This window comes from Actinopolymorpha pittospori, assembly GCF_014873875.1.
Classification (GTDB): domain Bacteria; phylum Actinomycetota; class Actinomycetes; order Propionibacteriales; family Actinopolymorphaceae; genus Actinopolymorpha; species Actinopolymorpha pittospori.
In genome coordinates, this window is the sequence record NZ_JADBEM010000001.1 from 6,454,956 (window position 1) to 6,512,626 (window position 57,671).

47 protein-coding genes and 1 pseudogene (2 of these 48 cut by a window edge) are annotated in these 57,671 nt (G+C 69.5%); 22 read left to right on the plus strand and 26 right to left on the minus strand.

Annotated elements, in window-relative coordinates:
- A protein-coding gene (locus tag HEB94_RS30155) for an ATP-dependent DNA ligase (RefSeq protein ID WP_192753008.1) crosses the window boundary here: on the minus strand, window positions 1–608 show its 5' end (the start). The gene continues 952 nt to the left of window position 1, outside the view; 608 of the gene's 1,560 nt are visible here — the first part of the coding sequence; it begins with the start codon at window positions 606–608; the stop codon falls past the left edge of the window.
- A gap of 32 nt (window positions 609–640) precedes the next feature.
- Here HEB94_RS30155 and HEB94_RS30160 point away from each other — a divergent pair, with 32 nt between their 5' ends.
- Entirely contained in the window at window positions 641–1,843 is a 1,203-nt protein-coding gene (locus HEB94_RS30160; RefSeq protein WP_425550412.1) for a quinone-dependent dihydroorotate dehydrogenase, read from the plus strand.
- A gap of 76 nt (window positions 1,844–1,919) precedes the next feature.
- On the opposite strand, the gene HEB94_RS52805 is transcribed toward HEB94_RS30160, so the two are convergent.
- The 5 genes from HEB94_RS52805 to HEB94_RS30185 all read right to left on the minus strand — a co-directional run bounded on the left by HEB94_RS52805 (window position 1,920) and on the right by HEB94_RS30185 (window position 6,965).
- A complete protein-coding gene (locus HEB94_RS52805; protein WP_192753009.1) occupies window positions 1,920–3,470 on the minus strand; it encodes a S1C family serine protease in 1,551 nt (516 codons plus the stop codon).
- Window positions 3,471–3,633: 163 nt separating this feature from the next.
- Window positions 3,634–5,142 carry a sensor histidine kinase gene (locus HEB94_RS30170; RefSeq protein ID WP_192753010.1) on the minus strand — a complete coding sequence of 503 codons (1,509 nt, stop codon included), beginning with the start codon at window positions 5,140–5,142 and terminating at the stop codon, window positions 3,634–3,636.
- A gap of 14 nt (window positions 5,143–5,156) precedes the next feature.
- Window positions 5,157–5,837: a response regulator gene (locus HEB94_RS30175; RefSeq protein ID WP_192753011.1), complete on the minus strand. Its 681-nt coding sequence runs from the start codon at window positions 5,835–5,837 to the stop codon at window positions 5,157–5,159.
- 133 nt (window positions 5,838–5,970) lie between these two features.
- On the minus strand, window positions 5,971–6,252 hold the full coding sequence (locus tag HEB94_RS30180) for an acylphosphatase (protein WP_192753012.1): 282 nt from the start codon (window positions 6,250–6,252) through the stop codon (window positions 5,971–5,973).
- Between the two features lie 143 nt (window positions 6,253–6,395).
- Window positions 6,396–6,965 (minus strand): hypothetical protein, encoded by a 570-nt coding sequence (locus tag HEB94_RS30185; protein WP_192753013.1) that lies wholly within the window; start codon window positions 6,963–6,965, stop codon window positions 6,396–6,398.
- A 191-nt stretch (window positions 6,966–7,156) separates the two neighbouring features.
- On the opposite strand from HEB94_RS30185, the gene HEB94_RS30190 reads away from it, so the two are divergent.
- The 3 genes from HEB94_RS30190 (at window position 7,157) to HEB94_RS30200 (ending at window position 9,531) form a co-directional block, all read left to right on the plus strand.
- Window positions 7,157–7,804, plus strand: coding sequence for a hypothetical protein (locus HEB94_RS30190; protein ID WP_192753014.1), 648 nt, complete (start codon window positions 7,157–7,159; stop codon window positions 7,802–7,804).
- 255 nt (window positions 7,805–8,059) lie between these two features.
- Window positions 8,060–8,599 (plus strand): hypothetical protein, encoded by a 540-nt coding sequence (locus HEB94_RS30195; RefSeq protein WP_192753015.1) that lies wholly within the window; start codon window positions 8,060–8,062, stop codon window positions 8,597–8,599.
- Window positions 8,569–9,531 (plus strand): hypothetical protein, encoded by a 963-nt coding sequence (locus HEB94_RS30200; RefSeq protein WP_192753016.1) that lies wholly within the window; start codon window positions 8,569–8,571, stop codon window positions 9,529–9,531. The genes HEB94_RS30195 and HEB94_RS30200 overlap by 31 nt, the downstream gene beginning before the upstream one ends.
- A 73-nt stretch (window positions 9,532–9,604) precedes the next feature.
- Here HEB94_RS30200 and HEB94_RS30205 read toward each other — a convergent pair whose 3' ends face one another.
- Window positions 9,605–11,062, minus strand: coding sequence for a DNA polymerase IV (locus HEB94_RS30205; RefSeq protein ID WP_192753017.1), 1,458 nt, complete (start codon window positions 11,060–11,062; stop codon window positions 9,605–9,607).
- A 147-nt stretch (window positions 11,063–11,209) separates the two neighbouring features.
- Here HEB94_RS30205 and HEB94_RS30210 point away from each other — a divergent pair, with 147 nt between their 5' ends.
- The 3 genes from HEB94_RS30210 (at window position 11,210) to HEB94_RS30220 (ending at window position 14,290) form a co-directional block, all read left to right on the plus strand.
- A complete protein-coding gene (locus tag HEB94_RS30210; RefSeq protein WP_192753018.1) occupies window positions 11,210–12,256 on the plus strand; it encodes a DUF4192 domain-containing protein in 1,047 nt (348 codons plus the stop codon).
- A 141-nt stretch (window positions 12,257–12,397) separates the two neighbouring features.
- Window positions 12,398–13,876 carry a glutamate-cysteine ligase family protein gene (locus HEB94_RS30215; protein ID WP_192753019.1) on the plus strand — a complete coding sequence of 493 codons (1,479 nt, stop codon included), beginning with the start codon at window positions 12,398–12,400 and terminating at the stop codon, window positions 13,874–13,876.
- Between the two features lie 102 nt (window positions 13,877–13,978).
- Window positions 13,979–14,290 (plus strand): WhiB family transcriptional regulator, encoded by a 312-nt coding sequence (locus HEB94_RS30220; protein ID WP_192753020.1) that lies wholly within the window; start codon window positions 13,979–13,981, stop codon window positions 14,288–14,290.
- A gap of 169 nt (window positions 14,291–14,459) precedes the next feature.
- Here HEB94_RS30220 and HEB94_RS30225 read toward each other — a convergent pair whose 3' ends face one another.
- Window positions 14,460–14,981: a hypothetical protein gene (locus tag HEB94_RS30225; RefSeq protein WP_192753021.1), complete on the minus strand. Its 522-nt coding sequence runs from the start codon at window positions 14,979–14,981 to the stop codon at window positions 14,460–14,462.
- 265 nt (window positions 14,982–15,246) lie between these two features.
- On the opposite strand from HEB94_RS30225, the gene HEB94_RS30230 reads away from it, so the two are divergent.
- The 4 genes and pseudogenes from HEB94_RS30230 to HEB94_RS30245 form a co-directional block, all read left to right on the plus strand.
- Window positions 15,247–15,642, plus strand: coding sequence for a universal stress protein (locus tag HEB94_RS30230; RefSeq protein WP_192753022.1), 396 nt, complete (start codon window positions 15,247–15,249; stop codon window positions 15,640–15,642).
- A gap of 108 nt (window positions 15,643–15,750) precedes the next feature.
- Window positions 15,751–16,320 (plus strand): HhH-GPD-type base excision DNA repair protein, encoded by a 570-nt coding sequence (locus HEB94_RS30235; RefSeq protein ID WP_192753023.1) that lies wholly within the window; start codon window positions 15,751–15,753, stop codon window positions 16,318–16,320.
- Between the two features lie 214 nt (window positions 16,321–16,534).
- A complete protein-coding gene (locus HEB94_RS30240; protein WP_192753024.1) occupies window positions 16,535–18,109 on the plus strand; it encodes an RNA polymerase sigma factor in 1,575 nt (524 codons plus the stop codon).
- A 290-nt stretch (window positions 18,110–18,399) separates the two neighbouring features.
- Window positions 18,400–19,461 (plus strand): annotated as a pseudogene (locus HEB94_RS30245) (RNA polymerase sigma factor); the annotation flags it as partial.
- Between the two features lie 42 nt (window positions 19,462–19,503).
- Here HEB94_RS30245 and HEB94_RS30250 read toward each other — a convergent pair.
- Both HEB94_RS30250 and HEB94_RS30255 read right to left on the minus strand, forming a co-directional pair.
- Window positions 19,504–21,063, minus strand: coding sequence for a glucoamylase family protein (locus tag HEB94_RS30250; RefSeq protein WP_192753026.1), 1,560 nt, complete (start codon window positions 21,061–21,063; stop codon window positions 19,504–19,506).
- Window positions 21,064–21,285: 222 nt separating this feature from the next.
- The gene (locus tag HEB94_RS30255) at window positions 21,286–21,492 is read right to left on the minus strand and encodes a DUF7455 domain-containing protein (protein WP_192753027.1); all 207 of its coding nucleotides are present in this window, start codon (window positions 21,490–21,492) and stop codon (window positions 21,286–21,288) included.
- A 362-nt stretch (window positions 21,493–21,854) separates the two neighbouring features.
- Between HEB94_RS30255 and HEB94_RS30260 the strand changes: the two genes are divergently transcribed.
- The gene (locus HEB94_RS30260; RefSeq protein ID WP_192753028.1) at window positions 21,855–23,936 is read left to right on the plus strand and encodes a DNA gyrase/topoisomerase IV subunit B; all 2,082 of its coding nucleotides are present in this window, start codon (window positions 21,855–21,857) and stop codon (window positions 23,934–23,936) included.
- Here the strand turns inward: HEB94_RS30260 and HEB94_RS30265 are convergent.
- Complete coding sequence (locus HEB94_RS30265) at window positions 23,903–24,523, minus strand: TetR/AcrR family transcriptional regulator (RefSeq protein WP_192753029.1); 621 nt, start codon at window positions 24,521–24,523, stop codon at window positions 23,903–23,905. The genes HEB94_RS30260 and HEB94_RS30265 overlap by 34 nt on opposite strands.
- Before the next feature lie 172 nt (window positions 24,524–24,695).
- Between HEB94_RS30265 and HEB94_RS30270 the strand changes: the two genes are divergently transcribed.
- Window positions 24,696–26,054: an amino acid permease gene (locus tag HEB94_RS30270; protein WP_192753030.1), complete on the plus strand. Its 1,359-nt coding sequence runs from the start codon at window positions 24,696–24,698 to the stop codon at window positions 26,052–26,054.
- Here the strand turns inward: HEB94_RS30270 and HEB94_RS30275 are convergent.
- The 3 genes from HEB94_RS30275 to HEB94_RS30285 form a co-directional block, all read right to left on the minus strand.
- The gene (locus tag HEB94_RS30275; RefSeq protein WP_192753031.1) at window positions 26,023–27,774 is read right to left on the minus strand and encodes an MFS transporter; all 1,752 of its coding nucleotides are present in this window, start codon (window positions 27,772–27,774) and stop codon (window positions 26,023–26,025) included. The genes HEB94_RS30270 and HEB94_RS30275 overlap by 32 nt on opposite strands.
- The gene (locus tag HEB94_RS30280) at window positions 27,771–28,478 is read right to left on the minus strand and encodes an LppX_LprAFG lipoprotein (protein ID WP_192753032.1); all 708 of its coding nucleotides are present in this window, start codon (window positions 28,476–28,478) and stop codon (window positions 27,771–27,773) included. The genes HEB94_RS30275 and HEB94_RS30280 overlap by 4 nt, the downstream gene beginning before the upstream one ends.
- Window positions 28,479–28,577: 99 nt before the next feature.
- A complete protein-coding gene (locus tag HEB94_RS30285) occupies window positions 28,578–31,022 on the minus strand; it encodes a DNA gyrase/topoisomerase IV subunit A (RefSeq protein ID WP_192753033.1) in 2,445 nt (814 codons plus the stop codon).
- Between the two features lie 170 nt (window positions 31,023–31,192).
- On the opposite strand from HEB94_RS30285, the gene HEB94_RS30290 reads away from it, so the two are divergent.
- Both HEB94_RS30290 and HEB94_RS30295 read left to right on the plus strand, forming a co-directional pair.
- Window positions 31,193–31,906 (plus strand): GNAT family N-acetyltransferase, encoded by a 714-nt coding sequence (locus HEB94_RS30290; protein WP_192753034.1) that lies wholly within the window; start codon window positions 31,193–31,195, stop codon window positions 31,904–31,906.
- A 286-nt stretch (window positions 31,907–32,192) separates the two neighbouring features.
- On the plus strand, window positions 32,193–33,806 hold the full coding sequence (locus HEB94_RS30295; protein WP_192753035.1) for an ABC transporter substrate-binding protein: 1,614 nt from the start codon (window positions 32,193–32,195) through the stop codon (window positions 33,804–33,806).
- Between the two features lie 311 nt (window positions 33,807–34,117).
- Here HEB94_RS30295 and HEB94_RS30300 read toward each other — a convergent pair whose 3' ends face one another.
- Complete coding sequence (locus HEB94_RS30300; RefSeq protein WP_192753036.1) at window positions 34,118–34,348, minus strand: hypothetical protein; 231 nt, start codon at window positions 34,346–34,348, stop codon at window positions 34,118–34,120.
- Window positions 34,349–34,493: 145 nt separating this feature from the next.
- Between HEB94_RS30300 and HEB94_RS30305 the strand changes: the two genes are divergently transcribed.
- On the plus strand, window positions 34,494–37,172 hold the full coding sequence (locus HEB94_RS30305) for a GNAT family N-acetyltransferase (protein ID WP_192753037.1): 2,679 nt from the start codon (window positions 34,494–34,496) through the stop codon (window positions 37,170–37,172).
- An 81-nt stretch (window positions 37,173–37,253) separates the two neighbouring features.
- Here HEB94_RS30305 and HEB94_RS30310 read toward each other — a convergent pair whose 3' ends face one another.
- The 8 genes from HEB94_RS30310 to HEB94_RS30345 all read right to left on the minus strand — a co-directional run bounded on the left by HEB94_RS30310 (window position 37,254) and on the right by HEB94_RS30345 (window position 46,321).
- The gene (locus HEB94_RS30310) at window positions 37,254–38,339 is read right to left on the minus strand and encodes a hypothetical protein (protein WP_192753038.1); all 1,086 of its coding nucleotides are present in this window, start codon (window positions 38,337–38,339) and stop codon (window positions 37,254–37,256) included.
- A gap of 117 nt (window positions 38,340–38,456) precedes the next feature.
- Window positions 38,457–38,936: a YbaB/EbfC family nucleoid-associated protein gene (locus tag HEB94_RS30315; protein WP_192753039.1), complete on the minus strand. Its 480-nt coding sequence runs from the start codon at window positions 38,934–38,936 to the stop codon at window positions 38,457–38,459.
- Between the two features lie 75 nt (window positions 38,937–39,011).
- Window positions 39,012–40,094 (minus strand): hypothetical protein, encoded by a 1,083-nt coding sequence (locus HEB94_RS30320; RefSeq protein WP_192753040.1) that lies wholly within the window; start codon window positions 40,092–40,094, stop codon window positions 39,012–39,014.
- A 182-nt stretch (window positions 40,095–40,276) separates the two neighbouring features.
- On the minus strand, window positions 40,277–41,704 hold the full coding sequence (locus tag HEB94_RS30325; protein ID WP_192753041.1) for an IS1380 family transposase: 1,428 nt from the start codon (window positions 41,702–41,704) through the stop codon (window positions 40,277–40,279).
- Window positions 41,705–42,015: 311 nt separating this feature from the next.
- Window positions 42,016–42,678, minus strand: a complete 663-nt coding sequence (locus HEB94_RS30330) for a hypothetical protein (RefSeq protein ID WP_192753042.1) — start codon at window positions 42,676–42,678, stop codon at window positions 42,016–42,018.
- Between the two features lie 182 nt (window positions 42,679–42,860).
- A complete protein-coding gene (locus HEB94_RS30335) occupies window positions 42,861–43,943 on the minus strand; it encodes a hypothetical protein (RefSeq protein ID WP_192753043.1) in 1,083 nt (360 codons plus the stop codon).
- A 243-nt stretch (window positions 43,944–44,186) separates the two neighbouring features.
- On the minus strand, window positions 44,187–45,182 hold the full coding sequence (locus tag HEB94_RS30340; protein ID WP_192753044.1) for a Gfo/Idh/MocA family protein: 996 nt from the start codon (window positions 45,180–45,182) through the stop codon (window positions 44,187–44,189).
- 137 nt (window positions 45,183–45,319) lie between these two features.
- Window positions 45,320–46,321, minus strand: a complete 1,002-nt coding sequence (locus tag HEB94_RS30345; RefSeq protein ID WP_192753045.1) for a Gfo/Idh/MocA family protein — start codon at window positions 46,319–46,321, stop codon at window positions 45,320–45,322.
- A gap of 352 nt (window positions 46,322–46,673) precedes the next feature.
- Between HEB94_RS30345 and uvrA the strand changes: the two genes are divergently transcribed.
- The 5 genes from uvrA to HEB94_RS30370 all read left to right on the plus strand — a co-directional run bounded on the left by uvrA (window position 46,674) and on the right by HEB94_RS30370 (window position 53,960).
- The gene (uvrA, locus tag HEB94_RS30350) at window positions 46,674–49,766 is read left to right on the plus strand and encodes an excinuclease ABC subunit UvrA (protein WP_192753046.1); all 3,093 of its coding nucleotides are present in this window, start codon (window positions 46,674–46,676) and stop codon (window positions 49,764–49,766) included.
- Window positions 49,767–49,917: 151 nt separating this feature from the next.
- Complete coding sequence (locus HEB94_RS30355) at window positions 49,918–50,562, plus strand: nitroreductase family protein (protein ID WP_192753047.1); 645 nt, start codon at window positions 49,918–49,920, stop codon at window positions 50,560–50,562.
- Between the two features lie 156 nt (window positions 50,563–50,718).
- On the plus strand, window positions 50,719–52,122 hold the full coding sequence (locus tag HEB94_RS30360) for a selenium-binding protein SBP56-related protein (protein WP_192753048.1): 1,404 nt from the start codon (window positions 50,719–50,721) through the stop codon (window positions 52,120–52,122).
- Window positions 52,122–52,775, plus strand: a complete 654-nt coding sequence (locus HEB94_RS30365; RefSeq protein ID WP_192753049.1) for a hypothetical protein — start codon at window positions 52,122–52,124, stop codon at window positions 52,773–52,775. The genes HEB94_RS30360 and HEB94_RS30365 overlap by 1 nt, the downstream gene beginning before the upstream one ends.
- Window positions 52,776–52,988: 213 nt before the next feature.
- Window positions 52,989–53,960: an NAD(P)/FAD-dependent oxidoreductase gene (locus HEB94_RS30370; protein ID WP_192753050.1), complete on the plus strand. Its 972-nt coding sequence runs from the start codon at window positions 52,989–52,991 to the stop codon at window positions 53,958–53,960.
- A 12-nt stretch (window positions 53,961–53,972) separates the two neighbouring features.
- Here the strand turns inward: HEB94_RS30370 and HEB94_RS30375 are convergent, their stop codons facing one another.
- The 3 genes from HEB94_RS30375 to HEB94_RS30385 all read right to left on the minus strand — a co-directional run bounded on the left by HEB94_RS30375 (window position 53,973) and on the right by HEB94_RS30385 (window position 56,887).
- Window positions 53,973–55,025 (minus strand): Gfo/Idh/MocA family oxidoreductase, encoded by a 1,053-nt coding sequence (locus HEB94_RS30375; protein WP_192753051.1) that lies wholly within the window; start codon window positions 55,023–55,025, stop codon window positions 53,973–53,975.
- Between the two features lie 198 nt (window positions 55,026–55,223).
- A complete protein-coding gene (locus tag HEB94_RS30380; protein ID WP_192753052.1) occupies window positions 55,224–56,129 on the minus strand; it encodes a hypothetical protein in 906 nt (301 codons plus the stop codon).
- 47 nt (window positions 56,130–56,176) lie between these two features.
- Window positions 56,177–56,887, minus strand: a complete 711-nt coding sequence (locus tag HEB94_RS30385) for a helix-turn-helix domain-containing protein (protein WP_202896640.1) — start codon at window positions 56,885–56,887, stop codon at window positions 56,177–56,179.
- A 137-nt stretch (window positions 56,888–57,024) separates the two neighbouring features.
- Here HEB94_RS30385 and HEB94_RS30390 point away from each other — a divergent pair, with 137 nt between their 5' ends.
- Window positions 57,025–57,671: the 5' portion of a hypothetical protein gene (locus HEB94_RS30390; RefSeq protein ID WP_192753054.1), read on the plus strand. 733 nt of this gene lie beyond the right edge of the window; only the first 647 of its 1,380 coding nucleotides appear in the window; its start codon is at window positions 57,025–57,027; its stop codon lies beyond the right edge, outside the window.

Here is a 57,671-nt window from a genome sequence, read left to right on the forward strand (position 1 = left end):
TTGCTCAGCGCCTCGGCGATGTCCGGCGCCGGGGAGGCGAGCATGGGACGCAGCGGCCTCGCGACCTCCAGCCGGAACTGGTCGAGGACCGAGGCGTCGCCGTCGACGCCCACCGCGGCACTCGCCACCGGTGCGATCGCCCCGGCCACCATGATCGCCCGCCGAATCTCGGCCGCCGGGAGCCCGCTCGCCTTGATCACCGCGTCGACCATCACGCCGTCGAGGGCGCCCTGGCGGAGTTCACCGGTGATCAGCCCGGCCAGCAGCCGCTGCTCGTCGCCGGTGGCCCTCGCCCACAGCGAGGACAACAACTCCTGCCGGCGCCGTTGCGATCCGGCGCCCGCGACCTGCGCGATCTCCGCGAACGTCGCGTCGACCTCGCTCACCCCGAGGCTCGGCACCTCGGCCGGCGCCGGAAGGTCGCGCAGGGCGGCATAGCCGATGCCGGTGCGGCGTTGGCGGAGCTCACCGGCGAGGTAGGACACCACAAGGGCCACCTCGTCGGTGTCGGCGGCCGCTAGGCAGTCGGCGATCCGGCGTACCTTCTCCAGACGGGAGGACGTGCCGGAGACGGCGGCGGAGGCCTGCGCGAGGACGTCGAGGAGCATGAAAACATTCTGGCGGCGGCCACCGACAGCCCGTGCGTCCTGCCGCGGGCTCCCCGATCGCCGATCGTCTCGAGTGCGGACCTGGGATCTTCATGTACGAACTGCTCTATCGTCTGGTCTTTCGGCGGGTGCCCGCCGAGCCCATCCACCGGCTCGCCTTCGGCGCGATCCGGACGGCCGCCGTGCTTCCGGGCGCCGCCGGCGAACTCCGTCGCCGGCTCGGCCCGACCGATCCCGTGCTGCGGGTCAGTGCGTTCGGCCTGGACCTGCCCGGGCCCCTCGGCCTGGCCGCGGGCTTCGACAAGGACGCCCGGGGGGTGGACGCCCTCGCCGCTTTGGGCTTCGCGTTCGTCGAGGTCGGGACGGTCACCGCGCAGCCGCAGCCGGGCAACCCCCAGCCGCGGATGTTCCGGCTCAGCGCCGACCGGGCGTTGGTCAACCGGATGGGCTTCAACAACCAGGGTGCCGCGGCGGTTGCCGCGCGCCTTGGACGCCGCACCAGCCGCGGAGTCTCGCGCGGTGTGTCGCGGACCGGCGGCGCGACGTACGCCGGTGTCAACATCGGCAAGACGAAGGTCGTGCCCGAGTCCGGAGCGGTGGCCGACTACGTCGCGAGTGCCCACCTGCTCGCCGGCGTCGCCGACTACCTCGTCGTCAACGTGAGCTCACCCAACACGCCCGGCCTGCGTGATCTGCAGGCGATCGAGCATCTGCGCCCGCTGCTCACCGGCGTACGCAAGGCCCTCGACGAGGCCGCCACACCCGACACCCCCCGGGTGCCGCTGCTGGTCAAGATCGCGCCGGACCTCTCCGACGACGACATCGACGCGGTCGCCGACCTGGCGCTCGAACTCCGGCTGGACGGCATCATCGCCACCAACACCACCATCGGCCGCGAAGGCCTGCGCACCGACCCCGCCGAGGTCGCGGCCGTCGGCGCGGGCGGCCTGTCGGGAGCACCGCTGAAGGCGCGCGCCCTGGAGGTGTTGCGCCGCCTGTACGCCCGGGTGGGAGACCAGCTGGTCCTGGTGGGTGTCGGTGGCATCGAGAACGCCGACGACGCGTGGGAACGCATCCGGGCCGGGGCGACGCTCGTCCAGGCGTACACCGGCTTCATCTACGGCGGTCCGTTCTGGGCGCGGCGGCTGCACCGCGGGCTGGCACGCCGGATCCGGGCTGCCGGTTACAGCTCGGTCGCCGAGGCTGTGGGCAGCGCCACCCGATCACGTCGTTGACGGCGAAACGGCGTCCCCTCCGCCAGGTAGGGGACGCCGTTTCGTCGGGGATGGACCAGTGGTCGGAACTGCTTGGTCAGCGCGGCCAGGGGAAGGGCAGCTGGTTCGGGTTCTGCTGCTGGTCGTCCGGCCCGGGGAACTGCTGCTGGTTGTCGTCCTGGCCGGGGCCCTGCTGCTGTGGCTGCTGCTGTGGCTGCTGGACCTTGCCGCCGTCGGTGCCAAGGGTGGCCTTCGCGGTGTGCGTCTGCTCGCCGCGTACGTACGTCAACGTCACCTTGGCGCCGGGTCGGTAGGACCGGACGGCCGCGATCAGGCCGTCGGCGTCGGTCACCTGGCGGTCGTCGACCTTGGTGATCACGTCGCCCTGGCGCAGGCCGGCCTTGTCGGCGGCGCCGTTCGCGTTGATGCCCTGGAGAGCGGCGCCCGTGCTCACGCCGTCGCTTCCGGTCGCCTCGGTGACCGTCACTCCCAGCTGCGCGTGCTCGGCGCGGCCGTCGTCGATCAGCTGCTTGGCGATCGGCCGGGCCTCGTCGATGGGGATGGCGAAGCCGACGCCGATGGAGCCGGACTGTCCGCCCATCGAGCTCCCCAGCGTCGCGATGGCGCTGTTGATGCCGACGACCTGACCTGCCATGTTGACCAGCGCGCCACCGGAGTTGCCCGGGTTGATGGCAGCGTCGGTCTGGATCGCGTCGATGACCGTGCTCTGGTCGCTCTCGGACTCACCGCTGGTGCGCACCGGCCGGTCGAGCGCGCTCACGATGCCCGAGGTCACCGTGCCGGACAGGCCGAGCGGGGACCCGATCGCGACGACGTTCTGCCCCACGCTCAGGCTGGCGGAGCTGCCGAGCTGGGCCGGGTTCAGCCCGGACGTACGAGCGGCCCGGATCACGGCGAGGTCGGTGGTGGGGTCGGTTCCGACAACGGATGCCTTCACGGTCTTTCCGTCGCTGAAGGTCACACTCAGGCTTCCACCCTGGCTGCCCGCCGCGGCGACGTGGTTGTTGGTGAGGATGAGGCCGTCGTCGCTGAGCACGATCCCACTGCCGTTGCCCACGCCCTGGGAGGTCGCGATCGTGATGGACACGACGCTCGGCAACACCTTGTTCGCCACCTGCTGCACACTGCCCGCGGGAGCGTTGGAGGCGTTCTGGGGCTTGATGGGCTGGTCGAGCGCCGTCGAGCTGAAACCGCCCTCGTCGCGGGTGAGGTAGTAGGTGGCGGCGGTCCCGGCGCCACCGCCGATCAGGCCGGCCGCGAGCGCGACGGCGGCGATGGCGGCCGCGCCCCGGCGACGGGGGCCCTTGTCGTTCGGGTGGTCGCCGCCACCGGACCAGTTCTCCGAGGTGCCACCGGAGCCGCCGCCGAAGTTCCCACCAGGGTTCCCGCCGGGCCAGTCACCGCCGGGGCGCTGACCGTACGGCGGGATCGGAGGCTGCCCGAGCGGCGGCTGACCGTAGGCATAGGGGTAGGGAGGAGGAAGCGGGCGGGTCTCTTCCCCGCCACCGCTGCCACCGCCGGACGAGACCGGCTGACCCACAGGACGCGAGGCAGCCGGATCGTGCACTGCGGGCGCCGTGCCGTCGGAGCGGTGCGGCTGGCCCGACGAAGGTGTCGTCTCGGTCATGGGCCCAACATTCGTCCGGGTAGCTGAGACCAGTCTGAGAGCCGACCCAGAGGCCCCGAAGAAACCGGGCATACTCGTCGAGATCGCTCCGAGAGAACTGTGGCGTGGTGCCGCCGCGGGCCGTCCGCCGACACCGACGGCCGTGTCGGCGGGGTCTGCGCGATCAGCGCGCTCCGTCCGGGCGAGGTCTCCCCGACGGTCCCGGTGGCGCCGGGCTGGACATACCGGGCAACCGGAGGGTGAGCAGGGCGCCACCCTGCGAATTCCGGCCGGCGCTGACGCTGCCGCCATGCCGGTCGGCGGCCTGCTTGACGATCGACAACCCGAGACCCGAACCGGGCATGGTTCGCGCCTCGGTGGAACGGTAGAACCGCTCGAAGACGTGAGGAAGGTCCGCATCGGCGATCCCCGGGCCCTGGTCGGCCACCGACAGCACTCCATGCCGCAGGCTCACCGACACGATGCCGCCGGGCGGACTCCACTTCGCGGCGTTGTCGAGCAGGTTCGTCACGGCCCGCTCCAGGGCCGGCGCGTCGCCGAACACCGTCCACGGCTGTGCCTCCACGTCGAACCGCACACTCGGTGCGCGACGGCGTACGCGTTCGGCCGCGTGGCTCACGACGTCGGCGAGGTCGACGGGGATGTGCGCGGCGGCCGGCGGATCCTCGCGGGACAGTTCGACCAGATCGCCCACGAGGGAGGACAGTTCGACGAGTTGGGCGCGGACGTCCTCCAGGAGCGCCAGCCGATCCTCCGGGGACAGTCCCGGTCGCCCCTCGCTCTGGGCGAGGAGGTCGAGATTGGTGCGCAGGCTGGTGAGGGGCGTACGGAGTTCGTGTCCGGCGTCAGCGATCAGCCGGCGTTCTCTCGCGCGCGCCTCTGCCAGCGCCGACAGCATCGCGTTGAAGGCGTGCGCGAGCCGGGTGAGCTCGTCGTTGCCCTGGACCGGAATGGGGCGCAGGTCACCGGTGCGGGCGACGTGCTCGGCGCCCGCGGTGAGTCGCTGGACCGGGCGCAGGCCGGTACGCGCGATGCCCACTCCGGCCCACGCCGCGACGGCGATGCCGGTGCCTCCGACGATCAGCAGGACGAAACCCAGGCGGTTGAGCAGGTCCTGCGTGCTCGCCTGGGACTGGCTCAGAACGAGTGCGTAACCCTGCGTCCGAGCCACCGGCACGGCCACCACGCGGTAGGTCCCGTCGTGGGTGATCGACGTACGCACGCTCTGTGCGAGCGCCCCGCGGGCGACCTCGCGCTCGGGAGCACCGAGCGGTGGTGCGATCGGGTCGCCCCGCTGGTCGCTCGGCGAGATGTAGTAGCCGTCCGCGCGCAGCAGCGCGATCCGGATGTCGGCGGCGCCGAGCGCCTCGGACGGGATGCCGGCGAGTTCGGTCTGGACGGCGAGCGGGCCGGCCGCCGCGGAGCGGGCGCGGTCGAGCAGGTTGGCGTCGACCTGGTTCAGCAGGGAAGCCCGAACCGTGATGTATGCCGCGAGCGATATCAAAACGACGATGATGCCGACACCGAAAGCCGCCAGCAGTCCGACGCGGGACCGCAGGCTGAGGTTGCGGAAGAGGCTCAGACCGGAGTCCGGGGCCGGCTCGGGTATGGGTCCGGGCTCGTGGCTGGGGCCGGAGTTTCGGGTCGGGCCGTCGGCGTTGGGCAGTGTCATCAGTGGTGGGTCGGTCACGGTGGAGTGTCGCGAAGAACGTATCCGACGCCGCGGACGGTGTGGAGCAGCCGGGGTTCGTCACTGGCCTCGGTCTTGCGGCGCAGGTACCCGACGTAGACCTCGAGGGAGTTGGCGGAGGTCGGGAAGTCGAAGCCCCAGACCTCCTCGAGGATCTGGGAGCGCTCGAGCACCTGTCGGGGATGCCGCAGGAAGAGTTCGAGCAGCGAGAACTCCGTGCGAGTCAGGCTGATCGGCCGGTCGCCTCGGCGTACTTCCCGGGTCGTGGGATCGAGTGTGAGGTCGGCGTAGGACAGGATCGAGCTGTCGACGCCAGGGGTGGAACGGCGCAGCAGAGCCCGCAGCCGGGCCAGCAACTCCTCCAGGGCGAAGGGCTTGCTGAGATAGTCGTCGGCCCCGGCGTCGAGTCCGGCGACCCGGTCGGCCACGGCGTCGCGCGCGGTGAGGACGAGGACGGGTACGTCGTTGCCGGTCGCACGGAGAGCTCGGCACGTCGCGATGCCGTCCAGGCGCGGCATCATCACGTCGAGAACCACGGCATCGGGGTTTCTGGCCGCCACGCAGCGGAGAGCCTGCTCGCCGTTCTCGGCGAGGTCGACTTCGTACCCGTTGAAGACCAGCGACCGGCGCAGGGAGTCACGGACCCCCTGGTCGTCGTCCACGACAAGGATGCGCACTGGATCAGTTTGCCTTGTGCACCTGAAGGGACGCTGAGCGCAACGCCTCGCCTCGGCACGGTCGTGACGGCCTTGGTGATGACGAGCGGCGTCGCGGTTGCCGGAGTCGCCGCAAAGAGGACGAAACACCGCCTCAACGACGAATCTTGAACTTCCTGATGCGCTCCGGTACTTCGGTGTGTTCCTCGACCTTCTCCACGTTCGCGAGGGGCGGCCCGCTGCGACACCACTCGACCATCTGGTGAACGGCGTCGGGTTGCCCCTCGAACACCGCCTCCACCGTGCCGTCGGGAAGGTTGCGGACCCAACCGGAGACACCGGCCTGCTCGGCGACACGGCGGCAGGTGTCCCGGAAGAACACGCCCTGCACCGCGCCGTGCACGATGACCCTGGTCCGGATGACGTCGCTGGCCATGCCTCCAGCCTGCCCGGACCCTCTCGGGGCCGACACCCGACCCACCGGAACGACACGAGGACGGCCTTCTCACCTCCCGGACACCGCGGATGTTCGGACACCGGACCTGGCTGACGGCCGGACGAGGGGCCATCGGGCGGCGGCTACGCGGCGATGGCCGGGCTGGTCCCCGCGACGGCGGCGATGTCGCAGCGCCAACCGTGCTCGGTGACCAGGAACATCTCGGCGACGACGAGTCGGTGTCGGGCGGCCTCCTCGGCGAGCGCTGACAACCACACCTCGTCGGAGGGCAGCCAGACCACCCGGCCACGTCGGCAGCGCACCATCGCGACACCGTGCGTGGCGGGGATGCCGGCGCGTGCCGGGGCAAGTGGGCTCAGGCAGGCCCGAACCGCACTCCGGACCTGGGCTTCCGGTACGTCACCGGGCGGTGAGTCGAACCAACCGGCGTGCTCGACGTAGCTCCGGGAGAGCCGGACGACGCCGACGACGACGCGGTCGGGTCCGAACGGCACATGGCGGCCGATCCGGCGTAGCAGGACCGCCGGGTCCCGCGGTGCGGCGGTGTTGGCCGGTGGGGTCGCGGGTGGTTGGTGTGGTTCGCCCGCGGTCGCCTGGGCGGTCGCCGTTCCGGCGGCTGGTGGGGCCGTCGTTCGACGAAGAGGCGACGGATGCGCTGGGTGAGCGGATGGTGGCGGATCGGCACGGGTCATCGGAACAGGGTGCCCGCTCGGGCGAAGATATGGACGGAGTTGTCCACGGGTAGCTCGCTGTGGATGATCGACATCACACCGTGGCGATCATGGGGCATGCTCGGCGTTCACCGGCTTGGTTCGGGGGGATCCGCGGCGCCGGGCCGAACGGCGATGGGAGGCGCGATCGAGCCATGAGGAGAAGGAGCGACATGGCGAAAGGACAGGCGGCGAAGGGGGCTTCGACGGAGGGGCCGGCGGCGAACGAGGCGTCGGAGCGCGTTGAGGCGACGGCCAGGAGCGGGGCGGGGCTGGCAGCGCCAGGCGCGAGGAGAGGGGCGGCGCGCGACGTGGAGCGCTTCCGGTCGGTGGGACGGTTTCGGATCGACCCGCCGCTTGGCCGGGCGGAGTTCGAGTATCTCGCCGCGTTCGCCGAGAGTCGTCGCTGGCGCCGAACCGATGGCCCCTACGTCGTGCCCGACAACCCCCTCGCGGAGTGCCTCGACCCAGCGCTCGACCTGGCGCGCTACAGCGAGCCCGCCGACGGCCAGCCTGGCCTGTGGTGCCCGTGGGCGCCCGGTGACACCGGCCGCGCGCTGGTACCAGTGGCCGACGTGGCGGGCGGCAACGGGCTGCCGCCTGAGGAGACCGCGCACTGGCTGAGCTATCTGTGCGACCACTTCCTCCGCCCGGGCGCGCTGGCGCAGCGCTCCGGAGAGGCCCGGCAGCGGTGGTTCACTGGGTTCACCTTCGATCACGTCCTGGACGGGGCGGCCGCCGTGTCGGGGGAGTGGAGTGGTGAGCTGACCGTGATCAAGGTGGTCCGCAACTCCCTGTCGACGGAGGTTCTCGCGCCCTGAGCCTGGGGCCGTGTCGGGTCCGTCGGCGAGACGGTGCTCGCGAGGCCGTTTCGCCCGCCTGACGGGTGCTCCTGCGCGACGGGATCGCGACGGACCGTGCCGGTTGATCTCGCATTCCGGCGACTTCGGAGGGTGTCCGCGCCGACTGCTACCGTCGCCGCCGAACCTCTTTGCGAGGGCTGTCACGAACGACCGTTTCCGGCGTGTTCGCGACGGCTTGTCGCGGGACTTTCCGGGCGATGGGGCAGGTAGTCGATGCGACGTGTGCTCGCGGCAATGGTGGCTGTCGCCGCCGGTGGGGCACTTCTCGTCGGATGTGGCAGTGACGCGATGGAGCCGTCCGGACTCCCTTCGGAGTCGTCCACGCCTTCTCCGACACCAACCACGGCTTCGCCGACGCCGACCCCCTCCGCCACCTCGTCGGACCCGACCGCCTTCGTTCACCAGTACGTCGAGGCCGCCAACCGGGCCCTGACCAAGGGCGACGTCGACCAGATGGCCGCGCTGAGCGGGCCCAACTGCGCGTTCTGCTCGCAAACCGCCACCTCGATGAAGACCTTCTACGCCAACGGCGGGTCCTACGAGGGCGACGCCTCATGGCATATCGACGAGCTGGGCAAGCCGAACGGCACCGATCCGGTGAGCATCTCGGTCTACATCAAGGTGAAACCACACAAGGTGATCTCGAAGCGTGGCGCTTCGCCCGAGCCCGAAGAGGGTCGGACCCTGTTGTTTGACTTCACACTCGCGAAGGGGAACGGGCAGTGGAAAGTCAAGGACCTCGTCGTCAACTGAGCGGTCGCCGGAGACGCGTCACCGGCGCGCTGTCGGGAGCGTTGCTCGTCCTGGGTCTGCTGCTCTTCGGAGGGCCAGGAGTGGTCGGGACCGCCCTCGCCGAGTGCAAGATCGGTGACGGCGGCAAGTGGGAGTGTGGCGGCGGAGACGACGGCCCCGGCGGTCCACGCGGCCCGCAGGGTCCACGCGGACCTGGTGGCCCGGACAACCCCAACCCGCCGCAGCGGGTTCCGTACGACACCTACGCGACTCCCGCGTGCCTGTCGAACGGCCCGCCGCCCAACGACCCCAACGCGATGTGCGGCAACGCCTCGATGGCATGCCAGGCCCAGGGTCAAGAGGGCATCATGATGCGTTACTACATCCAGTGGGAGCAGAACGGCCCGTGGGAGCTCGTCGCCACGCGCTGCTCGGGCGCCGACGACCCGGAGGACCCGCCCGCTCCGCCGCCCGTGACGGCCGCGCAGGTGGAGGACTGGCTGGTCGATGGCTGGCTGCCGGCTTCGAACGCCGGGGTCAGCCCTGGAACCGGTAGCACACTGATCGACTTCCCGACGATCTTCTACGCCGACGGCGACACCACCTACGAGGCGGTGCGTGAGGTGCCCGACGGTACCGGCCGTCAGGTGCGTGTGGAGGGTCATGTCACCGGATACGTCTGGACGTGGGGCGACGGCAGCGAGCAAACCCACACCGACAAGCCCGGCAAGCCGTACTCCGGATCGACCAACGACGACGAGTACCTCACGCACTCCTACGCGGCGACCGGTGGTTACACCGTCCAACTCGCCGTCCAGTGGACCGGCACCTTCCAGGTGACCGGGGAGACGGTGCCTGTTTCGGGTGGAGGCAACTTCGACGTCACCGTGGACCGCGGGGAAGACGCCCAGGTCAACGTGGTGGAGAAGACGGACGTGCTGTCGCGCAAGTGACGACGGACAACGACACCGAGGGCCCCGGACGTGCGCGAGCGGTTCCGGGGCCCTCGCGTGTCGGTCGGGACGGTCAGAGGTAGGGAGGCCGGCGCCGAGGCGCGGGATCCGCGAGACCGTCGTTCGGCTCCTCCCCATACGCCGGCCACGTCAACGGCGTGTAGGGCGCGAGGTCGGGATCGTCGCTGGCGAAGGTGCGGACGGGGCCCGGTGGTGTCTCGGCGGTCTCGAACCGAACCGTCACCCGGCGTTGACCCGCCCCCCACACCCAGCCGCGGCCGTAGTCGGTGTGCGCGACGTCCTGGCCGGGCGACCAACGTCGTGGCGGCTCGACCTCCTGGATCGGTGACGCGGCTGTTTCGGTGCTTTGGAACGTCGTCGCTCCGCGGTCGCCCTCGGCGTTCTCGGCCTCCACGGCGTCCTTGGAGTCCTTGGCGTCCGTCGCCTCCTCGCCCATGCCGGACGCGAACAGGTCTTCCTGCACCCAGTCGGCCAGGCCGGAGACCCCGACGCCGAGCAACCGGACACCCGCGGACGTGTCGACCTCGGTGAGGAGGCGGCGAGCGAGTCGGAGGACGACGCGAACGTCGTCGGTGGGGCCGGCGAGGGTCGCCGACCGGGTGTAGGTGGTGAAGTCGAACAGGCGGATCTTCACCGTGACGGTCCGCCCGGACAGGCGCTCGCGGATCAGGCGTTCGCAGACTCTGGTGGCGAGACGGTCGACGTGGGCCGTGAGCAGGGCCGGGTCGACGATGTCCCGCTCGAAGGTGTCCTCGGCGCTCACCGACTTCGACTCCCGAAGAGGTACGACCTCGCGGTCGTCCTCGGCCCGGGCCAGGCGGGCAAGAGAGTGGCCGTGCGCCTGCCCGAGGGCCGCGACGAGATCGCTCTCGGCCGCCCTGGCCAGCTCTCCGACCGTGTGGATGCCGACCCGTCGGAGACGCTCGCCCGTGGCGGGTCCGACACCGGGGATCCGAGACACCGGCATGGGGTGTAGCAGGTCGGCTTCGGTGCCGGCCGCCACGACGAGCAGGCCGTCGGGCTTGCGGAGGTCGCTCGCGATCTTCGCGACGAGCTTGGACGTGCCCGCCCCGACCGAGGCGGTCAGGCCACCGGTGACCGACCGGACGCGTTCCTTGAGCTCGTGGGCCCGCCGTTCGATCGCCGCGGGGGAGAGGTCGGCGGAGGGACCGGCGGCGAGGTCGACGTAGGCCTCGTCGAACGAGACGGGTTCGACCAGGGGGGAGAGCTCGCGAAGGGTCGCCATCACGGCTCGGCTGGTCATGCGGTAGGCCGCGAACCGTCCGGACAGGTAGGCGGCGTGCGGGCAGCGCGCCCGAGCCTCGGCGGTCCGCATCGCCGATCGCACGCCGAACTTTCTCGCCTCGTAGGACGCCGTCGCGACGACGCCTCGCACGCCCACCCCGCCGACGATCACGGGCTTGCCGCGCAAGGAGGGCTTGTCACGCTGCTCGACGGCCGCGAAGAACGCGTCGAGGTCCAGGTGGATGATGCTCGGTTCCCTGCGCACCGGAACATCCTCGCAACGACGGGGGACAGGCCGCGTGGGCCCGGCCGGTTGCCAGCTTTTCGTCCACAACCGACGCGACGGCGGCTTTGTCCCCAGGGCGGCCTCGGTCAGGGGCCGGCCGCCCGGGCGGCTGACACGCTCGACGGCATGAGCACACCAACGAGCACCGACCGCGTCACACTGCGTGCGCCCGACGACGTTCTGGCCAAGGTCCCGTTCCTGATCGGGTTCCATCCGACGGAGAGCCTGGTGGCGCTGGCCTTCGGCGACGCCCGGCAGCTGAAGTTCGCCACCAGGATCGACCTGCCCGCCTCGACCGACGGAGACGCGGTCGCCGACATGACACGCCGGCTGGTCAGCCTCCTGTGCGCCCGCAGCACCTGCTACTGCGTGCTGGTGGCCTACACCGCGTGCCGGGAGGATGCCACGCCGATCCTGCGGACGGTCCTGGCGTCGTTCGGGGACGCCGGCATCTCGGTGCTCGACGCGCTCGTCGCCGACGGGCGGCGCTGGTGGTCCGACGTGTGTGCGGACCTCACGTGCTGCCCGCCGGAGGGGCGTCCCTACGACCTGAGCCGGCACCCGGTGACCGCCAGGTCGATCTACGGCGGCGAGGTGGCCCTCGCCGACCAGGAGGCCCTCCGTGGGTCCCTCGCCGCGCCCTCTGGACCCGCGCGGGCGGCGATGGAGGCGACCATCCGTCGGGTCGAGGCCGAGGTCTCCCCCGAGGGGGCGAGCGACCGCGTGGAAGGTGGCGTGCGGGCTGCCGCGCTCGGCCCCGACTCGGAGGTGGCCGTCGTCCAGTCCCGCGCCGCCTTCGTCGGTGAGCTGCTGCGGGCACATCGACCGGGCGGTCACAGGGCTTCCGACGAGGAGATCGCCCGGGTCGCGGTCCATGTCGCGGATGTGGCGGTCCGCGACGAGGTCTGGAGCTCCATGACGGCCGCATCCGCCCCTGCGCACGTGGCCTTCTGGACGGAGGTGGTGCGACGGGTGGTCGCGCCCTACGACGTCGCGCCCGCGGCCCTGCTGGCCTTCGCCGCCTGGCTCCACGGCAAGGGCGCCCTCGCCCGCTGCGCACTCGAGCGCGCGCACGCGAGCGATCCGGGATACACGATGGCTCGCCTCATCGAGGACCTGCTCCTGCGCGGAGTCCCGCCCGAGGTGTGGACGCCGCCACACCAGGCGTGCTGAGTGTGCACTGGTCGGGTGGGTCCGCTGTTTGCGTCTCGCCCCGATATCCGCTGGAATCGGACCACGCCCAGGTCGGCCGCCCCTTGGCGACAGATGGGTTTCGATGCGACGCTCCCAGCAGGACCCGTGGGGAGGAGCGCGATGGGTCAGGACATCAAGCCCCGGAGCTTCAGCCGCGAAGATCGAACTCGGTTCCGTGACGCGTTGCGGAGCTGCGCGGAGGCGTTCCAGCAGATGCGGGACGAGTCCAGGTTCGACGCTCGGCGACCCTTCACAGGGTTCGAGATCGAGTTCAACCTCGTCGACGGGCGCAGCGACCCCTCGCTCACCAACGGTGAGGTGCTCGCGGCGATCGGCGACGAGGCGTTCCAGACCGAGCTCGCGCGCTACAACATCGAGATCAACGTCGAGCCCCGCCTGCTGCGCGACGGGGCGCTCAAGGACTTCGAGGACGATCTACGCGCCCGGCTCAACGCGGCCGACGCGAAGGCGCGGGAGCTCGGTACACGTCTCGTGATGATCGGGATACTGCCGACCGTGACCGCCGAGCACGTGACCGCGGAGACGCTTTCGCCGAAGACCCGCTACCAACTGCTGAACGAGCAGATCATCGCCCAGCGCGGGGAGGACATCCGGATCGCCATCGAGGGTGTCGAGAAACTCGAGCTCACCACCGACTCGGTGACGCCGGAGTCCGCCTGCACGAGCACGCAGTTGCACGTCGAGGTGAGCGAGGACGGCTTCGCCCCCTACTGGAACGCCGCGCAGGCGATCGCCGGGCCGCAGGTCGCGATCTGCGCCAACTCTCCTTTCCTGTTCGGGCGCGAGCTGTGGCGTGAGACGAGGATCAAGCTCTTCGAACAGGCCATCGACACGCGGTGCGCCGAACTCGCCGAACAGGGTGTGCGACCTCGCGTGTGGTTCGGGGAGCGCTGGATCAACTCCGTGACCGACCTCTTCGACGAGAACCAGCGATACTTCTCACCGCTGCTGCCGGTGTGCGGGGACGACGATCCGCTGGAGGTGCTCACCCAGGGCGGCACGCCGAGCCTCGAGGAGTTGTGCCTGCACAACGGCACCATCTACCGCTGGAACCGCCCTGTCTACGACGTCGTGGACGACCGGCCGCATCTGCGGATCGAAAACCGCGTGCTGCCAGCCGGCCCGACGGTCGTCGACACCCTTGCCAACGCCGCGTTCTACTTCGGACTCGTGCGCCGCCTGGCCGTGGACGAACGGCCGTTGTGGTCGCGGATGTCGTTCGACGCGGCCACGGAAAACTTCCTGCGCGGTGCACGGCACGGCATCGTGGCGGAGCAGTACTGGCCCGGCTCCGGATGGATCCAGGCAGCCGAACTCGCGCTCCGCAAGCTCATCCCCCTGGCCCACGAAGGGCTCGACGACTGGGGCGTCGACCCCACCCAGCGGGATCGCCTCCTGGGTGTCATCGAGCAACGCTGCCTCTCGGGCCTGAACGGCGCGGTCTGGCAGTCCACGGTCTTCCACCGGCTGTACGACGACAGTGGCCTCTCCCGCCTCGACGCGCTTCGCGGCGTCACGGCTCGCTATGTCGAGCACATGGCCACCAACGCGCCCGTCCATACCTGGCCGATCGACTGACCCTCCGGTCACTTGTGGCGCACACCTAGTTGCGCCCGATTTTCGATGAGACGCAACCGTTGAGTGTTGTGAGACGTCACAAATATTGAGAGGGGGTTGATCATGCCCAACCAGCGTTTCGCCATCCCTGGCGGCCGTCGCGCCGTCGTATTCGAGTCCTTCCGAGACTGGCACGAGCTCGCGGCCTGCCGTGGCGAGCCGTCCGAACTTTTCTACGGGCCGGAGGGGGAGAAGCTTCCCCAACGTCTCGTACGCGAGAAGCGCGCACTCGAGATCTGTGGCCGGTGTCCGGTCCGTGTCGAGTGCCGAAGCCATGCCCAGCGGCGCCCCGAAACCTATGGCGTCTGGGGAGGCACCACCGAATCCAGTCGATCCGCCGCCCGACGAGCCTCGGCCGTACGCGAGTCCGCCTGACTCGCGCCTGACCTGCGTGCGACCGCGCCCACGTCCGGGCCCGGTCCGGGCCTCAGGTCCGGGCCCCAGGTCCGGGGCAGGTTCGAGCCGGCCGCACGTCCAGCCCGCACGACCCGGCCCGCACGACCCGGCTCGTTCCCTGTCGATTCCCGTATCAGATCCGAACCTCTCACGTCGCGGAGCCGTCGCCGCGTGCGTGGTCGCGCGGCTGGCGGCGCCGCGGCTGTGGGGGCCGGAGTCGGGGTACGACGATCGGGCGCGTGGCGGCGGGCACGTCGAGCCAACCGGTGCGGGTGGCGACGTACACCGGAGCAGGCCGCACACCCGTGATGCCGCACGCCACCAGCCAGGCGCGCCACCAGGCCAGGTCGCCGTCCACGCACTCGAGTGGGTCGGGACGCACCACCAGGAGTGTCGCCAGCCAGTACCCCGCCTGCTCGTCGGTCAGCCCGGTTCCCATCGATCTCGAACCGGTGCCGGCCACCGCAAGCAGCCGGTCCAACCCCGCGAGGGCGAGGTCGACCCGCAGCGCGTGGTCGGGTTCACCGGTCGCCGCTGTGAGCAGGTCGGGGGACGGATCCCCGGCCGGGGCGCCGTCCGGGCCGAGGAGCAGGACCCGCGCCGCCGCGGGGAACACCCGCCGGCGCGTCTGGGCGCGCAGGATCCACACCGACGCCGTGAGTTGCCTCACCAGCCTCGGATGCGGCCCCACGGCACCAGGTGGCTCGGTCGGCGGTGGTGGCTCTGGCGGCGGGCTCAGGCTGGGCTGAGGGGGCGCGGAGTGTGGGGCCTGGCAGGGCGACACAGGGTCTTGACCGGGCTGGTGGGGCACTTGCGGCGTCATGGCAGCACCCTGCCGGGGGCGCAAGATCCTCGGTGGTCGTCATCCACAGCCCAACGTGTAGTAGCGTCCGGCCCCAGGTCCTGCTCAGCTTCTGGTCCTTGGAGGTGCATCGATGACGGCGATTGTCGTCGGTTACGTCGACAAGCCAGAGGGCCGCGCCGCCCTCCAGCGTGCCGCCACCGAGGCGAAGCTTCGAAGAGCCAGGTTGGTGGTGGTCAACGCACAGAGTTCGACCGACACGACCCCCGCCGCCGATGAGGCGTTGGCCGCCGTGCGGGCCGAACTCGACGCCGAGGGCCTCGCGTCCGACGTGCGCGAGCCCGGTGCGGGCGGCGACCCCGCCGAGGACCTCATCTCGACCGCGGAGGAAGTCGACGCCGACTTCATCGTGATCGGGCTGCGCAAGCGCTCACCGGTCGGGAAGCTGATCCTCGGCAGCAACGCGCAGCGGGTCCTGCTGGACGCCTCCTGCCCGGTCCTGGCGGTCAAGGCCGAAGCAAGCGGATGAGCCTCCTCGCCCACTACCCTCAGCGGGTGGGGTGACACCCGCAGGCGGAGTGGGCCGCCGTGCCGGCTCGGGCTACCCCGGGCCAAGGCGACAAGCGAGGACAACGAGATGGCCATCACGATCACCGGTGACGCGGCTGCCGACGCCGAACTCGAGAACAACCCGTTCGCGCTGCTGGCCGGCATGTTGTTGGACCAGCAGTTCCCGATGGAGCGCGCGTTCGCGGGCCCTCATCTGCTCGCCACCCGACTCGGTGGCTCGTTCGACCCGGCCGAGGTCGCGGCGTACGACCCGGAGGACTTCGCGGCGCTGTGCGCCGGCCCGCCGGCCGTGCACCGGTTCCCCGGATCGATGGCGGCGAGGCTGCAGGCGCTGGCCCGCTACGTGGTCGAGGAGTACGACGGCGACGCCGCCCGGATCTGGAGGGTCGACTCCGCGAAGGAGCTCTCGGCCCGCCTGCTGAACCTACCGGGCTTCGGGCCGACCAAGGTGACGATCTTCCTGGCACTGCTGGGCAAGCAGCTGGGTGTCCGGCCGACGGGCTGGGCGCAGGCGGCGGACGGCTACGGCGAGGAGGGCGTCTTCCGCAGTGTGGCAGATGTCGTTGACGCGGATTCGCTTGCGAAGGTGCGGGCATACAAGCAAGAGCAGAAGCGCTCGGCGAAGGCCGGGCGTTGAGATAGCGGTAAAGCAGGCATTTGGAGACCGACGTATGCTGGAACATCGAGCATCCGGGCCCGACCGCGTGAGGCGCACTCGTGCCGCAACGTCATTCTGACCGAACCAACCAGGTGCCATGCGTGCGTCTGGCCGGGAACGTGTCAGAATGTGCTCTTGCGAAAATGCCCGGTGTCCCGGTCACTCTCACCACTGGTACGACGAGAGGAAGGTCGTGTCGTCCCGCACGTCCCGGTATGCCCCACTTCTTGACAGCCCGGAAGTCCAGCGACTCGTCGACCAAGGTCGCGAGCGCGGGCACGTCACCGCCGAGGAGGTGCGCGGCGCGTGTGAGGAAGTCGGTATCGACAAGACCCAGTGGGCGAATCTGCTGCGGTACCTCGGTGAGGAAGGTGTGACCGTGTCGGTCGACTCCACAACTCAGACCACCCGCAAGCGGGTCGCGGCCGCTGCCTCGCGCCGCGCCGCCGCGGTGACCCAAAACGCCGCACCCCCCGCGAAGCGGCCAAGTGCCGCCCCGACGTCTCGTACCGTCCAGGACGGGTCATCCGGGCCGAAGATCGCCCGGCCGACAGAGGCCCTGGGCGAGACGTCTCCCCGACTGGCCGAGGCAGGGGTCGAAGTCGCCGTCGAGGCCGACGAGACCTCGGTCGCCCCCGTCAAGCCGGCCGCCAAGCGCGCCGGCGCGAAGGGCGCCAAGAAGGCCGCCGCCGGCGCCAAGGTGAAGAAGGCGGGCACGGGGAAGTCCGACGACGGTGACCCCGAGGGCGAGGGCGAGATCGACGTCGATCTCACCGCGGAGCTCGAGGAAGAGGGCTTCGTCCTCTCCGAGGGTGACGACGCGGACGAGCCCGAGCAGCAGGTCCTGGTAGCGGGTGCGACCGCCGACCCGGTGAAGGACTACCTCAAGCAGATCGGCAAGGTCCCCCTGCTGAACGCCGAGCAGGAGGTCGAGCTGGCCAAGCGGATCGAGGCCGGCCTGTTCGCGGAGGAGAAGCTCGCCGCGGAGTCGGGCCCACCCCTGGCCGAACTCCTGACCGAGTTCGAGTGGATCGCTGAAGACGGCCACAAGGCGAAGAACCACCTGCTGGAGGCGAACCTCCGACTGGTCGTGTCGCTGGCGAAGCGTTACACCGGCCGCGGCATGCTCTTCCTGGACCTGATCCAGGAAGGCAACCTGGGTCTGATCCGCGCGGTGGAGAAGTTCGACTACACCAAGGGCTACAAGTTCTCGACGTACGCCACGTGGTGGATCCGGCAGGCGATCACCCGGGCGATGGCCGACCAGGCACGCACCATCCGTATCCCGGTGCACATGGTCGAGGTGATCAACAAGCTCGCCCGGGTCCAGCGGCAGATGCTGCAGGACCTCGGCCGGGAACCCACTCCGGAGGAGCTGGCCAAGGAACTCGACATGACCCCGGAGAAGGTCATCGAGGTCCAGAAGTACGGCCGGGAGCCGATCAGCCTGCACACCCCGTTGGGTGAGGACGGCGACAGCGAGTTCGGTGACCTGATCGAGGACTCCGAGGCGATCGTCCCGGCCGATGCGGTGTCGTTCACCCTCCTGCAGGAGCAGCTCCACGCGGTCCTCGACACCCTGTCCGAGCGCGAGGCCGGCGTGGTCTCGATGCGGTTCGGGCTGACCGACGGGCAGCCGAAGACGCTGGACGAGATCGGGAAGGTCTACGGCGTGACCCGTGAGCGGATCCGCCAGATCGAGAGCAAGACGATGAGCAAGCTTCGCCACCCGAGTCGTTCGCAGGTGCTGCGCGACTACCTCGACTGATCGTGAGGGGACCCGTACCGACCGTGGTACGGGTCCCAGCCATTTTCGCCGGAACCGCAGGAGCAGGTACCATTTCGATTGCTTGACGCATGTGCGCCCCGTACTCCTCGACCGGAGTACGGGGTTTTTGGCTTTGCTGGCCACCCTCGCATTTCGGTCAGTCCGCGCGCTGACGCCCACCTGGGTGTCGGCTCGACCTGAAGGAGAAGTCCGTGGTCGCTAGGAGCAGCATCGGGGTGTCCCAGGCATCGGCGGTGGCGCAGCCGTCCGGGGCCGGGAGGTCGTCGGAGGCGACCAAGGCGGCCCAGAAGAAGTCGGAGGCGCCAGTGCGGTCGGCCGACGCGAAGGAGCCGCAGGAGCCGCAGGAGGAGGGCTTCGTCCTCTCCGAGGAGGACGACGCGGACGAGCCCGAGCAGCAGGTCCTGGTGGCGGGTGCGACGGCTGACCCGGTGAAGGACTATCTCAAGCTGATCGGCAAGGTCCCCCTGCTGAACGCCGAGCAGGAGGTCGAGCTGGCCAAGCGGATCGAGGCCGGCCTGTTCGCGGAGGAGAAGCTCTCCGCCGGCGCCGACGCGCTGTCGGTGCAGGTGGTGGGCGAGTTCGAGTGGTTGGCCGAGGACGGCCACAAGGCGAAGGACCACCTGTTGGAGGCGAACCTCCGGCTGGTGGTGTCGCTGGCGAAGCGTTACACGGGCCGCGGGATGGGCTTCCTGGACCTGATCCAGGAGGGCAACCTGGGTCTGATCCGTGCGGTGGAGAAGTTCGACTACACCAAGGGCTACAAGTTCTCGACGTACGCCACGTGGTGGATCCGACAGGCGATCACCCGGGCGATGGCCGACCAGGCGCGGACGATCCGTATCCCGGTGCACATGGTCGAGGTGATCAACAAGCTGGCCCGGATGCAGCGGCAGATGCTGCAGGACCTCGGTCGCGCGCCCACTCCGGAGGAGCTGGCCAAGGAACTCGACATGACCCCGGAGAAGGTCGTCGAGGTCCAGAAGTACGGCCGGGAGCCGATCAGCCTGCACACCCCGCTCGGGGACGACGGCGGGTCGGAGTTCGGCGACCTGATCGAGGACACCGAGGCCGTCGTACCGGCCGACGCGGTGGCCTTCCGGCTCCTGCAGGAGCAGGTCTACTCCGTACTGGAGACGCTCAGCGAACGCGAGGCCGGCGTCGTGTCCCTCCGGTTCGGGCTGACCGACGGGCAGCCGAAGACGCTGGACGAGATCGGGAAGGTCTACGGCGTGACCCGTGAGCGGATCCGCCAGATCGAGAGCAAGACGATGAGCAAGCTTCGCCACCCGAGCCGTTCGCAGGTGCTGCGCGACTACCTCGACCTCACCTGAGCGGGCGGCCGGGACTCCCGGCCTGGCGGCGGTGGCCAGGGCTCACCGCGGCGACGCGTTGAACCGCTCGCGCGCCAGCAGCGGCCTGATCGCGCGGGTGACCTCGCCGCGGGTGAAGTAGGTGCGGAGAGCGTCGTGCCGCAGGGCGTTGCCGATCGGGCCGAGCACCATCGCCTGGTCGAGTGCGAGGTAGCGCCGAGCGACCGTACCGCTTCGGACCGCGACGGCATCGTAGAAACCGCCTGGGCCGTAGGAGTCCAGGTTCTGCTCGAGCCTGGTCAGGTTGTCGATCGCCGCCTGCCGTGCGAACGGCAGGGCGAGGAACGCCGCGTGCGGGGTGACCACGCCGTCCCCGTAGGTCGGGGCCGGCTGGGCGGACCGACAGCCGTCGTAGCCCTGGTCGACGTTGGTTCCCTCGAGGTCGGACGGGTAGCCGGCCGGGTCCATACCCATGGCGTCGACGCCCCACACGCCGTAGCCCCCGCGGGGGTCGCTCGCGGGGGAGAAGCCCCAGTAGCCGTACTCCGCGTCCCGCAGGCCGTGTTCGATCTGGCCCTGCACATACGCCGGGTGGTTGAGCCCCCAACTGCGCGGACCCCAGCGTTCCTCGGGAACGAACATCGCCGGCATCAGTGCCTCGAACATGTCGCCGCCCCAGCTCGGGACGAACCTCGACCCGCGGTACTGGAACGCGCCCTCGAACACCGGCACGCCGAGGTAGGTCGCGTCGAAGCCGATCGGCCGCTGCTCCAGCCAGGACCAGTCGCAGCTGGCGGGGAAGGTGCGGTAGGGCGCGAAGTAGTGCCGGGCGGGGATCTGGCCGAGGGCGATGCCGATGTAGCTGGCGATACGCGGCTCGGTGTTGAGGATGTCGTAGTGGTTGCAGGTGTACCAGACGTCGGGTCCGCGGTCGCGGTAGTTGTCGACGACCGAGCAGCCGGGTGGCTCCTCGTCCCAGAACCCGCCACGCAGGAGGCCGGCGGGGAAGTCCTCGCCGCGGGCGGTCGGGTTGTAGAAGAAGCCGAAGTCCATCCGGTCCAGCAGGGTCTGCGCCGCGTGGGACCGGGCCGGCATCGCCGACCGGACCACGAGGAGGGCCGCCGCGAGCCAGCCGTTGTCGACCGAGGACAGGAAGGGATGGACGACGGAGTTGTCCTCGGGCCAGGTACGCAGGACGGCACCCGTCTTCGGGTCGTACCAGTTGTAGAACATGCCCGAGGCCTCATGGACGTCCAGCCGGGCGAGGCCGCGCAGGGTCCGCTCGACCCGTTGGTCGGCCTCCGCGGCCGGGATGATCCCGAGGTCACGGGCGGCGACGGTGCTCCAGAGGTAGCCGCCGATGTTCGTCGGTGAGGTGTAGCCGCTGCGGGTGGCGGGGGACAGGTCGCCGCCGATGTTGTCGGCCGGGAATCCGGTGGCGGGGTCGACCATCGCCTCGAAGGAGGTCCAGGTGTCACGGGCGTACCGCATCAGGACATCCCGGTCAGATGGGACCGAAGCCTTCGGCTGGGCTTCGACCGCGCCGGCGGCGAGTGCCGGGGTGGCGGCGAGGCTGGACGCCGCGAGGACGAGAGCGATGGCGGAGCGCTTCCAGCGGAGCATGGGCTCCTCCTCGCCGGATGGCCGGCCGCTCGAGGGCGGAAAAACGCCTACATCGGCTGCGTAGAGGCTGAGTATCGCGGCGGAGCGCAGCTTCGGAAAGTAGTCGAGCGGAAACCGACCGGACTCGGCCGGAGATGCGAAACGTGCCGGTCACCGCCATGGTGACCGGCACGTCCGGTAGACAACTGGGTGTTCGGCCAGGACCTCACACCCTCAGCTGTGTCAGCTGGAGGTGTCCACCCCGAGCCGATTGGTCTCGTCGTGGATTTCGCTCGCAACTTCGCGAAGCTTCTCCGAGTGCGCGCGACCATGATGTGCGCAGAACAGCAGCTCACCGCCGGACGGCAGGGACACCCGGACGTAGGCCTGGGCGCCACAGCGGTCGCAGCGGTCCGCGGCCGAAAGCGGTGTGGCAACTGCAGCAGTCACGTGATCTTCTCTCCGATCCTCGGGGTCTCCAACCCTGCCAACATCAAACCAGGTGCCGGGTAATCCCGCTCGCCCCAGAATCTCGGATCCGGGACGGGACTCCACCGACCATGTCGCAAACGTACTGCGCCACGCCCCCGAACGCAGGGGCCGGTCCGGCGTAGAAAGGGTCCTTTGGCAGCCGGATCTGGCCGTTTCGCCCCTCGTCGGTGTGGTCAAGGTCACGCCTGCCGTCCCGGACGGCGTGGGGATAGGCCGGTGTCGGCGCCGCTGGGTAGCCTGGATCGGCCAGCCAGAAACAAGCGCCAATCACATGCTTTGCGTACAAGGCGAAGTCATGCGAATACGGAAAGGAGCTGTTGTTGTCGACTCGGTCCGCGGACCTCGAGCACGCCGGCTACACCGCCCAGCATCTCACGGTCCTCGAGGGTCTCGAGGCCGTGCGCAAGCGGCCGGGGATGTACATCGGGTCAACCGATACGCGCGGTCTGATGCACTGCCTCTGGGAGCCGATCGACAACGCCGTCGACGAGGCGCTCGCCGGTGTCTGCAAGCGCATCGAGGTCATCCTCCACGCTGACGGCTCCGCCGAGGTGCGTGACGACGGCCGGGGCATCCCGGTCGATATCGAGCCCCGCACGAAGCTGTCCGGTGTCGAGGTCGTCTTCACCCGCCTGCACGCTGGTGGCAAGTTCGGCGGCATCTCCTACACCGCCTCCGGTGGTCTGCACGGCGTCGGTGCCTCCGTCATCAACGCGCTCTCCTCACGCCTCGACGTCGAGGTGGACCGCTCGCCGGCGACCTGGGCGATGAGCTTCCGCCGGGGCGTCCCCGGCACCTTCGCCGATGACGGACCGCGAGCGGCGTTCACGAAGGGTTCCGGGCTCGCCAAGATCGGACGCGTCAAGAAGGGTACGACCGGCACTCGGGTGCGCTTCTGGCCCGACCGGCAGATCTTCACCAAGGAGGCCACCTTCGTCTTCGACGAACTCGTCACCCGTGCGCGGCAGACGTCGTTCCTGGTGCCCGGACTCGAGGTCGTCGTCCGTGACGTGCGCGAGGCGGAGCCCCGGGAGGAGCGCTTCCGCCACGACGGCGGGATCGCCGAGTACTGCGAGTTCCTGGCCACTGACGAGGGCGTCACCGACGTCGTGCGGCTGCAGGGTGGCGGGCACTTCACCGAAACCGTGCCGGTCCTCGACGAACAGGGGCAACTCACCCCGCAGGACGTCGAGCGGGACCTCGAGGTCGACGTCGCGGTGCGCTGGGGGACCGGCTACGAGACGGAGATCCGTTCGTTCGTCAACGTCATCTCCACCCCCAAGGGCGGCACGCACGTCCAGGGATTCGAGCGTGCTCTCGGGCGGACCTTCAACGACGCGCTCAAGGGCTCGCGGATCCTGCGCGCCAACGAGTCCGACGTCACCAAGGACGACATCATCGAGGGCCTGACCGCGGTCATCACCGTCCGCCTCGCCGAGCCGCAGTTCGAGGGGCAGACGAAGGAGGTGCTCGGCACTCCCGCCGCGTCCCGGATCGTGGCCAACGTGGTCCAGCAGGAGCTGAAGACGTTCCTGACCTCGACCAAGCGGGGCGAAAAGCCGCAGGCCCGCGCGGTCATGGAGAAGGTCGTCGCGGCGGCTCGGGCGCGGCTTGCGGCTCGCCAGCACCGCGACGCGCAGCGCCGCAAGAACGCGTTGGAGTCCTCCGCGCTCCCGGCGAAGCTCGCCGACTGCCGTTCGACCGACGTCGACCGTACCGAGTTGTTCATCGTGGAGGGCGACTCGGCGCTCGGCACCGCGAAGCTCGCCCGCAACGCCGAGTTCCAGGCGCTGCTGCCCATCCGCGGAAAGATCCTGAACGTCCAGAAGGCGTCCGTCACCGACATGCTGAAGAACGTCGAGTGCGCGTCGATCATCCAGGTGGTGGGCGCCGGCTCGGGCCGCACCTTCGACCTGGACGCGGCCCGCTACGGCAAGATCATCTTCATGGCGGACGCCGACTCCGACGGCGCGCACATTCGTTGCCTGCTGGCCACGCTCTTCTGGCGCTACATGCGTCCGCTGGTCGAGGCCGGGCGCATCTACACCGCTGTACCCCCGCTGCACAGGTTCGAGCTGGTCAACCCCAAGAAGGGGCAGGACAAGTACCTCTACACCTACTCTGACGCGGAGTACCAACGAACCTGTGTGCAGCTGGAGAAGCGGGGCGTTCGCTGGAAGACCCCGCCGCAGCGTTACAAGGGGCTGGGTGAGATGGACGCCGACCAGCTCGCCGAGACGACGGTCGACCCCCGCCACCGCACCCTCCGCCGGCTCACCACGGCCGGCGCCGAGGAGGCCGAGCGGGTCTTCGACCTGCTGATGGGCAACGATGTCGCGCCGCGTCGGGAGTTCCTGGTCGCCAACGCCTACGAACTCGACGAGGCCCGGATCGACGCCTGAGCCGAAGGGGCTTCCACCGCCGCGGATCCCAGCGGAAAGGCCGCCGCCACCTGCCGGAACGTCTCCGTCGGGTCGGCGGCGGTCACGTTTCCGGTGACCAGCAACGCCGCGAAGCCGTGCGCGAGCGACCAGGCCGCGAGGCTCGCCGGGTCGCTGGTGGGTGGATCGGGGGGTTGCCCGCCAGCACCGGAGACGCTGCGCCGCAGGGACCGCGCGGCGCGTTCCCGGGCGGCCACCAACTCCTCGTCGTCGATGTCGTAGAGATCAGGGCGGAACATCACCTCGAAGTGCGCCCGGTGGTCGACCGCGAAGCGTACGTAACCGGCGCCCGCGTCGGCCAGGCTCCCCGACGTCTCGTAGGCGCTCGTCACCTCCTCGGCGAGCAGGTCGTAGCCCTGCGCCGCCAGGGCGGTCAGGAGCCCCGGCTTGTCGCCGAAGTGGTGGGCGGGTGCCGCGTGGGAGACACCCGCTCGCCGGGCGAGATCGCGCAGGCTGAGGGCCGTCGGGCCATGCTCCTCGATCGCCTCGAGCGCGACCTGGAGCAGGGCGCGCCGAAGATCGCCGTGATGGTAGGAGTGGCTGGCCATGGACGCATCCTAACTTGACAGCGACAAGATCGAGGTAGGTGGCCGGGATCGCTTCCACATCCGGGCACGTTCGGCTACGGGCGGTGTGGGGCCTTTACCGACCGCACTTGATCCGGCACGGTGGTGGCAGGAGGGCAAGGCTGAGGGAAGGACAGGAAGGGGGCGCGTCGTCGTGCCTGAGTCCGTCACGGTCCCGCCCGAGCCGGAGGCCGAACCAGAACTCCGTCGGGCCATCGGTCCCAAGCTCCTGCTGTTCTTCGTGGTCGGGGACATTCTCGGCACCGGCATCTATGCCCTGACCGGCCGGATCGCCGGTGAGGTCGGTGGCGCCGCCTGGCTGTCGTTCGGACTGTCCTTCATCGTGGCCATGTTCACGGCCACCTCCTACGTCGAACTCGTCGGAAAGTACCCGAAGGCGGCCGGTGCGGCGCTCTACACCCAGCGCGCGTTCGGGATCCACCTCCTCACCTTCATGGTGGCGTTCGCGGTGATGTGTTCCGGGCTCACCTCGGCCGGTGCCGCCGCCCGAACGTTCGGTGGCGACTACCTCACGGAGTTCGTCAGCGCACCGACGCTGCTGGTCGTGATCGTGTTCCTGGTCGTCCTCGCGCTGATCAACTTCCGTGGCGTCTCGGAGTCGGTACGGCTGAACGTCGTCCTGACCAGCGTCGAGGTGATCGGGCTGCTCTTCATCATCACGATCGGGGTGATCGCCGTGGCACGGGGAATCGGCGATCCCGGAAACGCCCTGGAGTTCCATGCCGGCGCGAACCCGTTCGGTCTCGTGGTGAGCGGGGCGGCGCTGGCGTTCTTCGCACTGGTGGGATTCGAGGACTCCGTCAACATGGCCGAGGAGACCAACGACCCACCCCATGTCTTCCCGCGCGCGTTGTTCATCGGCATCAGCATCGCCGGCGTCATCTACATGCTGGTGGCCTTCTTCGCGACCTCGCTCGTCCCGCTCGACATCCTGAGCGCGTCGGACGGACCGCTCCTCGAGGTCGTCCGGGTCGGCGCCAGCTGGCTGCCGCTGGCGGTCTTCTCCTTCATCGCACTCTTCGCCGTGACCAACTCCGCCCTGATCAACATGCTGATGGCGTCCCGCCTCGTCTACGGCATGTCGCGGGAACGCATCATTCCGAAGGTGCTCGGGGTGGTCCACCCCAGGCGGCGGACGCCCTGGGTGGCGATCCTCTTCACGTCCGTGCTCGCCATCGGCCTGGCCAGCTGGGGTGGCGTCAGCGAGCTGGGTGGGACGACGGCGTTGCTGCTGCTGTGCGTCTTCACCCTCGTCAACGCGGCCGTACTCGTCCTGCGCCGACAGCCCGTCAAACACCAGCACTTCAGGGCGCCGACGATCTTCCCCGTGCTCGGCATCATCTGCTGCGCCTACCTGGCGACGCCCTTCAGCGGGCGCGACCCGGACGAGTACCGGATCGCGGGCGTACTCCTCCTGATCGGGATCGTCCTGTGGCTGATCACCTGGGTGGCCAAGAGGGTCAGCGCCGCCCGGGCACACGACGAAGCGTGAGCAGGGCGACGACGGCCGCGACGACGGCGCTGACGGCGGCACCGGCGAAGATCGTGTGCAGTTGGACCAGCGCCGTCTCCCGCAGCGCGTCGAGGTAGGCAGGACACTGGCCGGGACGGTCCGGACACAGCTGCGCCGGTGAGCCGATGCGGCCCTGATGGACGAAGAACTGCCGGAGTCCCACGGCGGTGAGCGTCGACAGGCCGACCAGCATGCCGACCATCCGGGCGACCACGAGGAGGGCGCTGCCGACACCGTGCGCGCTCGCCGCGGTCGCCGCGAGCAAGGCGGCGTTGACGGGCGCGATGGCCACTCCGAAACCGAAGCCGCAAAGGACCAGCGCGACGTCGCTGCCCGGGCCGGACAGAGCGTCCGCGTTCCACGTCGCCATGGACACGAAGGACGCCGCGCTCACCAGCATCGCCGCCGCGGTGAGCAGTCCTGCGGGTACGCGGCGGCTGAGCCAACCGCCGACGAGTGCGCCGACCGGCAGCGCGACCAGGAAGCGGACGAGGACCAGCGCGGCGCCGAGCTGGGAGTCGGGGTATCGCGTGGCGCGCGCGAACACCGGCACGTCGACCAGGGCGGCGATGAGCGCGGCGCCGACGAAGAAGCTCACCACGAGGGACCCCCACGCGGGCGTCGCGGCAAGCGCTCCGCGTGGCACGACGGGGTTGGCCGTACGGCGCTGTCGGACGACGAAGGCGACGGCACACGCGGCCGAGCCGGCCAGTAGCCACGGACCGGCAGGGGAGATGACCTGGGTGGCCGGGTCGGCGACCGCGAAGGTCACCACGACTCCGCCCAGCGCCAGCCCGAGGAGGAGCGCCCCGGTGAAGTCGGCGGCGGCGAGCACCGCGGGAAGCCGGCGCACGTCGACCAACGGCCTGGCGGCCGTGAGCTGACGGAGGACGAAGGCGACGGCCAGGACGAGTGTGGTGACGCCGATCGGGGTGAGGAGCCGGGAGCTGCCCGTGAACGGCACGAACGCGAGCCCGACGGTCACGTCCGTGGCGAGCCGGTCCGGTGCCGTGAGCGTCAGGGTGAGGGTCACCAGGGCGAGCAGACCCACCACCAGACCCGGAACGTCGACGCGCGCCGCCGCGCGGGCCCTGCTCCTGGTGCGCCCGCGTTGACCACGGACCGAGACGATGCCCGCGGCGAGCATGAGCCCGGCCGCGAGGTTGGCCCAGAAGATGGCGCGCCAGTCCGCGAGCAGGAGGATCGCCGCTCCGTAGAGCGGTCCGAGGACACTGCCGAGTTCCTGGACCGCGCCGACCACGCCGAGGGGGAGTCCGCGGCGGTGCGGCGGCCAGCGGTCGGCGACCAGCGCGAGCGTTGCGGGGACGAGGCCGCCGCCTCCGACTCCCTGTAGGAAGCGGCCGACCACCACCACGGCCAGGTCGTAGGACGCGGCCGTGAGCAGCGAGCCGAGAGCGAACAGTGCCAGCGACGCGACCAGGACGGGGACCCGCCCGAACAGGTCGGAGAGCCGGCCGATCAGTGGCAGCATGGCGACGTATCCGAGCAGGAAACCCGAGATGACCGGCGCCGCGCGCTGGAGTTCGTTGACGTCCAGCCCGACGCCCACCATGATGTCCGGCAGCGCGAGAACCACCACGTAGGTGTCGGCCGCCGCCAGCAGGACCGCGACGCACGCTAGCACCAGGTGGGCGAACCCGGAGGTCGTCGAGGAGAGCTCGTGCTCGCGGGCGTTCATCGGGGCCTGGTGATGGGGACCGGCGCGCCGTAGTGGTCCAGCACGACGGTGTAGGTCGTGTGGTTCTCCCCGGAGTAGAAGGGACCACGGAACGTCGCCTTACGGAGTTGGCCGGTTTCCTCCGCCACGAAGAAGTGTGTCTCGACGGCGGCCGAGTCGTCGGCCACGACGAACAGCCGGCTGACGACCTTCGCGGGCAGGCGGGCGCTGAACTCCGCCGTCACCTCCCGCCCAGCCCTGGACCGTCCGACTCCGCGGACGTCGGTGGCCGAGGTGAGGAACGACGAGAGGCCCTGACGTGGATCGAGCAGCAGCGCCGGATCGGCGACGCCGAGGTCGTCCGGGTCGGTCGCGGTGTAGCCGTCGCGGAACGGAAGTTGGGCGTAGAGAGTGCCCTCGACGGACACCACCCCCCCGAGGGTCACCGCGATGCCACCGGTCGCCAGGCGGAAGCGTCCGGAGAACGACGCGGGTCGTTTCGCCACGCCGTCGCCGCTGACCAGGACGGCGCCGGAGCTCGGCAGGTCGGCACTGGTCAGGGTGAAGGCGACGGTGGGTGAGGTGTCGAGGGTGTTCTTCGCCCGCGTCAGGACCGCGCGGGGGTCCTTCGTACCGGAGTCGGAGCACCCACCGAACATGGCGACCGCGAGCAGAAGCGAGATGAGCAGGAGCGGAGTGAGCGGACGGGGCAGCCTTCGACGCACGCGCTCAGCCTGCCATGCGGCGCCTCTGTGTGGCGTGGCTCAGCGCGGCAGTGCGGCTTCACCCTGGTGCCGCTCGGTCGGGCGGCACCAGGGCAGCGCTCAGTCGAGCGGGCCGCCCACGGACGCGATGGGCTGGTTGACCGGCTCACCCGAACCGTCGCGTCGGCCCGTCGGCTCCGGCAGTGACACGGCGACCCCGGTGGCAGTGGCCGCGCGAGCGGGCGCGGGCCCCGCCCAGGCGAGCTGGAGGACCTCCTCGCCCTTGAGGAAGCGGTGGCAGCGGACCCCTCCGGTCGCCCGGCCCTTGGCCGGGTATTCGGAGTAGGGAGCGACCTTCAGCGACCCGCCGTCCATGCCGGGCAGGGCGGAGGTCGAACCGGCGATGGTCACGACCACACCGTCCCGATCGGCGGGGAGGGCGCCGAAGAACACCACCCGGGCGTTGGCGCTCAGCCTGATCCCGGCCATACCGCCCGCGGTGCGTCCCTGCGGCCGTACGGCGGACGCGGAGAAGCGCAGCAACTGGGCGTCGGTGGAGACGAAGACCAGGTCCTCCTCACCGCTCCGCAGCTCCGTCGCTCCGACGACCTCGTCGCCGTCCTTGAGCCCGATGACCTCCCAGGTGTCGCGGTTGAGGTGGTCGGGTTGCACCCGCTTGACCACACCGGTCGCGGTGCCGAGGGCCAGGCCGGGGGACTCCGGGTCGAACGTCGTGAGGCACAACCCTCGCTCGTCCTTCTCCAGTGAGACGAACTCGCTGAGCGGCGCGCCTCCCTGCAGGTTGGGCACGTGGGCCGTGGGTGGCAGTGCCGGCATGTCGAGAACGTCCATCCGCACCAGCCGGCCCCGGCTCGTGACCAGCCCGATCTGACCACGCGCTGTCGTGCGGACCGCGGACACGACGACATCGTGCTTCGCGCGGGAACCTTCGCTCGGCAGCGGGTCGGCGCCCGTGGTGCGGGCCAGCAGGCCAGTGGAGGAGAGCAGCACCCAGCACGGATCGTCGGCGACCTCCAGCGGCACCGCGCTGGTGACCGCCTGGCCGGACGACTCCAGCAGGACCGTCCGGCGTTCGGTACCGAAGGAGTTGGCGACGTCGGCCAGCTCGCCGGAGACCAGCCGCTTGAGCAGGCGGTCGTCCTCGAGCACCGCGGCGAGTCCGCTGATCTCCTTCTCGAGGGTCTCCTTCTCCTTCTCCAGCTCGATGCGGGAGAACTTCGTCAGCCGACGCAGCTGCATGTCAAGGATGTATTGCGCCTGCACCTCGGAGAGGTCGAAGACGGCGATCAGCCGCTCCTTGGCCTTCGTCGCGTCGTCGCTGCCGCGCACGATCTGGATGACCTCGTCGATGTCGACGATCGCGGTGAGCAGGCCGTCGACCAGGTGCAGCCGGTCGGACGCCTTGGTCAGCCGGAACTGGGTGCGCCGCCGGGTCACGTCGTAGCGGTGCTCGAGGTAGACCTCGAGCAACTCCTTGAGACCGAGCGTGCGCGGCTGGCCCTCGACCAGGGCGACGTTGTTGATGTTGAACGACTCCTCCATCGGCGTGAGCTTGTAGAGCTGCTCGAGGATCGCCTCGGGGTGGAAGCCGTTCTTGATCTCGATGACGAGTTGGAGTCCGTGCGTGCGGTCGGTGAGGTCCTTCAGGTCGGCGATGCCCTGCAACCGCTTGGCCTGGACGAGTTGCTTGATGCGTTCGACGACGCGCTCGGGCCCGACGTTGTAGGGGAGTTCGGTGACGATCAGCCCCTTGCGGCGTGGGGTGACGTTGTCGATGCGGACGGTCGCCCGCATCTTGAAGGCGCCCCGCCCGGTCTCGTAGGCGTCACGGATGCCGCCGAGCCCGATGATCTTGCCGCCGGTCGGCAGGTCGGGTCCGGGGATGAACCGCATGATGTCGTCGAGGCCGGCGGAGGGCTTCTTGATCAGGTGTCGGAGAGCCTGGACCACCTCGACCAGGTTGTGGGGCGCCATGTTGGTCGCCATGCCGACCGCGATCCCGGACGCGCCGTTGACCAGCAGGTTGGGAAGGGCCGCCGGCAGGACCGACGGTTCGCTCTCCTGGCCGTCGTAGTTGGGCTTCCAGTCGACGACCTGCTCGTCGAGGGAGCCCGTCATGGCGAGGGCGGGGGAGGCCATCCGGCACTCCGTGTAACGCATCGCCGCCGGGCTGTCGTCGTGGGAGCCGAAGTTGCCGTGCCCGTCGATGAGCCGGACCCGCATCGCCCACGGCTGGGCCATCCGGACCAGCGCGTCGTAGATCGCCGAGTCGCCGTGGGGGTGCAACTTACCCATGACCTCACCGACCACGCGGGCGCTCTTGACGTGCGGCCGGTCGGGGCGCAGGCCCATGTCGGACATGGTGTAGAGGATCCGGCGCTGCACCGGCTTCAGACCGTCGCGCGCGTCGGGGAGCGCGCGGGTGTAAATCACCGAATAGGCGTACTCGAGGAAGCTCGTTCGCATCTCGTCGCCGACATCGATGTCGCTGATCTGCTCCTCGAAGTCCTCCGGGGGCGGCATCGTGCTCTTTCGGCGGGCCATACGGGCGTGCACTCCTCGGGGTCAGGTGAGGTCGAGCCAGGTTCAGGGACTCCAGGAAATGGTGTCATCCCCCACCGACACTCCCACACAGCGACTCGCTGGGCGAGGCGCCCAGTCGGTCGAGATCCAGGCCCGTGGCCGTCAGTCGGCCACGGAGCGGATGCGACAGGATGTCCCCCGTGACCGCACCCACCCGTGAGCCAGCCACCCCGGAAGACGTTCCGCGTACGTCGGAGGAGTCCGGTCCGCTGGCACTGGCCGGTGTGTTCGCCCGCGTGGAGCGCGGTGAGTGGCCACCGCCGGACGGGAGGCTCCGGGTCGTCGCGCAGCCCTCGCCGCGGTCGGCCGCCGTCGTGGCGTTCACCGCGCACAGTGTCGTCGCCGCCGACGTCGACGCCGACTGGGTGCGATCACGCCTCGACCCCGACGACCTGGCCGCACCGCTCCGCGCACCCTTCCTGGCAGCGCTCGCCGACCGGCTCGCCCGCGGCGTCGGAGCGGTCGACATGGTCGCGCTCGCCTCGCCGTTGCCCGGCCCACCGCCGGTGGCCCTGTCGGAGTGGACCGACTCCGAGCATCCGCGGGTACGCCGGGCGCATCGCTACCGCGACGAGGTGCGGGTGTGGGGCACCGAGGGTGGCATGGTCCTGGTGGGGCGCGGACTCGCCGGCCGGTGGGAGGTGGCGTACGAGGTCGATCCCACCCACCGTGGCCGCGGCCTCGGCCGGCTGCTCGCGAGTGCGGCACGACACCTCGTTCCTTCGCACGCGCACGGCGTGTGGGCGCAGGTCTCGCCCGGAAACGCCGCGTCCGTACGATCCCTCCTGGCCGCGGGCTACCGCCCCGTCGGCTCGGAGGCGCTCCTCGTCGCGACGCCGGGGTGACCGTCCGGCACGTGGCCGCGCGACTCCCGGCAAACCCGACGGAATCCCGACGGAATCCCGGCGGAAACCGGACGGGTGGTGGGCACCGGACATTTCCGGTCGATGGGCGCGGCTCCGACGTTCCGTACCGCCCGCGCCGGGCACCGGTAAGGGCTCGATCTGACGGGCGTCAACTGACGGGCGTTAATGCCGGTGGAGGTTCCTGGGGAGGTGGCCTCCGGTTTCCCCACACGGGCGTGCACAGCCCACCGGTAATGTGGTGGCCGAACCGTCAAGGAGGGTGTGGATGTCCGGCACGAGTAGGCGCGCGTTCCTGGCGCGTTCGCTGGCTCTCGGAGTCTCTGCACCCGCTCTGGCCTCGATGCTGGCGGCCTGCACGGGCGACGACGACGAGGGCTTCGGCGACGCGCAGACCCCGGAGCACGTGAGCGACGGCACGCCGTTCAAGGGGCGAATTGTCGTTGCCCCACTGCAGAATCCGCCGAAGGCGGCCCAACTCGCTCTCACCCGGGCCTACCGCAAACACCAGCCCGACGTGGAGATCGTCTGGCAGACCAAGGACTACTCCGACAGTCGGGACTACGAACGCTGGCTGAACACCCAGCTGTCGTCCAATCGCATCGGGCCCGACATCGTGACGAGCACGTACGCCCCGGACTTCCGCGGCTACGTCAACCTCAACCAGTACCGCGCGCAGGAGAATCCCTACACCGGGCAGGACTGGGAGAAGGACTACCAGTTCGCGCTCTACCGCGAGCTCAACTCGCGGGGCCAACGCGACCTGCTCGGCTCCGACGGTCTGCACCTGCTGTGGTACTACAACAAGGAGATCTTCGCGCAGGCCAAAGTCTCCCCGCCCACGACGTGGAACGCCGTCATCGACGTCTGCAAGAAACTCAAGGCCGCAGGACACGTGCCGCTGTCGACCAACTTCGACTACATCCTGCCGGGCTGGATCGCCTCGATCTACTTCGACCAGTACCACACCGCCTGGGCCAGTGCGACCCGCGCGCAGCCCGGCGACTGGAACTGGAACTCCGACCTCGACGGCGACTTCGACTACGACGCGAACGACCCGCTGCTGCACGCGAAGTACACCTACAGTGCGCAACGCTTCTACCAGGCGTTGAAGGACCAGACCCTTCGCTTCGACACGCCGGCCATGGTCGAGCTGATCACCAACGTGATCAGGGTCTTCCCGCAGTACTCCAACGGAGACTTCTTCGCCTACACCGACCAGTACCTCCCGTTCCTGCAGGGGCAGGCCGCGATGCTCGTCGACGGGTCGTGGTCGCTGACGCTGCTGGCGAAGGACATGGAGGGGCTGACAGCCGCGCGCGCCAAGAAGCTCGGTATCCAGCAGAAGCCGGTGCGGAAGTTCGAGTGGGACGTCTTCGAGTTCCCCGCGATGGAGGGGCCGCTCGTACAGTCCAGACCGCGTTCGCCGGAAGGGACCACGGGCTACTACCTCAGCGTGGTCGACAAGGACCGGTCGCACACCGCGATGGTGATGGACTTCCTGATGTTCTGGATGTCGAAGCCGGGATACTCGGAGTTCCTGCAGGGCACGGCGGCCGCCAACGAGCTCGCGCCCGCGGGTCCGCCGATGGTCAACGGCATCGAGTACCCCAGGGACGTGCAGGACCTGCTGGGGAAGTTCCAGCAGAAGGGTGTCGTCGGGCCGACGTACGGCAGCTTCTGGGTCAACGGCGCGGGCGGCCGCTCCACCCAGGCGTTCCAGGGCCTGTTCACCGACGTCCTCCAGCGGCGGATCGACCCGCAGGAGTACGCCACGAACCTGCAGAAGTCCCTGGAGAACAACTTCGCCGACATCCTGCGTACGGAAGGCCTCACCGAGGACGAGGTGGCCAACCCGGCTCGGCGGCCCGGCTCGGTCTGAGCCTGACCGCCGCCCGGGCTGAGCGGCCGCGCTCGCGTTCAGGCGCGGTCGTCGCTCGTCACGTCGAGGAACTTGTCACGGGGTTCGTCGGCCTCCGCGGCCATCGCGGGAGGGCCTGACCGCGGTCGACGGGGTTCCCGTACGCCGGCCTCCGGCGGGCCCTGGTCGGGCGGCCCGCCGGAGCCACCGCCGGGAGGCATCCGTAGGCGCCCACGGCGCAGTCGGGAGAGGAGTCCACCGCGGCGCCGTGCTGGCCGCCCGGTGCCGCGGGGGGTTGGTCGGGGACGAGGGGGCATGGGCATTGCACCGCCTTACCGTTTGCGCCGCCCGAGAAGACCCGGGCGACCGGCGTACTTCTTGTGGACCGCCTGCCGGCTGACGCCGAGCGCGGCGGCGATGACTTCCCAGGAACAACCCTGGTTGCGGGCGCGCCTGACCTGGATCTCGGTCTCGAGGTCCAGCTGCCGGCCGATCGAGGCGATCTCGACGAGAGCGTCGACCGGATCCTTGGCGCGCAGCGTGTCGACCAGCGTTTCGGGCATACCGTCAACTTAGGTTGACGCGGCGGCGTTGTCAACCAAGGTTGCGACCCAGGTCGTCCGGAACGGAGCTTGCGTGGCGTTCCAGGCGCCCGGCCAGCGAGATTCCACGGCCGCCTCTCGACCCGTGGCGGCTACATTCGTGTCTGTGACTGATCCACCCGACCTGCCCTACCCAGCCCGGTGGGAGGCTGACGTCGTACTCCGGGACGGGGGTACGGCGCTGCTGCGACCCATGCGCTCCGACGACGCCGACCTCCTGGTCTCCTTCTACGCGCGGGTGTCCGAACAGTCGAAGTACTACCGCTTCTTCGCGCCCTATCCGGAGCTTTCCGAGCGCGACGTCGCGCGGTTCACCCAGGTCGACCACCACGATCGGGTGGCCTTCATCCTCACTGTCGGTGGCGAGATGATCGCCGTGGCGCGGTATGACCGGACGGGCCCGGCGGAGGCGGAGGCGGCCTTCCTCGTCGAGGACGCCCACCAGGGGCGGGGCGTGGGCAGTGTGCTCCTCGAGCACCTCGCGCAGGCGGCGCGGGAGAACGGCATCGAGAAGTTCACCGCCGAGGTCCTGCCCGAGAACACCCGGATGGCCGGCGTCTTCCGCGAGGCCGGCTACCAGGTGACCGGCGGCATGGAGGACGGCGTCGTGTCGTACGCGCTCGAGATCGAGCCGACGGCGATGAGTCTGGAGGTGATGGGGGCCCGCGAGCACCGAGCCGAGGCCCGCTCCGTCGCCCGCCTCCTCACGCCCTCCTCGGTCGCCGTCGTCGGCGCGAGCCGGTCCCGCGACAAGGTGGGTCAGGCGCTGGTCCGCAACCTCGTTCTCGGCGGGTTCACCGGCCCGGTGTACGCCGTGAACCCGACCGCCCGGGCGGTGGCGGGAGTCCCCGCCTACGCGAGTGTGCTCGACATCCCCGGCGAGATCGACCTCGCGGTCGTCGCGGTGCCTGCCGACTCGGTGCGCGACGTGGTGATCGACTGCGCCGCGAAGGGCGTGCACGGACTGCTGGTCGTGTCGAGCGGCTTCGCCGAGACCGGACGGGAGGGCCGCAACCGTCAACGCCAGCTTGCGCGCCTCGCGCGTGCCTACGGTCTGCGGGTGATCGGGCCCAGTGCGCTCGGCGTCATCAACACCGACCCGGAGCTGTCCCTCAACGCGTCGTTGTCGCCGGTCGTGCCGTCGCGGGGACGGGTCGGCTTCTTCTGCCAGTCCGGCGAACTCGGTACGGTGATCCTCGAGACGGTGGCACGACGCGGGCTGGGCCTGTCGACGTTCGTCTCCGCCGGCAACCGCGCCGACGTCTCCGGCAACGACCTCATGCAGTACTGGGGTGACGACACGGAGACCGAGGTCGTCCTGCTCTATCTCGAGTCCATCGGCAACCCGCGCAAGTTCAGCCGGGTCGCCCGCCGGCTCGCGCAGTCCAAGCCGGTCGTGGCGGTGCGGTCGGGGCGCTTCACCCAGGGCGTGCCGCTCGGGCACACGGTGCACCGCACGTCCGTGCCGCAAGCCGCGGTTGACGCGATGTTCCGGCAGGCGGGTGTGATCCAGGTGGACACCCTCGACGCGATGCTCGACGTCGCCCAGGTGCTCGCCTACCAGCCGCTGCCGGCCGGTCCGGACCTCGCGATCGTCGGCAACTCCGACTCCCTCGGCATGCTCGCCGCCGACACGGCGGCCGAGGCCGGGCTCTCGGTCGTACGCCAGGCCGGCGCCTTGCGTCCGGACGCCACCGCGGAGGACTTCGAGCGCGCCCTCACCGACGTCGTCCAGGACGACGCGGTCGACTCGGTACTCGCGGTGTACGTGTCGCCGCTCGACCTCGACGGCGCGGACGTCGCCCGGGTCATCGCGCAGGTGGCGGGGGAGAGCGCAAAGCCGATCGTGGTGACGTTCCTCGGCAGCCAGGGCGTGCCGGAGCCGCTGCGGCAGTACGACGAGCGAGGCGTTGCGGTGCGTGGCTCCGTGCCGTCGTACCCGTCACCGCAGGCGGGCGTACGCGCACTCGCCAAGGTGACGGCGTACTCCCAGTGGCGCAGCCGCCCGCGCGGCCAGATACCCCCCGTCGAGGGAATCGCCGAGGAACGTGCGCGGGAGATCGTGGAGTCGGTCCTCGCCGCCCGCCCCGACGGCGGCGACATCGAGGGAGCGCACCTCGACGCGTTGATGAGGTGTTACGGCGTGGACATCTGGCCGGCGTACCGCGTCCAGTCCGTCGAGGAGGCCGTCGCCACGGCCGAACGGCTCGAGTGGGATGTCGTCCTGAAGGCCACCGCGCCGCATCTTCGGCAGCGGCCCGACCTGGCTGACGTGTGGCGCAACATCGACACCGCGGCGGAGATGCACGACGCCTGGTCGACGATGCTGTCGACGATCGGTGAACCGGAAAGCGCCGGGTTCGTGGTGCAGAAGATGGCCGCACCCGGTGTCCCGGTGGTGGTGGGTTGCGCCGAGGACCAGATGTTCGGCCCGATCGTGTCCTTCGGTCTCGCCGGCGTCGCCACCGAACTCCTCGGTGACCTGTCCTACCGGATACCACCCCTCACCGACGTCGACGCCGCGGAGATGGTGCGCGAGGTCCGTGCCGCTCCGCTGCTCTTCGGCCACCACGGTGGCGAGCACGCGGACGTAGCCGCCCTGGAGGATCTTCTGCACCGGGTCGCGCGGCTCGCACAGGACGTCCCGGAGGTGGTCGCGGCGGAACTCGGGCCCGTACTCGCCGGGCCGGACGGGTTGACCGTGCTCGGTGCCAGGGTCCAGGTGGCACCGGTCGAGCCGCAGGCTCGCATGGACTGGTACGCACGGCGGCTCACCCGGCTCTGAGGACGGGTGAGCCGGCGGGTCAGGCTCGACGGCCGGGCGGTGGCTGCACGGTCGCCCGTGCGGTCTCGGGTGGGATCGCGGTTACGACTTCAGCCAGTCGATGTCGAGGTCGACGAAGGTGTCGCGCACCGGCTGGTCGCCGTACTCCCGGTCGGGGGCGTTGTCGATCTGGAGTTCGTGGAACCGGCTTCCGTCGGAGACCAGCCCCATCATCGACCCGTACGACGAGATCTCGGCCACCATGATCACCACCGTGCAGGCGGTCGCGAGGGCGTTGATGATGGTGATCGCCTGCTGCGCCGCTCGTGCCTGCAGGGTGAGGAAGGGAACGTAGGACGCGGCCATCAGAGTGAGCAGCGCGACCAGGGTGGCAATGTCGCACTCCCGCATCAGGTCGTGCAGCTCGTGAATGGCATCGAGTGCGTCGTCGAGGGCGTCGTGACCGTCGCGGGCCGCGGCAACCGCCTCGTCGAGCTCGACCTGGAAGGACCGCACCCACCTGTCGAATGCCTCACGCGCATCGTCGTCCCAGGCCGACCTCGGCAGCAGCGCCCCTTCACCAGTGGAGTCTAGGAGGTGGATTCCGGTGAGGGAGTTGAGCTCTGACTGGACCATCTGCCACGCCGACTTGACAGTGCCGATCTGGTTGTCGTCCGGGACGACTGTGGCCCACATCAACAGCGAAGTCACGGCGCCAGCGCCGATCAGACCTGGCATGAGAACCCCGAAGGAGCTCTTCAGGGCACTGCAGAGCCGCCAGTTGCTGTAGAGGAATCCGATGGTCGCCCCGAGGCGCAAGGCGCCGAAACCTCCGCTGGTCGCCTTCGGCGCGGTCGGCTTCGTGACCAGAACCTTCGGCGAGCTGTTCAGGTCGATGGTGTTGGCGGCCTCCGTTACCGACATTCGGTAAGCGACCTCGGTCATGCCCGCGATCATCTTCTCGAGTCGGTCGAGTCCGTCGTGAAGATTCTTCACCTGCGTGTCGCGGGCCGGTCCGTATCGGGGCAGCAGGGCTCCCGAAGGGGCGGTACCGAAGGCGAACTGGTCGAGAGTGGTGAAATCCTGCGCGTATTGGACCGCCGCCCGGAAATGGGGATAGTCCCGATCGGCGACAGCGCGTGCTGCCTGCTCGATCTGCGCACGATCCTGCTTCTTGTCACCTGACACGTTGGCTCCCGTCACGAGCTCTCACCCAAGATCGTCGGAAGCCTAACCGCTCGTCGCCCCCGTCAACCGTTCCTGGACACGTGGCTGTGTATAACAGAGGATCTGAGCCGCGTCCGCTCACGGCGTCGATTCGGATGCCGGCGGCTTCGGAGTCCCGCCCGGGGTGAGACGGCCCAGTTGTTCCTTCAGTTCGGCGATGGGGTTCGTCGACTGTGAGATGCGCTTGATCGCTTCGGCGGCGTCGTCACGCAGGCCGGAATAGTCGGTCCGCAGAAGCTTGTCGATGTTCGGCGCCTGTGCGGGCATGAACTCGTTCATCAGCCCGCTGGACTGCCGCGCCACGTCGTCGCTCGCCTGTTGGGCCGCGGCGAGGAACGCCTCGGCGAGTTCCGTGGAGGGAAGGCGCATGACGCGGGGGTCGAGTTCGACCTTGACGAGGCGACCGGCGTTGTCGGCCTCGACCCGGACCTTCCCGTCGACCGCCTCACCCTGGCCGTGGATCTCGGCGACCCGCGCCTGCATGTCGGTGAGTTTGGAGGCGCTCTCCAGGAGTTGGTCGAGCTGCCGGTCCAACTCCGGAATTCCGAACCCGGTCACGTTTGTCGTTCCCTTTCAGATTGACGCTGCGCAGCCGACGGGCGGACATCGCCGTCGGTTTGTCCAGGAAGACGGCTAGGACCTCAGCCAGTCGACGTCGAGGTCGGTGAAGGTGTCGTTGACCTCGTCGGTTCCGTAGGACTGGTTGGGATCGTTGTCGATCCGGAGCTTGTGGAAGGCCCCGGCGCCGGACAGTTGACGCATCTTGTATCCGTACGTCGCCGCCTGTCCGACGATGGTTCCCACCGAGAAGCAGGTGGCGAGGGAGTTCGACAAGGCTATGACCTGCTGTGCCACCGCTGCCTGTGCCCTGAACACCGGGACCATTCCGATCAAGAACAGAGCCAGCAGGAAGCCTGCTGTGACCGAGTCGAATCCGACCATGGCCTTCTGGATCTCCTCGATGGCCGAGAGCGCGTCGTCAAGCGCGCGGGTGGCGCCACGCGCCTCGTCGGCGGCCTGAGCAACCTCGATCTGGAAGTTGCCGGCCCACCTGTCGAACGCGTCCCGCGCGTCGTCGTCCCAGACAGAGCGGGGCAGGGATGCGTTGTCCTTTGAGTCCATGCGACCCAACGAGCCCACCTGGTCGAGTTGCTCGGCTACCCTCAACCATCCCGACATGACCGTGCCGATCTCGTCGTCATCTGGCTGGACGGTCGCCCACATGCTGAGGGAGACCGTGACAGTCGCCATCGACCCGAAGAGCATGAGGCGGCTGAAGTAGCACTTGAGGAACGTCGCCGCGCTCCAGGACGCGGTCAGCTGAAGACTGGCCGCGACCAGGTGGACGCCGGGCGCGGACGGGCTCTTGTCGACATGGACCTTTGAGGGTTTCGAGATCGTGAGCTTCGGGACCTTCGTGAGGTCGATCGTGTTCGCGACTTCGGTGACCGCCATGCGGTAGGCCACCGTCGACAGACCTTTGATCGCCTCTTCGAGCTTCTTCAGGCCGTCGCCGAGGTTTCGGATTTGGCTGTCGCGAGCGGGCGCGTACTCGCGAAGACGTTCGGACGAGCTGACCAACCCCAATGCGTTGGGTCCGAGTGTCGTGTACTGCCTGGCGTACTCGACCGCTGCCTTGAAGTGTGGGTAGTCGTTCTCAGCGACCGTCTGTGCGGCCTTCTCTATCGCCGTGCGGTCCTGCTTCTTGTCACCCACACGTGTCTCCCTGCCAGGTCGTTCAAGATCGGTCGCAGCTTAGCCTCAATCCGTGGACTCGCTGGGTTGATGGTTTTGGTTGTGGGTGGGTCGCGGTTGGTGGTGGGTGGGCAAGGCGGGCCTGCTGGTCTGCCCAGCTTTCCTTTGGTCTCCGGTCGGGCCTTGGCGGCGGGTGGGTAGTTTCAGGCGACGCGTGGTGGGCCGGTTGCGGGCCTGAATACGTTGTGCCAAAGGGTGTTCCAGTGTTGGGCCCAGGGCCAGTGCTCGGGTAGGTGCAGGACGGGCCGGCGCCCGGGGCGGGCGATCCTGGCGGGGACGGTGACGATGTGGCGGCGTAGCGTCGCGCCGCGGGCGGTGGCGTGGCGGGGGCTGGTGAGGGTGCCGGCGGCGCGGAGCAGGTTGTGGGTGATGGCTGCGCAGATGGCCCAGGCGCTGTTGGCGGCGAACCGTCCTGAGGGTAGATGAGCCAACGGACCGTCGATCAGATCGGCGAACACCGTTTCGATGATCGCGTGCCGGCGGTGGGTGATGTCAGCCTGCGCGGTGGGTTCGGTGTTGTTGGTGAAGAACGGGTGATGACGCCAGACCGGGAACAGCTCCTGATCGCCGGCCTGGTCGTGGGCTTGGTCGCGGGCGCGGTCACGGACCCGGCGCACGACCAGCCGGGCGGTGACCGGGTGTTTGGTGGAGGTGAACGCTCTGAACTGCGTCTCGGCGACCTCGGCGTCGGAGATCAACTCACCGGTGTCGGGATCGGTGACCGCGCCGGGGTAGTGCACCGGTGTCCAGGCGTCCTCGGCGATGGAGGCGATCGCGGCGGTGACTGCCGGGTTCTTGGTGAGCACGACGGAGAACCGGACCCCGGCTTTCAGGCACGCGGCGACCACGGCGTGGTTGCCATACGCCGAATCGCCCCGCATCAGGATCTGCCCGCTGGCGCCGGCGGCGCGGGCGGTGGTGATCGCTTCGGCCACCATGCTCGCCGCTCCTTTGCCAGAGGCGGCCCGTCCGGCGCGGAGCCGGATCCCGGCCACCACCGGCGCGCCCTGGGTTGTGCTGATCGTGGTGGCCAGCGGTGACAGGCCGCGGCGCAGCACCTGCCTGCCGGCGATCTTGGTGTGCCCGAAGCTCGCGCCCTGCTTGGCATGCCCATAAACCGGGCGTAGGAGTGAGTCGATGTCGATGAACACCTGATCCTCGATACCGGGCAGCAGCCCGCTGGCCTGAACAAGGTTGACCAGATGCGCCCGCGCGACCGACGCCAACTGCAGCGTGTGGCCGTGGGTGAACTCCCGCAGAAACTGGCCCAACGTCGCCGGCGCATACACCCCGCCGAACAGCCGCCGCATCCCACCGGATCGGATCACATCCAGATCATCGATACAGTCCGCGCCCGCGGCCATCCCCGCGATGATCGATGTCACCTTGCCCGCCGGGTTCACCGCTGCCGACCTCACCGTCGTGGTCCGGATCGCGACCCGCTCGTCCACCAGCTCCGACAGGCCCGCCCGCTCGGCCAACGCCATCACCGGCACCAGGCCCGCACACGACACCAGGTTCTGATCATCGAACACCAGCGTGGCCCGCGACCACCCGTACGGTAGTTTCACTCTCAGTGCCTTTTGGATCGGGTTGGATCAGGACCTAGACACTCCAGATTCTCCCGATCCAGAAGGCACTTTCCCTGCTACCGCGCCGAGGGCCCACTCACCCGGTCCACGGATTGAGGCTTAGTGCGCGACGTGCCCTGCCGCGGGCGGCCAGGGCGCGACTGTGGACAACGTTCGCCCACGGGTCACCGCAGCGTCATCCCCACGGTGGCGTGGACACCTCGGCGTCGCCGCCCGGGCGCCGACGTCGTCCTGGTAGGTGGCCGACCGAGACCCACGCTCGGTGAGCCTGGCGCTACGTCGACCAGTAGCTACGTCAACCGGTCGATGTCGAGGCCGGTGAAGGTGTCGTTGACGTAGTCCGTTCCGTAGGGCTGGTTCGGGTCGTTGTTGATCTGCAGCTCGTGGAAGGCGCCCCGTCCGGACAGTTGATGCATCTTGGTTCCGTAGTCGATCGCCTGAAAGGCGACGGCTGTCACGGAAAGAGATGTGGCGAACGTATTGAAGGTGGCTATGAACTGCCGCGAGATCCGTGCGGCCTGGGCGACCTCGTTCTGGAAGTTGCTCGCCCACGTGTCGAAGGCGTTCCGCGCGTCGTCGTCCCAGACCGTCCGAGGCAACGGGTCGCCGTCGGATCCCATGCGACCCAACGCGCTCACGTGGTCGAGTTCGTCGGTGACTGTCAACCATCCCGCCATGACGGCGCCGATCTCGTCCTCATCTGGCTGGATGCTCAGCCACATGCCGAGGGAGGACAGGGTGGCCGCGGTCGGAACGAGCATGAGATTACCGAAGGAACTCTTGAGGAACATCGACGCGATCCAGATCGAAGTCAGGTGAAGAGCAGTCGTGCCCATGCGGACCAGGGGCATGTGGTCCGGGACCTTGGCGAGGTGGACTTCTGATCTCTTCTTTATCTCGATCTGCTGGACCTTCGAGAGGTCGATGGTGTTCGCGGCTTCGGTGGCCGCCATGCGGTAGCCACCGTCGTCAGACCTTCTACTCGACCGCCGCCTTGAAGTGTGGGTAGTCCTTGTTGGCAGCGGCGTGCGCCGCGCTCGTTATCGCCGCACGGTCCTGCTACTTGTCGCCCACCCGTGCCTCCTACCGTTCGTGCATGGGGCAACCGCGGCGTCATCCTCGCGATGACGGGGTGCTACTTCAACCAGTCGACGTCGAGGTCGATGAAAGTGTCGGTGACCGGATTGAGTCCGTAGGCCCCGGGCCCGTTGTGGATGTCGAGTTTCTGGAAACGACCGTCCTGGGAGAACCTGGACATGTGGTCGCCGTAATTGGCGACCTGGAAGCACAGCGTGGCGACGGAGATGCCCGTCGCGATTCCGTTGCTTGTGGCGATCACTCTCTGCGCGAGCGCGGCGGGGAAGCGGTAGACCGCGTAGAATCCGGCGACGTACAGGGCGAACAGACTCACCATGGTGGCCACGTCGTAGGCGTTCATGTGTTGGTTGATGTCCGCGATATCCCTGACCGTCTTCTCGAGCGCTGACGTCGCGTCGGCAGCGTAGGTCTCTGCCTTGTGAACCTCGGTGGTGAAGCGACTCACCCAGTCATCGAACGTGTCACGGGCGTCGTCCCACGCGGTCCTGGGCAGCAACGCTCCGCCACCGTTTCCCAACTTGGCGACCGTGGTGACGGCACTGAGTTCCTCCGAAACGGAGGACCAGGCCGACCGGACCCGGCCGATTTCGTCGTCATCGGGTTGGACTGATGCCCACAAGCCCAACGAGATCAGCGTGAGACCCGTCGGATACCACATGAAAGCGCCGAAGGAGCACTTCAGTATCAGGGCTGCTTTGTATGTCACCGCGAGGAGACTGCCGGTCGCCAACGCACGGAAGATGAGGGGACCGGAGCCGGTCTCCTTCGTCGGCAGTGGTTTCGGAGACGGTCGGGTCACGGGCTCCCGTCGGACTCCTGCGAGGTTGATCGTGTTGGCGGCTTCCGTGGCCGACATCCGGTAGGCCACCCGGTTCATACCGGCGATCAGCTTCTCGAGTCTGTCGAGGCCGTCCTCGAGGTTCTTGACCTGGCTGTCTCGCGCCGGGTTGTACTGAGGCATCAGCACATCTGAGGGGAGGAGCCCGAACGCGTACGACCCGAGTGCGGTGTATTGCTGGGCGTACTGCACCGCCGCCCTGAGGTGCGGGTAGTCGTGGTTGGCGACCGTCCGCGCCGCATCCTCGATCCGTGCGCGGTCCTGCTTCTTGTCGGCCGACACCTGTTCTCCTGTCGTGAGCGCTCCGGAATCGCTCGGAGAGCCTAACGGCCCGACGACGCCCTACGCGGTGACGTGATGAGGACCTGTGGACAAAGGTTCGGTGCACGTGGACCCGCGAACGGGACCGACGAACGAAGGGGCCGGCCTGACGTACGAACGGGCCCCTGCGCACGTCAAGCGCAGGGGCCCGTTGACACAATGACGTGGGTGACCGTCCGCTGAATGGCCGGCCACCGGTGACTCCTAGAGGTCGGAGAGCGTGACGACCCGCTTCTCCTTCACCGAGGCGTACGCACCCAGGATGACCTTGAGCACGTGGACACCCTCGACCTCGGTGTTGAGCGGCCGCCGCTTGTTGGTGATGCAGTCGATGAAGTCGGCGATCTCGGCGGAGAAGGCCTGGACCTCAGGGAACGTCACCGTCGTGAGCGTGCTGTCGACGAGGCGGTGGTTGAGCGTACGCCCGTCGCTCCACAGCGTGCCGTGTTCGGCGACCACGGAGAACTTCTCGGTCACGGCGGCCGGCTGGTAGGCCCAGCTGGTCACGATGGTGCCCACACTGCCGTCGGCGAAGCGCACGAGTACCTGCGCGGAGTCCTCACCCTCCATCTTGAGGCGGTGCCGGCTCGTCATCGCGACGACCTCGGAGGGCTCGGAGGTGGCGAGGTGGAGCAGGAGGTAGGTCGGGTGGTAGCCGGTGTCGATGAGCTCACCACCACCCGCCGTCTCCAGGTGGCCGCGCCAGCCCATGTCGCGGTGGAGGCCGCCGTTGAAGAAGCTGTCGGTCGTCCGCAGCTCGTAGACCTTGCCGAGCGCGCCGCTCTGGATGAGCTCCCGCGCCTTGGCCACCGGAGGCATGAAGAGCTGGTTGTGGGCGCACATGAGGGTGATGCCGTTGTCCTTGACCGCCTGGGTGATCTTGGCGGCTTCCTCGGTCGTGATGCACAGCGGCTTTTCGCACAGGACGTGCTTGCCGGCCTCGGCGGCCGCGAGGATCGCGTCGGCGTGCAGGTGGTGGGGCAGACAGATGTCGACCGCGTCCACGTTGGCGCTCGCGATCATGTCGCGGTAGTCGGAGTAGATCTGCGCGCCGCCGACCTGCTCGGCACGGGTCCGGGCGTTCGCCTCGACGACATCGGCGACCGCGGTCACCTTCGCCTGCTCGGGGATTTCGAGGTAGCCACGGACGTGGGGGTTGGAGATGCCGCCACAGCCGATGAGCCCGACGTTCACTGTCATAAGGGAGATCCTCCTTGGTGCGACGTCAGGTTGACGCGCGGTGGATTGGTTCCCGGGGCCAGGCCCCGGGGCCCGGGACGTGAGACAGGGTCGGTCGGCGGCGCTGCCGATCTCCCAGGTCGGATGGGTGGGTCCGGTCAGCCCTTGACACTGTCGATGCGAACGGGCGCGCTGGTCGCGACCGAGTGGTTGGCGGCCTCCATGAGGCGCGTCAGGTCGAGACCGAGTTCGACGTTGGCGGTGGGCCGGGTGCCCTTCTCGATGTGGTCGACCCACTGGTCGAACGCCGACGGCTGGTCGGCTGGGACCGGAAGCTCGACCCAGCGCTCCCCACCCTCGTGGGCGGGGCTGCGGACGAGCAGCCTGTCGTCGGGCGTTCCGTAGAGCAGGCTGCCCTGCGTACCGTGCACCTCGATCGTGAACGGCGAGTACGTCGTGGCGAAACCGGCCTCGGCGACGCCGATCGCGCCACTGGGGTAGCTGAGCACCGCGACCGCGTTGTCCTCGACCTCGCGTCCGGTGACGTGGCCATAGGTCGCGCTCACCGACTCGGGGAGGCCGCCGAGGAACATCTGGGCGAGGTACATCGGGTGGCAGCCCAGGTCGATGAGGGCTCCTCCACCACACTGCTCGGCGTCGTAGAAGTGCGCCGGCAGCCACCCCTCGCCGACGGCGCCGCCATGCGAGAGGCGGGTACGGACCACCGCGATATCACCGAGGTGGCCGGCGTCGAGCACCTCGCGGATCGCCTGGGTGTAGCCGTGGTAGACGCGCGGCAGCGAAAGGATCAGCGCCACCCCGGCCCGGTCGACCTCGGCAAGGATCTCGTTGCACTCGCGGACGGTGAGGGCGAGCACCTTCTCCGTGAAGATGTGCTTGCCGGCGCGCGCCGCGGCGCCGATGACCTCGGGGTGGATGTTGGTCGGCGTGTCGACGATCACGCCGTCCACGTCGTCACGGGCGAGGACGTCGGCGAGGTCCTCGTGGAAGGGGACGCCGAGCTTCTCGGCCTCGACGCGTCCGCGGCCGGGGTCCTCGTCCCAGGCGGCGACGATCTCGGTGCCCGGGTGCTGCTGCGCCTGACGGGCGTACCCGCCGGCGTGGACGTGCCAGAAGCTGAGCATGGCGAGTCGAATCATCGATAACCATTCTGTGCGGAGTCGAGCACGGTCGTACGGTGCGACGGTTTCGTCCATTCTTTCCGGGGCGTCCCCGGACACGTCCAACCCCGATGCGGGAAACGGACCCTCAGTGGCCGGACGTGGCCAGACCGGGGAGACTCTGGGTGAATGGGCGCGACGGAGGGGAAGCTTCGCCCGGCCGGTGCGGTTGTCCTTCCGGGGACTTGTCGGTGGCCCCGACTAGCATGGCCAAGCCGTGCCGAATCACCCGCCGACCAATCGCCCCCGACCTTCTCGCCATGCCGCTGACCTGCACATTTAGCCGACAAGCAAGCCGACAAACACCGCTGCCGAGGACGGAACAGCCGACGTGTCCGACCAGTTGATCATCCGGGGTGCCCGCGAACACAACCTCAAGGACGTCTCCTTGGAGTTGCCGCGCGACGCCCTCATCGTCTTCACCGGCCTGTCCGGGTCGGGGAAGTCCAGTCTCGCCTTCGACACGATCTTCGCCGAGGGCCAGCGCCGCTACGTCGAGTCGCTGTCCGCCTACGCCCGGCAGTTCCTCGGCCAGATGGACAAGCCCGACGTCGACTTCATCGAAGGGCTCTCGCCCGCGGTCTCGATCGACCAGAAGTCGACCTCGCGCAACCCGCGGTCCACGGTCGGCACGATCACCGAGGTCTACGACTACCTCCGGCTGCTCTACGCGCGCATCGGTCACCCGCACTGCCCCGAGTGCGGCCGCCCGATCGCCCGGCAGACGCCGCAGCAGATCGTCGACCGGGTGCTCGAGTTCGAGGAGGGCACCCGCTTCCAGGTGCTCGCGCCGCTCGTGCGCGGTCGCAAGGGCGAATACGCCGACCTCTTCCGGCAGCTGACGACGCAGGGATACTCCCGGGTACGGGTCGACGGCGAGGTGTATCCGCTCGCGGAGGTCCCGAAGCTCGACAAGCAGCGCAAGCACACCATCGAGGTGGTGGTCGACCGGCTCGCCCTGAAGGGCTCCGCGAAGCGCCGGCTGACCGACTCGGTCGAGACGGCCCTACACCTGGGCGGCGGTCTGGTGACCCTCGACTTCGTCGACCTGCCCGAGACCGACCCGCAGCGGGAGCGGGTGTGGTCGGAGCACCTCTACTGTCCCTACGACGACCTGTCGTTCGAGGAGCTCGAGCCGCGGTCCTTCTCCTTCAACTCTCCCTACGGCGCGTGTCCGGAGTGCACCGGACTCGGCACCCGGATGGAGGTTGACCCCGACCTGGTGGTGCCCGACCCCACCAAGAGCCTGGACGAGGGTGCGCTCGCCCCGTGGGCGGGCGCGCACGTGTCCGACTACTTCAGCCGGCTGCTCGAGGCGCTGGCCACCACCATCGGCTTCCGCACCGACACGGCCTTCGAACGCCTGCCGGCCAAGATGCGGAAGGCGATCCTGCACGGCCACGCCGAGCAGGTGCACGTCCGCTACCGCAACCGCTACGGTCGCGAGCGCTCCTACTACACGACCTACGAGGGCGTCATCCCCTACGTCTCGCGCCGGCACGCCGAGGCGGAGTCCGACTCCAGTCGGGAGCGGTTCGAGGGCTACATGCGCGAGGTGCCGTGTCCCGCGTGCCGGGGGTCGCGGCTCAAGCCGATCTCGCTCGCGGTGACGATCGGCGAGAGGTCCGTCGCCGAGGTCTCTGCCATGCCGATCGGCGAGATCGCCGCGTTCCTGCGCGAGTTGGAGCTCAGCCCGCGGGAGCGGCAGATCGCCGAGCGGGTCGTCAAGGAGATCGGCGAGCGGCTGCGCTTCCTGCTCGACGTCGGTCTCGACTACCTCACCCTCGACCGCCCCTCGGGTTCGCTGTCGGGTGGCGAGGCCCAGCGCATTCGGCTGGCAACCCAGATCGGTTCCGGTCTCGTCGGCGTCCTCTACGTGCTCGACGAGCCGTCGATCGGCCTGCACCAACGCGACAACCACCGGCTGATCGAGACGCTGGTCCGGTTGCGTGACATCGGCAACACGCTCATCGTCGTCGAGCACGACGAAGACACCATCCGCGTCGCCGACTGGGTCGTCGACATCGGCCCGGGTGCGGGTGAGCACGGTGGCCAGGTGGTGCACACGGGTTCGGTCGCCGACCTGCTCGCGCATCCCGACTCGATGACCGGTGCCTACCTCTCCGGGCGGCGGACGATCCCGCTCCCCGACGTGCGTCGGCCGGTCACGCCGTCCCGGCAGATCACGGTGCACAAGGCGTGGGAGCACAACCTGCACGACGTGACGGTGTCCTTCCCACTCGGCACGTTCATCGCGGTCACCGGTGTCTCGGGGTCCGGCAAGTCCACGCTGGTCAACGACATCCTCTACACCGCGCTCGCGAAGCAGATCTACGGCGCGCGTGACGTCCCTGGGCACCACCAGAAGATCACCGGCACGGAGCACATCGACAAGGTGATCCACGTCGACCAGTCACCGATCGGGCGGACGCCGCGGTCCAACCCGGCCACCTACACCGGTGTCTTCGACCACATCCGCCGACTGTTCGCCGAGACGCCCGAGGCCAAGATCCGTGGCTACCTTCCCGGCCGGTTCTCCTTCAACGTCAAGGGTGGACGCTGCGAGGCCTGCTCCGGCGACGGCACGATCAAGATCGAGATGAACTTCCTGCCCGACGTCTACGTGCCGTGCGAGGTCTGCCACGGCGCCCGCTACAACCGGGAGACGCTGGAGGTCCACTACAAGAGCCGGACCATCGCCGAGGTCCTCGACATGCCGATCGAGGAGGCCCTGGAGTTCTTCGAGGCGATTCCGGCGATCTCGCGGCACCTGCGCACCCTCGTCGACGTCGGCCTCGGATACGTGCGGATGGGACAGTCCGCCCCGACGCTGTCCGGCGGTGAGGCACAGCGGGTGAAGCTCGCCTCGGAGCTGCAGAAGCGCTCGACCGGCCGCACTCTCTACGTCCTCGACGAGCCGACCACCGGCTTGCACTTCGAGGACATTCGCAAGCTCCTCGGGGTGCTTGGTCGGCTGGTCGACCAGGGCAACACCGTGATCGTCATCGAGCACAACCTCGACGTCATCAAGACCGCCGACTGGATCATCGACATGGGCCCGGAGGGTGGCAACCGGGGCGGCGAGGTGATCTCGGAGGGCACACCCGAAGACATCGCCGCGGACGAGGGAAGCTACACCGGCCAGTTCCTCCAGCACGTGCTGCCCGACTACGCCGAACGCAATACCAGAGTCGCGTCCGCACGCGGGTCCACCGGCGCGCCTCGGACCACCAAGTCGGCGACGCCCGCGGCGAAGGCGCCCGCGCGCAAGGGAACCGCGAAGAAGAGCGCGGCGAAGAAGAGCACCACGCGCAACGCGGCGGATGGTGGCAAGGCGTCCTCGGCCAGCGCCACCAAGAGCGCGGCGAGTCGAAAGAGCACCGCCAAGAAGACTGCCCGCAAGGCGGTCGCGAAGCGGGCGTAGGGCGTTGGTCAACCGGGGGACGATCACGAGAGGGAGCGGAGTCCGTCGCCGGCGGCGGCCGTCATCGCGGTCGCGGCCGGGTCACAAGCGGCCGTCGTGAGCGACGCGCGTGGTCGGTGGTCGTGATCGGTAGGTCGGTAGGGTCGACAGCATGAGCCAGCCCTTCGACACCGACATCACCGACCACCTGCTCTCGACCACGCGGGCCGTCCGCAAGCGGCTCGACCTCGAGCGGCCGGTCGAACGCGAGGTCCTCCTCGACTGCATCCGTATCGCCACGCAGGCGCCGTCGGGCAGCAACGCCCAGGGCTGGCGCTTCGTGATCGTGACGGACCCTGACAAGCGGGCACGGATGGCGGAGCTGTACCGCGCGGGTGGCGCGCCGTACATGAAGTGGGCCAGCGAGAACTCCCCGGCCGACGAGCAGGCCGCCCGCGTCATGGGCTCGGCCCGACACCTTGTCGAGATCATCGATCAGGTGCCCGTGCTGGTGGTCCCGTGCATCGAGGGTCGGGTCACCGACATCCGGCATGCAGCGGCGTTCTTCGGCTCCATCCACCCGGCCATCTGGAGCTTCCAGCTCGCGCTCCGCTCCCGGGGGCTGGGGTCGGTCTGGACGACGTTCCACCTGCAGCACGAGGAGGAGGCCGCCGAACTGCTCGGCATCCCGGCGGACGTGACCCAGGCGGCGCTGCTCCCGGTCGCCTACACCATCGGCACCGACTTCAGGCCGGCCAAGCGCCGCCCGGTCGAGGAGATCACCTTCTGGGACTCGTGGGGCCACACGGTCGACTGACCCCTCGACCGTCGCGGCGGTCGTCCGGACGGCTCGTTCCACCAGAGCGGGGCGACACGGCATCGGTCGTTGCCAGGCGATCGCGGAGCGTGAAAGGGTGCTCGACGTGTCCGAGCACCCCGGGTTCGTCTCACCCGTCGCCTGAGAGGGGCCCGCATGCCACTCTTCACGCCCGACCCGACGTTCTATCCCTCGCCGCGTGACGCGACCGCCGCTCCGTCGGAGAAGCTCGCCTACGTCGCGGCCTTCGCTCGGCCGGCCGACCGTCCGGACGCCCTCGTCGTCCTCGACGTGGACGACGCCTCACCGTCCTACGGCCAGGTGGTCGGCTGGACCGACATGCCCAACCTCGGCGACGAGTTGCACCACTTCGGATGGAACGCCTGCAGCAGTGCGCTGTGCCCGTCCGCGGCCCATCCCCACGTCGAGCGTCGCTATCTCCTCGTCCCGGGCCTGCGCTCCTCCCGGATCCACGTGCTCGACGTGAAGGAGGACCCGAGCAGCCCCAAGCTCGTCAAGGTGTTGGAGGCCGAGGAACTCGGCAAGCGGGCCGGATACTCCCGCCCGCACACCGTGCACTGCGGCACCGACGGAATCTACGTCTCCGCGCTCGGTGGCTACGGCGGGGATGGCCCGGGTGGCGTCGCGGTGCTCGACCACACGACGTTCGAGGTCCGCGGGCCGTGGGAGAAGGATCGAGGCGACCAGTACCTCGCATACGACTTCTGGTGGCACATCACCCGGGACGTGATGGTGACCAGCGAGTGGGGCACGCCGTCGATGATCGAGGACGGACTCCGGCCCGAGTTGCTGCTCGCCAACAAGTACGGCCACCGGCTGCACTTCTGGGACCTGCGCAGGCGCCGCAACGTCCAGACGGTCGACCTCGGTGAGCAGTACCAGATGGCGCTGGAGCTTCGCCCCGCGCACGATCCCACCAAGGAGTACGGCTTCCTCGGCGTCGTGGTCAGTACGCAGGACCTGTCCGCGTCGGTCTGGCTGTGGCACCGCGACGGGACGGAGTTCGCCGTACGGAAGGTGATCGACATTCCGGCCGAGCCCGCCGACGCGGCCGATCTGCCGCCCGCGCTCCAACCCTTCGGTGCCGTACCCCCGCTGGTGACCGACATCGACCTGTCCGTCGACGACCGGTTCCTCTACGTCTCCGCCTGGGGCACCGGGGAACTGCTGCAGTACGACGTCTCCGACCCGTTCCAGCCGAGGCAGACCGGATCGGTCCGGCTCGGCGGGATCGTCGCGCGGCGAGCACATCCCGCCGCGCCGGACCTCGCCCTGGCCGGGGGACCGCAGATGGTGGAGGTCAGTCGTGACGGCCGCCGGGTATACGTCTCCAACTCGCTCTACGGCGCGTGGGACGACCAGTTCTACCCCGACGGCGTAGGCGCCTGGGTGGCGCGGCTCGACGTCGACCCGGCCGCCGGCGGCATGACGGCGGACCCGCGGTTCTTCCCGCACGGAGACGACTTTCGTGGTCTGCGCGTCCACCAGATCCGCCTCCAGGGCGGAGACGCCTCCTCCGACTCCTACTGCTTCCCCTGATGGGGCTCGGCGCGACCCTCGCGCTGGTCGGGCTGGGCGCCTTCCACGGTCTCAACCCCGGGATGGGCTGGTTGTTCGCGGTGGCGATCGGCCTGCAGGAACGCAGTCGCACGGCGATGGCGCGGGCACTCCTGCCCATCGCCGCCGGCCACTTCGCGTCGATCACCGTGGTGGCCGTCGCGGTGGCGGTCGGCGCGTCCACCTGGACGACCCGCGCGGTCGCCATCCTCGGCGGCGTACTGCTGGTCGCGCTCGGGATGTGGCAGTTGCTCTCGAAGCGCCACTTCCGCTGGGTCGGTATGCGGCTGAACGCGTGGCAGCTGGCCGGCTGGTCGTTCCTGATGGCATCGGTCCACGGAGCGGGGCTGATGCTGGTACCGGTGCTCACCTCCGGAGGAAGGTCAGGTCCCAGTCACGCTCCGGGCGCGCCGACGTCGACCGGAACGGGCATCGGTGGTGCGGCGTTGAACGGCGTCCTCGCGGCCGGCATCCACACCGTCGCCATGGTCGTGGTCGGCGGGTTGATCGCCTTCGTGGTGTACGAGTTCCTCGGCGTCGCCATCCTGCGGACCGCGTGGATCAACCTCGACGGCATCTGGGCGGTCGTGCTGCTCGCCGCGGGTTCGATCACCGTGGTGGTCGCGCTGGCCTGACGTCGGCCGGCGCCGAGGATCCTCGGGTCGGTGTGCCGGAGAGGTCTGTCCGGTGATGGCCGGGTTTGGGGGCCCGAAATGGGAACGATTTCGGCAGATGGCCGGCTGCGGCATTCGTCCCGCGATATGACCGTTGGTTGGCGCTGCACTGGGCACATACGCCGCGTAGGGGTAGTCCTGAGGTATCCGAGCTGAACTTCGGTGGAGGTTGCGATGATCGAGACCGATCTACTGGTCGTCGGTGCGGGCCCGACGGGCCTCTATGCCGCCTACTACGCCGGCTTCCGCGGTCTCACGGTGACGCTCATGGACTCCCTGCCCGAGCCCGGCGGCCAGGTCACCGCGCTGTACCCGGAGAAGCTCATCTTCGACGTCGCCGGCCTTCCCCAGGTCAAGGGGCAGGACCTGGTTGACAACCTCGTCGCGCAGGCCGCCCAGTCCAAGCCGGACTACATCCTCGGTCACCGCGCGGAGAAGCTGGAGCAGCGCGGTGACCGGGTGCGGGTCGAGTCCGACCAGGGCCTGGAGGTGCTCGCCGCCGCGGTCCTGATCACCGCGGGCATCGGCACGTTCAGCCCGCGGGAGGTGCCCGTCGGTCAGGAGTACGAGGGTCGCGGCCTCCGCTACTTCGTCCCCAAGCTCGACGAGTTGTCCGGCCTCGACGTCCTGATCGTCGGCGGCGGCGACTCCGCGCTGGACTGGGCGTCCAGCCTCGAACCCCTCGCCCGCTCCGTGACGCTCATCCACCGCCGGACACGATTCCGCGCCCACGAGCGGAGCGTCGAACGTCTGCTGCAGTCCCGGGTCCGGCTCCTGACCCCCTGGGAGCTGCACCGGGTGTTCGGCGAGGGTCAGATCGACGGTGTGGAGATCATCAACAACGCCACGCAGGAGCGCGCCGCCCTCGAGGTCCAGGCCGTCGTCGCGGCGCTGGGCTTCGTGGCCGACCTCGGCCCGATGACCCGGTGGGGGCTCGAACAGCGCGCCCGGCACATCGTCGTCGACTCGGCCATGCGCACGAACCTCCCGCGGGTCTTCGCCGCGGGCGACATCGTGGACTACGAGGGCAAGGTGAAGTTGATCGCCACCGGATTCGGTGAGGCGGCGACGGCGATCAACAACGCCGTTCCGATCATCCGGCCGGGGGCGAAGGTGTTCCCCGGCCACTCCAGCGACGTCGGTTGACCGCCCGCTCGCTCACGCGTCCGATCGTTCGACCTTCTCGACGCGTCCGGTGGCCACGGACCGTGCCGCGGCCTCGGCCAGGGCGAGGCTGCCGAGGTTGCGCCGACCGGAACTCTCCGGCTCCTCGCCCGCCTCGACGGCGCGCGCGAACTCCGCGAGTGAACCGGCCCGCCCGACGTAGGGCACCTTCACCAACGTGACCGGCTCGGATTGCCGGCCGCTCTCGGTCCGCCGGGTGACCTCCACGACGTCGGAGGTGGCGTCGCCGGCCGGACCGTCACGGCCGGTCCAGTAGATCTCGCCCTCCTCACACTCGAGGTGCCACCGCCCGGACCAGGCTGTGGGCTCGCCCGAGCTCACCCAACTGCCGCGGTAGCTCAGCACGCTCCCGCCGTCGAAGGTCACGGTGAGAACGGCCGACCCCTCCTCGCGGAACCTGCTCCACGGCGGGTCGCTGGCCTGCGCGTAGACCTGGACGGGCTCCTGGCCGAGCACCAACCGCATCAGGTCGAAGTGGTGGATCGCCATGTCGTACAGCAGGGGATGCAGCAGCTGGTAGTGCCGGTGGTTGTCGGCCGGGGCGTTGTTGGCCCACTTCCGGAAGTCGACGTGTACGGTGCCGAGCCCGCCGAGGGCGCGCTCGGCGACCAGCGTCGCGGCGGTGCGGGCGGCGGGGTAGAAGCGGTAGTTCTGGCTCACCATGACGGTGAGGTTCTGCTCCTCCGCCGCGCTGACCACCTCACGCGCGTCGCTCAGGGTCGGCGCGAACGGCTTCTCCACCAGCACGTGCTTGCCCGCGCGCAGGGCCTGGATCGACAGGGGCGCGTGCGCGGCCAGCGTCGCGGTGACGAGGACCGCGTCGGCCTCCACCCGCTCGATCGCCTCGTCCAGGCTGGTGAAGCACTGGGACTCCTCCAGGCCGAGACGTTGGCGTGCCCTGGCCAGGGTCGCCGGGTCGGCGTCGACGATCGCGACGCGTTCGACTGTCGGAACCTTCGGCACGACGTTGACGGACCAGTCGCCGCCCCAGCCGCCGAGGCCTACGTGGATCAACCGCAATGCCACCGTGGCGCTCCCCGCTTCGATAGGGGCCGTGAGCGCTTCGCTCGCTCCGGCACCTACGAGCCTGGGCGACGGAACCCGGGCTCGGCGAGTGGATGCCCGATGATGGCCACCCAGCAAGCACCGTCAGGTGCTGCGGACCCGTAGGGCGGCCCCGCGGCCCGCGGCCCGCGGTCTGAGGCGCTCGGCGGTCTGTGGCGGTCAGCCGGCGTAGGCCGCGAGCACCCGGAGCGCCTGGAGGGTGACCACGCCCCGCCATTCGCGCTCGGCGGTCGATCCGGGCGCCTCCCAGGTGATCGGCCAGCCGCCGTCTGCCTGCTGGCCGGCAGCAAGCACCTCGAGATGGGCGTCGACGTCCGCGTCGGCGAAGAAGCGTCGGCGCGGACTGTCGGGCGAGGGCGCGAAGTGCAACGGCGTGAGTCCGTAGTCGTCGGAGGGGCGAGGCTGGAAGAACGCGAGCCTGTCGAGCCGGGAACACAGCGCGGCGTGGGCCGATTCGGCCCGATCCCGATCCGGGTCGGTCTCGAGGAAGCGCAGGACGCACAGGGCGGTGTGCGCGTCCTCCACACCGTCCGGCGCCTCGATCCGGTCCCAGCAGAACTTGGCCGCGGGCTCGATCCAGGCAGCCTCGATGCCGAACGCGCGGAACCGAGCGACCAGGGCTGCGGTGGGGTTGAGACCGGCGGGAGCGTCGCAGTCTCCCCAGTGCGCCGCGCGGGGGTGCTTCGCCGCGCTCGGGAGCAGGATCGGGACGGCGCCCTCGGGCGTCACCACGCCGGCGAGGAACGACGACGCCCCACCGAGGAGGTCCTGTGCGGCGGCCGTGACCTCGGCGCGGGCCTCGACGGCCAGCGAGTCGAGCACGTCGCTCGCGAAGTCGAGGAAGAGCGGCTGGCTGCCAGGGGCGCGAACGTCGGGCTCGAGCCCGTGCCCCAGCCCGCCGTCGGCGTTGCGGTGGGCCGCCAGTGCCGCGACCACGGCGGGGACGGCGGACATGTCGTGGTCGAGGTGGACCTCTGCCAGCCGGCGTTCGAGCAGTCGGCCCTCGGATCGGATGAAGGCACGGGCGCGGTCGACGTCGACCACGGGCGTCACTGGGGTCGTCATGCCAGAACGCTAGGAGAGCGCACCGACATCTCGCTTGGACAGATCGGTCACCTGCCGCGCAGCAGCCTGCTGGGCGGTGCGCCGGCCAGGTCGTTGCAGTCGCGCGCGAGGTGGGACTGGTCGGCGTAGCCCGACCGGGCGGCGAGGTCGGCGAGGGCGAGGTCGGGGGCGGTCCGGGCGAGCCGGCGGACGCGTAACAGTCGCGCGACCCTGAGGAAGGTCGCGGGGCCGTAGCCGACAGCGGCCGTGAAGCGCCGCCGGAACTGTCGTTCACCGACGCCGAGGTCGGCCGTGAGCGCGTCGGTGACCCGGGGGCCGGCGGTCAGCAGCCGACGGACCGCGACGTCGACCTGCCGGTCGGGTGCGTCGGTCTCGGCCCGGGCCAGTCGGGCCGAGACCAGGGCGGTGAGGTGGCTCGGGTCGGCGGCCAGTCTCGCGGCGACGCTGGCGCCGGCCGGACCCCACAGGTCGGCCAGATCCACCCGGCGATCGCGCAGCTCACTCGCCGGGACGCCGAGAATCCGAGCCGCCCGGCCGGTCCGGAACCGCAGCCCGTACACGGGCAGTCCGACCGGGAGCGAGGACGTCCAGGGCCCCGTGTCGGGTCCGGCGACGAACGCCCTGTCCGGTGTCACCACGATGTCGAGACAGCCGTCGGGGAGGATCGTGCCGTCCCATCCGAAGGACGACCACCACAGGCACCGCACGTCCTCGGCGAGTGCCGCGGGCGGAGCGATCTCCGCGTACGTCGTACTCACCCGGCCACGGTATAACCGACCACCCCCGGCGCCGTTCGACCAAGGTCGCCGCGGTGTCAGGGCGGCCGGGGAGGGGCCGGCGGGCCGGGCCGACCCGCGCATGCCGGGTCGAAGTACGTATGCACGACACTGTCCCCATGGCATTTCGCCGGATGACCGGACTCACCGGCCGCTCCCGCGCGTCGGACGCACGGACGAAGGCCGACGCGCTCGCCGCCCTCGGCGGTGAGGGATGTGCCGTCTGCCGGATTCGACTCGACACCGGCAAGCGGTGGTTCTTCTCCTACGAGAACGACAGCCGGGTCGACCTCGGCCTCCGGGAACGGCTGGAACGCTCGTTCGGCTTCTGCGCCCCACACACACGGCAACTGCTCGACTCCGGAGCGGCCACGTCCTGGCTGGCGCGCTGGGTCTTCGCCGACGTGGCGAGGTCGGCGGTCCGGGCCCTTGCCGCGCCGGCGCCGCCGGTGCCTGGTGCGTGCCCGGCGTGCGAGGCGACCGAACAGGGCGAGCTGGACGCGGTGGTGACGCTCGCGACGGGATTGAACGAGCCGGAGGTTCGAGAGCTCCTGCTCGCCGGCGACGGCTTCTGTCTCACGCACGGCCGGGCGGTTCTGGAGCGCACCGGCCCCGAGGCCGCCCGGGTGATCGCCGGCATGCTGGACGAGCGACTCGGCAAGGATCCGGTCACCGCGCGTGACGTCCTGATCGGCGTCGACCCGGACGTCGTACGACGCCGGCGGGGGCGCGAGCGGCTCGCCGAGGGGGTGCTCACGGCGGAGGA

What these genes read in the sequence shown, in the direction of transcription:
- HEB94_RS30180 (WP_192753012.1), bottom strand. Translation starts at nt 6,252, where the DNA reads ATGGCCAGCGACGTCATCCGGACCAGGGTCATCGTGCACGGCGCGGTG.
- HEB94_RS30295 (WP_192753035.1), top strand. Translation starts at nt 32,193, where the DNA reads ATGTCCGGCACGAGTAGGCGCGCGTTCCTGGCGCGTTCGCTGGCTCTC.
- HEB94_RS30220 (WP_192753020.1), top strand. Translation starts at nt 13,979, where the DNA reads ATGCCCAACCAGCGTTTCGCCATCCCTGGCGGCCGTCGCGCCGTCGTA.
- HEB94_RS30265 (WP_192753029.1), bottom strand. Translation starts at nt 24,523, where the DNA reads ATGGCCAGCCACTCCTACCATCACGGCGATCTTCGGCGCGCCCTGCTC.
- HEB94_RS30230 (WP_192753022.1), top strand. Translation starts at nt 15,247, where the DNA reads ATGACGGCGATTGTCGTCGGTTACGTCGACAAGCCAGAGGGCCGCGCC.
- HEB94_RS30190 (WP_192753014.1), top strand. Translation starts at nt 7,157, where the DNA reads ATGGCGAAAGGACAGGCGGCGAAGGGGGCTTCGACGGAGGGGCCGGCG.
- HEB94_RS30250 (WP_192753026.1), bottom strand. Translation starts at nt 21,063, where the DNA reads ATGCTCCGCTGGAAGCGCTCCGCCATCGCTCTCGTCCTCGCGGCGTCC.
- HEB94_RS52805 (WP_192753009.1), bottom strand. Translation starts at nt 3,470, where the DNA reads ATGACCGAGACGACACCTTCGTCGGGCCAGCCGCACCGCTCCGACGGC.
- HEB94_RS30345 (WP_192753045.1), bottom strand. Translation starts at nt 46,321, where the DNA reads ATGATTCGACTCGCCATGCTCAGCTTCTGGCACGTCCACGCCGGCGGG.
- HEB94_RS30340 (WP_192753044.1), bottom strand. Translation starts at nt 45,182, where the DNA reads ATGACAGTGAACGTCGGGCTCATCGGCTGTGGCGGCATCTCCAACCCC.
- HEB94_RS30355 (WP_192753047.1), top strand. Translation starts at nt 49,918, where the DNA reads ATGAGCCAGCCCTTCGACACCGACATCACCGACCACCTGCTCTCGACC.
- HEB94_RS30365 (WP_192753049.1), top strand. Translation starts at nt 52,122, where the DNA reads ATGGGGCTCGGCGCGACCCTCGCGCTGGTCGGGCTGGGCGCCTTCCAC.
- HEB94_RS30360 (WP_192753048.1), top strand. Translation starts at nt 50,719, where the DNA reads ATGCCACTCTTCACGCCCGACCCGACGTTCTATCCCTCGCCGCGTGAC.
- HEB94_RS30170 (WP_192753010.1), bottom strand. Translation starts at nt 5,142, where the DNA reads ATGACACTGCCCAACGCCGACGGCCCGACCCGAAACTCCGGCCCCAGC.
- HEB94_RS30300 (WP_192753036.1), bottom strand. Translation starts at nt 34,348, where the DNA reads ATGCCCGAAACGCTGGTCGACACGCTGCGCGCCAAGGATCCGGTCGAC.
- HEB94_RS30215 (WP_192753019.1), top strand. Translation starts at nt 12,398, where the DNA reads ATGGGTCAGGACATCAAGCCCCGGAGCTTCAGCCGCGAAGATCGAACT.
- HEB94_RS30370 (WP_192753050.1), top strand. Translation starts at nt 52,989, where the DNA reads ATGATCGAGACCGATCTACTGGTCGTCGGTGCGGGCCCGACGGGCCTC.
- HEB94_RS30330 (WP_192753042.1), bottom strand. Translation starts at nt 42,678, where the DNA reads ATGGCGGCCACCGAAGCCGCGAACACCATCGACCTCTCGAAGGTCCAG.
- HEB94_RS30185 (WP_192753013.1), bottom strand. Translation starts at nt 6,965, where the DNA reads ATGACCCGTGCCGATCCGCCACCATCCGCTCACCCAGCGCATCCGTCG.
- HEB94_RS30210 (WP_192753018.1), top strand. Translation starts at nt 11,210, where the DNA reads ATGAGCACACCAACGAGCACCGACCGCGTCACACTGCGTGCGCCCGAC.
- HEB94_RS30290 (WP_192753034.1), top strand. Translation starts at nt 31,193, where the DNA reads ATGTCCCCCGTGACCGCACCCACCCGTGAGCCAGCCACCCCGGAAGAC.
- HEB94_RS30380 (WP_192753052.1), bottom strand. Translation starts at nt 56,129, where the DNA reads ATGACGACCCCAGTGACGCCCGTGGTCGACGTCGACCGCGCCCGTGCC.
- HEB94_RS30195 (WP_192753015.1), top strand. Translation starts at nt 8,060, where the DNA reads ATGCGACGTGTGCTCGCGGCAATGGTGGCTGTCGCCGCCGGTGGGGCA.
- HEB94_RS30235 (WP_192753023.1), top strand. Translation starts at nt 15,751, where the DNA reads ATGGCCATCACGATCACCGGTGACGCGGCTGCCGACGCCGAACTCGAG.
- HEB94_RS30275 (WP_192753031.1), bottom strand. Translation starts at nt 27,774, where the DNA reads ATGAACGCCCGCGAGCACGAGCTCTCCTCGACGACCTCCGGGTTCGCC.
- HEB94_RS30285 (WP_192753033.1), bottom strand. Translation starts at nt 31,022, where the DNA reads ATGGCCCGCCGAAAGAGCACGATGCCGCCCCCGGAGGACTTCGAGGAG.